The sequence below is a fragment of the Streptomyces sp. NPDC054872 genome, from assembly GCF_053610705.1.
On record NZ_JBSGYY010000008.1, the window covers coordinates 56,888 to 112,434 of the forward strand.

A 55,547-nucleotide genomic window follows, 5' to 3' on the forward strand; every position below is an offset into this window, starting at 1 on the left:
GAACTGGTCGTAGTTGCGGGTCTCGGCGAGTTCACCGGCCTCCCGCCATTCCACGCGGAAGGCGGCGTAGTCCTCTTCCGACATGTCGGGCCCGAAGGTGAAGTTGGGCGGATTGGCCTGCTCATAGTGGTGCTTGCACTGGGCGATGAGCTCACCGGCGGTCGTCTTGGCTCCGACTGCTTTCACCAGGGCGCCGCCCTGATTCGCGATCGCCGCCGTGCGCTCTGCCACCCGCGTCGAGCGCCGCTGTTCGATCAGGTCGTCCTCAAGGGTCTTCTTGGCCGCGTCCAGACCGTTGCTCTTGTCCTCGACCCACGCGATACGAACCGAGGCGTCCCTCTGACGCTGGCCGATCACTCCCCAGGGCAGGCCGAGCTCGGCGCTGTACGCCTTCAGCAGCTCAAGTGCTTCCGTCGCGTCGTTCGCGTACTCCACCTTGCCGATCATCTTGGTCATGACGATCCCCTCATTCCCCGCCGGCTCGTCCGGCGGCAAGTGCGCGGGCAACGTCTCACCGATGGGACCCGGCGTCACCGGGTGGCGGCCCGTCCGGTTCTCGCCGCGGGGCCCTAGGCCGCGTGACCCTCGAACCAGAGCGAACCAAGATCGTGACCGGGGGTGAGGTGCACGTCCGAGTCGAGAGCCGCCGCAATCAGCCTGAGCAGCGCCGGCGTCGGGGTGGTTCCGCCCTCCTCGATGCACTCGATGTCGTCCTGCTCCATGCCAGTGCGCTCGGCGAGCTGCGCCGAGCTCCACCCGAGCTCGGTCCGGCGGCCGTAGAGAGCCTTACCGAAAGCCAGCGCCTCGCGGATGGCGATCCGCTCCGGATCTTGCGTCTCGACGCCGGACGGAGTCCAGCGGCTGTGCTGCCCGACCATCACGACCTCCTCTCATACGTCGCGGTCACCGGTCCACGATGCTCGCTTTCGCAGAATTTCTGGGCACGCACGGCCCGCTCGATCTGGCCTTGTACGTGCTGCCTCGTCTTGCGGAACACCGCACGCTCGCACCTCCGGCTCGATCTCGAAGCCGTACAGGTCACTCATGCGACGAACAACTCGGAGACACGCGCGGCAGCGCCAGCTCGAACCACACCGTCTTGCCGATCCCGTACGGCCGGGGCCGCGCCCCCCAGTCATCGGCCAGCAGCTCCACCAGCGCAAGGCCCCGCCCCGACTCATCGTCCGGCCCCGCCGCCCTCGGGCACGGCAGCGCGTCACTCGCGTCCGCCACCTCCACCCGCAGGACGCCCCCGCCCAGCACGCACCGCGCCTCGACCTCCCGCCCCACAGGCACCCGCCCGTGCCGTACGGCATTGGTCATCAGCTCACTGAGCAGCAGTACGGCGGCGTCCGCCACGTCGTCCGGGACCTTCCAGGCCCGCGCCTGCTCGGCCAGCAGCGAGCGCGCCCGGCCGACACTGCGCGGAGTGCGCGGCAGCCGCCACTCAAACTCCCTCGGGGGAGGTGAAGTTGTGCGTTCCATGCCTCATACGCTGCCGGGCCGGGCATAGCCTCCTGGAGTACCGACACGGGTACAGAAAGTAACCGTACCCACCGTGCACCAGAGGGGCGGGCGCGATGACCGAGGTGAACTCCCAGCCGCCGATGGCCTGGCGCTACTGCGGCAACCAGGTCAAGCGGTGGCGGGAACAGGCGGGCACCACCCGCGAAGAGCTGTGCAAAGAGACCGGCTATCACTACGAGTACGTGAAGTCGATGGAGAACGGCCGCCGCAAACCGACGCTGCGTCTGCTCCAGATCGCCGACGAGATGTGCGATGCGCACGGGCTGCTGCTGTCGGCGCAGGACTATCTGAAACCGGAGCCGTTTCCGGCGCGGTCGCAGGAGTTCATGCAAGCGGAGGCCGAGGCCATCGCCATCCATTCGTACGAGCCGCTGCTGATCCCCGGCCTGTTGCAGACGGAGGAGTACGCACGGACGCTGATCAGCGAGAGCTGCCCGCCACTGGACGACGAGACCGTCGAGGAGCGTGTGAACGCGAGGCTGCGCAGGCAAGAGGCGCTGCGGGCGCGGCCGTCGGTGGTTTTCGGGTTCGTGGTGTACGAGGCTGCGTTGCGGACGATGGTTGGAGGTCGGGGAGCTATGCAGCGCCAGCTTCAACACATGCTGGAGGCCGGCCACTTGCGGAACGTGTCGGTCCAGGTGCTGCCCATGGGCCGGTGCAGTGGGCTCGCCCTCTCCGGATCTCTGGTGCTGCTGGAGAACCCTGAGCATGAGCATTACGGGTACGTCGAAGGGCAGAAGACGAGCGCGCTCTACGCCGATCCCACCAAGGTCAGTGAACTCATGCAACGCCATGGCATGATCCGCATGCATGCCCTCAGCGTTGAGGAGTCAGCGGATTTCATCAGGAAGATGGCGGAGGAGCTATGAGCGACCGGCTCACCTGGTTCAAGTCCACCTACAGCGACGATGAAGGGGGAAACTGCGTAGAGATAGCCACCCACCCCCACACCATCCACATCCGCGACTCAAAGCTCGGCGAAGCCGGCCCCACCTTCGCCGTGCCCGCCACCGCGTGGGCCCAGTTCACGGCCGAGCTCCGGGACGCGGGATCCGAGCGCCTTTTCTGAGGAAGGGGCGGTGGGTCTCAACCCACCCGCCCTCCCAAGTGCTCAAGTGCCCCGCTCGCCACGGGAGATCACTTTTCGTGACCGGCTTGCCACGCGTCGTCGCGAAGCTCTAGCGTTCGCATAACGAACGACCCCGGCCGGTGCTACCAACACCAAACCGGGGTCTGACCTTCAAGATCGTGGAGCGATCTCGTGGCTACTCAAGACCCTAACCCTGCCCTGCCCACCCCCGCGCATCCCATGGCCAAGCCCGGCTACGGCAAACATTCCGTGCCCGGCCAGGCCCCGCGCCGCAAGGGCGACTTCGATCATCTGCCCGTACGTGAGGCCTACCTCGCCGCGTACATCGACCGGCTGCCCGAGGGCACCGCGATCGACATCAAGACCCTCGCCAGGGAGCAGCCCCGCTACGGCCAGCAGGCCGTGCAGACGGCGCTCAACTCCCTCACGGAAGCCGGTCATTACCGGCGCGTGCGCGTACCGCTCGGTGACGCGCTGACCCAGTGGGTGTTCCGTACGTACTTCAGCCGCACGGCCCGCGACGCCGAGTGGTGGGCGCGGTTCCTGACCGACGACGTACCGGATACCGGCACCGACCCGACGCCCCGGAAAACACGTTCGGAGGCGTACGACGCTCTCGCCCGGCTCGGGGCGGCCGACAACCGGTTGACGCTCTCGGCGGCCGAATGCGCCGCGCTGGAAGAGCTCGCCGCACAGTGGCTCGCGCGCGGAACCACGCCGGAGGGGCTGGTGCGCGTCCTCACCGCCGGTTTGCCGGAACAGGTGCACTCCCCCGGAGCCTTCGTCCGCCGGAGGCTGCGCGACAAGCTGCCACCCGAGTCCGCCCCACGGCGCCAGATCCTCGTGGAATGCACGGGCTGCGGCATCCCGGCCCTCCCCGAGAGACTGCCCGCCGGGCTCTGCACGGGCTGCCGGGGCCGGCGCACCGGGGCGGCACCGGCACCAGCCCCCACCGCCGCCCTGTCACCCCACGAGGTACGCCAAAGGGTGGCAGCACTCAGAAGCCTTACGGCCGCCTGCCTTTGAACCCCCTGGCTGCGCCCCGGCGCAACGTACAACCCTTCGGCCTCGCCATCGGTCTCTTGTTCGCCGACCTCACGCGTCACTCTGGACAACTCCCGGCTCACAAGGAACCCAACACTCATGCGCATTCGCACCACCACCTCGCTGGCCACCTTCCTGGTGGCGGGCCTCATCCCGTTGACCCTGCCCACCGCCGGTGCGGCGAGCGCCGCGCCCGCGAAGCATGGCGACGACTTCAACGGCGACGGCTATCGCGACTACGCGTATTCGAGCTTCAGCGCCAGAGGGGGCGGCGGCGTCTCCGTGGTCTTCGGGACCGCCACCGGGCCCGGCTCCACCGAACAGCGCGTCACCCAGACGACCTCCGGCGTACCCGGGACCGACGAGGCCGACGACATGTTCGGCGAGGTACGGGCCGCCGCGGACTTCGACGGCGACGGATACGGCGACCTCGCGGTCGCGGCGACCGGCGAGAACGGCTCAGGCGGCGCCGACCAGGGCGCCGTGACGATCCTGTGGGGCTCCGCCTCCGGCCTGTCGAAGGGCACGACGCTCCCGAACAAGAACCCGGGCGCCCACAACTCCATGGGCAAGGACCTCGCGACCGGCGACTTCAACGGGGACGGCAAGCAGGACCTGGCCGTCATCAACGAATCCATGACCTACGTCTACCGCGGCCCGCTCAAGCGCTCCGGCACCACCGGCACCGTGACCAAGCTCGACAAGACGACGTCCTTCTACGCCACAGCCCTGATCTCCGGCAAGGTCAACGGCGACAAGAAGACCGACCTCGCGATCATCGGCGACGTGGTCAGCTCCGAAAAAATCGCGTCCGACGCCTGGTTCATCAAGGGCGGCGCGAGCTCGCTCTCCCCGGGCAAGAGTCTGCGCCTGGAGTCCCAGTCCGGCAACGGCGGCAGCGCCGAGCGCGGCGGCGACGGTGTCATCGGCGACTTCGACAAGGACGGCTACGGCGACATCGCCATCGGCACCGCCCTCTACTCCAAGCACAAGGGCCGCGTCAGCGTCTGGTACGGCGCGTCCGGCGGACCGTCCCGTAGCGCCCGCCTCACTCAGTCGACGAGCGGAGTCGCCGGATCCTCCGAGAATTACGACGAGTTCGGCTCATCCGTCTCGGCGGGTGACGTCAACGGCGACGGCTACGCGGACCTCGCGGTCGGCGTGCGGGGCGAGGGCATCGACGGCAAGGACTACGCGGGCGGCGTGCACGTCTTCAAGGGACGGGCGAGCGGCCTGTCCGGTGCCGGGTCGCAGTGGTTCGCCCGCAACACCCCCGGCGTGCCGGGGCCGCTGGCGTCCGACGACCAGTTCGGTGGCCTGGTCCGGCTGCGCGACACGAACGGTGACGGGAAGGCCGACCTGCATGTGAGCGCCTTCGATTCGCTGCGGCTGCCCGGTGCAACAGGCGGCATCACCACAACGGGCGCCACGACATACGACGCGGCGCCCATCGACGGCTTCTTGCAGTAGCCCCTCGGGGGTGCCCGTTACCTCCGTGCGGCGGTCGGGCGTGGGAGCTTGCAGCCCTTTCGGGTGAGGTCGATCTTGCTGTCGTGGGTGACGCACGGGACGATTCCGTACGTCTGCTGGGCGTAGTTGATGCCCTTGCGGACCGTCACCTTGCCGTTTCGGTCGACCTCACAGGGGTTGTTGAGGGTGCAGCGCTCGCCGTCCTCGTTCCCCGTGTTGTTGACGGCCGTGACCTTGCCGGTCTTGTGGTCGATCACCGGCGAGCCGGACGTGCCGCCGATCGTCCGGCACTCGGGGGTGTAGCGGACGGAGTCCTTCCAGGTCCACTCCCCCTCCTTGAGGCGGTACGCGAACCCGTCGATCTTGCAGGTGTACGTCTCTTTCCAGTACCCGGAGACGACGGTGATGGCCCGCTTCTTCACCGGGTGGGCGTCCTCGATCTCCAGCGCCTTGATGCCGTACTTCTTCTTGATGTCGGCGTAGCTGGTGGTGAGTTGGTACAGCGAGATGTCGGTGTCGGTCATCGTCGCGTACGAGATCTTGCTCGCCGTGAGTGTCGCCTTCTGAGCGCCCTTCGCGTCCAGGAGCTTGAAGGTGCGGGTGGACGGCTGGTCGACGATGACCTCGCCCGCCGCCGGGAAGCCGCTCTCCAGGCAGTGGCCGTTGGAGAGGACGAGCGCGGGGTCGTCCGCCTTCGACTGCGGCACGCGGACGACGGAGCCCGAACAGTTGCTGAGCGCGACCGTCCCCGCGAAGTCGACGCCCTTCTTCGCGGCCTCCCCCGCCGCCGGCGCCGAGGGTGCGCTGTCCGGAGCCGCGACCGCCGGCGCGGAGCCGAACCCTACGAGGGTGAGGGCGAGTAAGCCGCCCGCGAGAGCCTTCTTCATGTGTGGAGCCCCCCTGTAGCTGTGCCTGTAGCTGTGCCCTGAGTGGTTGTCATGGGCATTCTTCGGGGGCTCACGGATCAGGAACAAGGGGCGAGAACCCTTGCATTTCGGCGGGCCTGCCGGGAAGAGCCGGCAGGCCCGCCGCGGTCACAGTCCTTACGGCTTGGGGAGTTCGCAGCCCTCGCGGCTCAGGTCGATCTTGTTGCCGGGTGCGACGCACGGCACCACGCCGTACGTCTGCTGGGCGTAGTTGATGCCCTTGCGGACCGTCACCTTGCCGTTCTCGTCGACCTCGCACGGGTTGTTGTCCGTGCACTCCTCGCCGCTCTCGTTGCCGGTGTTGTTGACGGCGACGACCTTTCCGGTCGCGTCATCGATCACCGGCGAGCCCGAAGTGCCGCCGATCGTCTGGCAGTCGGGGGTGTAGCGGACCGAGTCCTTCCAGGTCCAGTTCCCCTCCTTGAGACGGTGGACGAAGCCGTCGATGCTGCACTTGTACATCTTCTTCCAGTAGCCGGAGGCGACGGTGATCGCCTTGCCCTGCTCCGGGTGCGCCGCGTTCAGCTCAAGGGCCTTGATGCCGAACTTGCTCTCGATCTCGCTGTAGGTGCTGGTGAGTTCGTAGAGCGAGAGGTCGGTGTCCGTCATCGTGCCGTAGGCGATCTTGCTCGCCTTGACCGTGCCCGCGTCGCCACCGGAGGCGTCGAGGAGGGTGAAGCTGCGCGAGGACGGCTTGTCGACGACGACCTCACCGGGGGCCGGGAAGCCGCCCTCCAGGCAGTGTCCGTTGGACATCACGAGCGCCGGGTCGCCCGGCTGCGAGTCCGGCACCCGGACGACGGAGCCGGAACAGTTGCTCAGCGCCACCGTGCCCGCGAAGTCAACCGCCTTCGCCTTGGCGGGCCGTTCGTCGCTGACGGCCGTCGCGGGCATCGCCGTGGCTCCGAGGAGCAGGGCGGAGAAGCACGCGACGACGAGAGGCTTGTGCATGTGGGGGGTCCCCTCTGTTGACCATGTGACCGAAGTTGCTTCGGATTTGTCATGCGCATTGTTGGGGTACTCGGCCGCGAGAACAAGACCGCATGCGGACACAAGTCACCGCTGAGAGGACACACCCGGGTCAGCGGCGTGTCGGACCACGCCCGTTCGCCTCCCGTCACACGGCCGGGAGACACTCCCCGGCCCGACGTGGCACAAAACACGAGGCGGGTCCCCTTACGCAGCCGTAAGCTCGCGGACATGCAGGTCATCCAGTCGACGAAGCTCGCCAACGTCTGTTACGAGATCCGGGGCCCGGTGCTCGAGGAGGCGATGCGGCTGGAAGCGGCGGGCCACCGCATCCTGAAGCTCAACACCGGCAACCCCGCGGCCTTCGGGTTCGAGTGCCCCCCGGAGATCCTGGAGGACATCCTCCGCAACGTCGGGGACGCGCACGGCTACGGCGACGCGAAGGGTCTCCTTGCCGCCCGCCGCGCGGTGGTCATGCACAACCAGACCCTGGGCATCGAGACCGACGTCGAGCACGTCTTCATCGGCAACGGCGTCTCCGAACTCATCGTCATGGCCATGCAGGGCCTGCTCGACGACGGCGACGAGGTCCTCGTACCGGCGCCGGACTATCCGCTGTGGACGGCCGCGGTCTCGCTCTCCGGCGGCACGGCCGTGCACTACCGCTGCGACGAGCAGGCGGACTGGATGCCGGACCTCGCCGACATCGAGCGCAAGGTGACCGACCGCACCAAGGCGCTCGTGATCATCAACCCGAACAACCCGACGGGCGCCGTATACAGCGAGGACATGCTGCGCGGCCTGACCGACATCGCGCGGCGCCACAATCTCCTGGTCTGCTCGGACGAGATCTACGACAAGATCCTCTACGACGACGCGGTCCACACCCCCACCGCCGCCATCGCCCCCGACCTGCTCACCCTCACCTTCAACGGCATGTCGAAGGCGTACCGGGTGGCCGGTTACCGCGTCGGCTGGGTGTCGATCTCCGGGCCCAAGGCGCACGCGTCCTCGTACATCGAGGGCCTGACGATCCTCGCCAACATGCGCCTGTGCGCGAACATGCCCGGCCAGCACGGCGTGGTCGCCGCGCTCAGCGGGCGCCAGACCATCAACGACCTCGTGCTTCCGGGCGGGCGGCTCGTGGAACAGCGCGACACGGCGTACGACCTGCTGACGCAGATCCCCGGCGTGAGCTGCGTGAAGCCGAAGGGTTCGCTCTATCTCTTCCCGCGGCTCGATCCGAAGGTCTTCAAGATCAAGGACGACCGCCGGATGGTGCTCGACCTGCTCCGCGCCGAGAAGATCATGGTCGTGCACGGGACCGGCTTCAACTGGCCGGAGCCCGATCACTTCCGGGTCGTCACGCTGCCCACGGCGACGGATCTGGCCGAGGCCGTGACCCGGATCGGCAACTTCCTGGACGGCTACAGCCAGCCCTAGACCCCCAGAACCAGCCTGACTCAACTTTAGACAGAATCTAATGTAGGATGGCTTTCAAGCTACCCGCCAGGAGGCCATCCCATGTACGAGCCGATCCGCACCAAGTCGGTCCATGCCATGGCCGACCCGGGCGACTTCCCGCACCGCTCCCGCGAGGAGGAGCTGGACACCCAGCTCGCCGCGCATCTGGCGGCACTGCTCGCCGTCACGGACGAACTGCGTGCCCTCGCGCCCGCCGCCGACCTGGACGACGCCGCCGAGCAGCTGTCGTCCGAGGTGGCGCGGCTGCGTGGCGGCCTCGCGCCCGTCCGCTCGGCCGTGGTGACCGCCATTCACGAACCGCACCTCACCGCCCTGCATCAGCGTGCCCACGCTCTCGCGGGCCGCGCGCTGGTGGTGGCGGCGTCCCGCGCCGACACCGCGGCGGCGATTCTCGCTGCGCGGCGTATGGATGCGCATGCCGACGCGGGTCGGCTGGTTGGCGCCCACTGAGCTGCCGCTCAGGCTGCTTGCGCGGCTGCGGGTGATTCGTGGCTTGTCGCGCAGTTCCTCGCGCCCCTTCGGGGGCCCGTATACGGCCCCGGTCCGAAGGCCCTGAGGTTCTTCGGACCGGGTGCCATCTACCCCGCTAGCTGATCACCCGTACCGTCGCCTCGGCCGATGAGCCCGAGTGCAGGGCGTCGCCCTCGTAGCTCACCGCGTAGACGGTCTTGCCCCGCTTGTTCGGCAGGTCCTTGATCTTGAACGTGCCGTCGGCCGCGACCGACGCGGAGGTCAGCTCGCCCGTCGTGCCGAACCGGTCGGTCCGCGTCACCTTCAGGGCGATCCCGGACGGCAGGGCGCGGCCCTGCGCGGTCAGCTTGCCGGTGATCTCGACGCCACCCGCGCGGGTGGCCTCGGCGGGCGCCGTCAGCTCGATCGCCGTCGCCGCCTTGGCCACGTCGACGGTGAGCGTGACGTCCTCCGCGGGACGGTGCGTGACATCGCCGAGGAACCGCAGCGTGTACGTCGCCTCGCCGAGCCGGTCCGGTACGTCGAGGACGGTGAAGCTGCCGTCGGCGGCGACCTTGGCGGGTGCCACCTCCGTCGTGCCGTCCGCGTCCTTGCGGACCGCCTCCACCTTCACCGGCTCCGCGGGCGCGGGCCCGTCGAGCTCCAGCTTGCCGCGGATGCCGAGCGGTTCGCCGACCACGGGCTTCGACGGCGTGGTGCTCAAGGTGCCCGAGAAGCGCGAGTCGTACTGGGCCGCCGGCGGCTTGATGACATGCAGCCAGTGGTTGTAGCCGTCCGTGGTCACCGCGAAGAGCCGCGAGCCGTCCTTGGACCAGTCGAGGCCGCGCGGCACGACCCGCGAGCCGTCGAGCTCCCCCTCGAAGGCGAACTCCATCGGGGTGGTGCCGTCCGCCGGGTCGGCGGGCTGGATCAGCAGGTCGGACACGCTGCCCCCGGCGACCGCGCCGCGCGCCACGTACTTCCCGTCACCGCTGAACGCCACCGCCGAGGCCTTCGCGCCCTCCGGCAGCGGCTGGTAGCCGGTCGGGGCGTCCGACAGGTCGGAGGCGTCGAGCAGCCGGGTGCCGTACGCCGCGTCGGCGAGGGCGATCCGCTTGCCGTCGGCGCTCTGGGCGATGTCCTTCAGGTCGAGCGCACCCTTGCCCTCGGCGTCCGCGAAGCGCCGCTGCGGGCCTCGCACCAGGTTGTCGCCGCTCGCGTCGAAGGTGGCGACGAACGCGTTGGCCGCGCTGTTCGTGCCCGCCTGCCCCATCACGAGCCGGTCCGGGGCCCCGGGTCCCGACTCGATCTTCAGCCTGCCCTCGCTGTTCCAGCCGGTGTTGACCGAGGAGGTGCCGCTGACGCCGTACAGCAAGGCGCTGTTGTCGGGCCTGTCGCAGTACGAGCTGCCGCTGTACGGCGTCTCCGTGAACCACGTCTTTCCGCCCGCGACAGCCACCTCGCGTCCACAGCTGGCGTCGTAGGGCGTGCTCGCGGCACTGGTCCTCGTCTGGGTCTCCGTGTCGAACGCGAGGATGCGGTTGGTCTGCGACACGTGCAGGGTCGCGCCGTCCGCGCTGAGTGCCATGCCGGACGCCGGCTGGTCGGTGGCGAGCGAACCGACGCGCTGCCCCTGGAAGTTGTAGACGAGGACGGCGCTCGCCCCGCTGTTGTTCCTGTTCCCGTCGGTGACGTAGACCCGCTCGTGCGCGTCGTCCACGACCATCGCCCCGAACGAGGTGAACGGCAGCTTCGCCACCTCATCCGACGGAGTGGCGGCGTACGCGGCGGGTGTCCCGACGGCGACCAGACCGGCCGAACCGAGGACCACCGCGAGCGCGGTGCCCGTCACACGTCTTAACCGCTGAGACTTCTTCAACTTGGCCCCCCACAGGCTCAATTGGGGCGCGCGACGATCAGCGGCCCCCCGTGTGGGGTCATTGAAACATGTGAGGGGCATGTGAAGGAGGCGTATGCGAGATGCGCATATACGCGGATGAGCCCCGCACGCCGTTGTGCGGGGCTCATCCGGAATGCGCGGGACGTCTAGCCGAGACGCTGCACCAGGGCGCGGTACTCGTCCCACAGTTCCTTGGGCGTGTGGTCGCCGAAGGTGTTCAGGTGCTCGGGGACCAGCGAGGCCTCGTCGCGCCAGACCTCCTTGTCGACCGTGAGCAGAAACTCCAGGTCATCCTTGGCCAGGTCGAGGCCCTCGGTGTCGAGGGAGTCGACGGTCGGCAGGATGCCGATGGGCGTCTCGACGCCCTCCGCCTTGCCGTCGAGCCGCTCCACGATCCACTTCAGGACACGGCTGTTCTCGCCGAAGCCGGGCCACACGAACTTGCCGTCGGCGTTCTTCCGGAACCAGTTCACGTAGTAGATCTTCGGCAGCTTGGACTGGTCGGGCTTGTCCGCGCCGACCTTGACCCAGTGAGCCATGTAGTCGCCCATGTTGTAGCCGCAGAACGGCAGCATCGCGAACGGGTCGCGGCGCAGCTCGCCGACCTTGCCCTCGGCCGCGGCGGTCTTCTCGCTCGCCACGTTCGCGCCGAGGAAGACGCCGTGCTGCCAGTTGAAGGACTCCGTCACCAGCGGCACCGCGCTGGCGCGACGGCCGCCGAAGAGGATCGCCGAGATCGGCACGCCCTTGGGGTCCTCCCACTCGGGCGCGATGATCGGGCACTGCGAGGCGGGCGTGGTGAAGCGGGCGTTCGGGTGGGCGGCGGGGACGCCCGACTCGGGCGTCCAGTCGTTGCCCTTCCAGTCGGTGAGGTGGGCCGGAGTCTCCTCCGTCATGCCCTCCCACCAGACGTCGTTGTCGTCGGTGAGCGCGACGTTCGTGAAGACCGAGTTGCCCCACAGGGTCTTCATGGCGTTGGCGTTGGTGTGCTCGCCTGTGCCGGGCGCGACGCCGAAGAAACCGGCCTCGGGGTTGATCGCGTAGAGCCGGCCGTCCTCGCCGAAGCGCATCCAGGCGATGTCGTCGCCGATGGTCTCCACGGTCCAGCCGCGGGTCGTCGGCTCCAGCATGGCGAGGTTGGTCTTGCCGCAGGCGCTCGGGAACGCGGCCGCGACGTACTTCGACTCACCCTGCGGGGGCGTGAGCTTGAGGATCAGCATGTGCTCGGCCAGCCAGCCCTCGTCGCGCGCCATGACGGAGGCGATGCGCAGGGCGTAGCACTTCTTGCCGAGCAGGGCGTTGCCGCCGTAGCCCGAGCCGAACGACCAGATCTCGCGGTCCTCGGGGAAGTGCGAGATGTACTTCGTGGAGTTGCAGGGCCACGGGACGTCGGCCTCGCCCTCCGCGAGGGGCGCGCCGAGGGTGTGGACGGCCTTCACGAAGAAGCCGTCCTCGCCGAGCTCGTCCAGGACGGCCTGACCCATGCGGGTCATGGTGCGCATGGAGACGGCCACGTACGCGGAGTCGGTGATCTCCACACCGATGGCGGACAGCGGTGAGCCGACCGGCCCCATGCAGAACGGCACGACGTACATCGTGCGGCCGCGCATCGAGCCGCGGAAGACGCCCTTCTCGCCCTGGAAGATCTCCCGCATCTCGGCGGGGGCCTTCCAGTGGTTGGTCGGGCCCGCGTCCTCTTCCTTCGCCGAGCAGATGAAGGTGCGGTCCTCGACGCGCGCGACGTCGGTCGGGTCGGAGGCCGCGTAGTACGAGTTGGGGCGCTTGATCGGGTCGAGCTTCTTGAAGGTGCCCTTGGCGACGAGCTCCTCGCACAGGCGCTCGTACTCGGCCTCGGATCCGTCACACCAGACCACGCTGTCCGGCTGCGTCAGTTCGGCGATCTCGTTCACCCAGGAGACGAGCTCCCGGTGGTTGGTGGGAACGGTGCCCAGGGTCTCTGAGAGAAGGGGAGCCGCGATGTCGCGCGCCACGATTGCTCCTATACGAGGGGTTTATAGGTTTGTGTTGCCCCGTGGGGGCTGCGACCCGGACGCTTCACTTGATTGTTCCCTCTGGCGCTCATCCGGTGCCGACCGCACTCATTTGATCATCCGATGCATCCGCGCATATGTCCAGAGGGCCTCACAAGTGAGCGGCGTGAGGATCGCCACTCGCCGGGTCGGCCTCCCGGTCACGAATCCGTCACTTGTACGCTCGGGTATCACCGTGAGCATCGCCACTTGTGCGCCACGGTTCCCCCTCGACTGATGCCTAACTTACGGTTGCGTAGGTACGATGCCGATATGACCGCTCCCGTCCCTGACGCGATCACGAACAGCAAGGCCAACAGCCCCGATTCGTCCGCGCTCGACGCTCTGCCGCTCCCCGATCTCGCCGAAGTGAAGCCACTGATGCGCGGCTGGCTGCACGCGGGCATGTTCCCCGCGGTGCTCGTCTCGGGCATCGTGCTCATGGCACTCACGGACTCCACCCGCGCACGCATCGCCTGCGGGATCTACGTCCTGACGGCCTGCCTGCTCTTCGGCACGAGCGCGATCTACCACCGCGGCACCTGGAGTCCACGCGCGGACGGCGTGCTGCGCAGACTCGACCACGCCAACATCTTCCTGATCATCGCGGGCACGTACACGCCGCTGACGATGCTGCTCCTGCCCGACGCCAAGGGGCAGTGGCTGCTCTGGGGCGTCTGGGGCGCGGCGGTGGCCGGCATCCTCTTCCGGGTCTTCTGGGTCGGCGCGCCGCGCTGGCTCTACACCCCGTGCTACATCGCGATGGGCTGGGCCGCCGTCTTCTTCCTGCCCGACTTCCTGCGGGCGGGCGGAATCGCCGTACTGGTCCTGGTGATCGTGGGCGGCCTGCTTTACAGCGCGGGCGGCGTGATCTACGGCATCAAGCGCCCCAACCCGTCCCCGCGGTTCTTCGGCTTCCACGAGGTCTTCCACTCCCTCACGCTGGCCGCCTTCGCGGTGCACTACGTGGGCATCTCGATCGTGGCGTACCAGCACGGGTAGAGCCTGACGGGCGCCACACCCCCTTCCCTCCTCATGGCCGCGGCTTTCGAGCCGCGGCCATTTGCGTGCGCGCGGGCGCGTCGACGCTCGTACGACTTGACGGTTACTCCCATTTGAGAGTTACTCTCATTTCATGGCCACTGTCACGAACTCGTCCGCCGCGCAGCGGCAGGACCCACGCCGCTGGTGGGCGCTCGCCGCCCTCGTCGCGAGCATGCTCGTGCTCGGTTTCGACATGACGATCCTCAACGTCGCCCTGCCGACGATGGCCGGGCAGCTCGACGCGAGTACGGGCGAGCAACAGTGGATGGCGGATGCGTACGTCGTCGTGTTCGCGGCCCTGATGCTCCCGGCCGGGCTCCTCGGCGACCGGTTCGGACGCCGCAGGATGCTGATCACCGGACTCGGGATCTTCCTGGTGGGCTCGCTGATCGGCGCCCTCGTCGACTCCGTCTCCCTGGTCATCGTGGCGCGGGCCGTCATGGGCCTGGGCGGCGCGCTCGTCATGCCCCTCGCCCTCGCCGTGCTGCCCGCGCTCTTCGCCCCCGGCGAGCGGACCAAGGCCATCGGCATCGTCTCCGCGGCCTCCGCGCTCGGCGCCCCGCTCGGACCGATCGTGGGCGGCTGGCTCCTGAACCACTTCTGGTGGGGCTCGATCTTCCTGATCAACGTCCCGATGGTCGCGATCGGGATCACGGCCTGCCTCTTCCTGCTCCCGGAGACGACCGATCCGTCCGCCCCCAAGGTCGACATCGCCTCCACCGCGCTCACCGCGGCCGGACTCGGCGCGCTCATCTACGCGATCATCGAAGCCCCCGTACGCGGCTGGGGCGACCCGCTGATCCTCGGCATGTTCGGCTCCGCCGCCGCCCTGATCACCGCGCTCGTCCTGCGGGAGCGGAAGATGCCGCGCCCGATGCTCGACATGTCACTGCTGCGCAACCGCGGCTTCCTGCTCAACACGATCGCGGCGACGCTCGTCATGTTCGTCCTGTCGGGCCTGATGTTCGTGCTTCCGCCGTATCTGCAGGCGGTGCTCGGCCATGACGCCTTCGGGACCGGCCTGCGGATGCTGCCGATGATGGGCGGGCTCATGATCGCCGCGAGAGGCGCGGAGCCCGTCGTACGCCGCTTCGGCGCGCGGGCGGCGATCAGCGCCGGGCTCGTCGTGCTCGCCTTCGCGGCGATCCTCGGCAGCCGCACGACCGTCGACTCCGGCTACGGCTTCACCGCGCTGTGGCTCAGCATCGCCGGGCTCGGCTTCGGCTTCGCCATCGTGCCGGCCATGGACTCGGCCCTCGGTGCGCTCCCCGTGGAGCGGGCGGGATCGGGCACGGGGCTCCTGATGACCGTGCGCCAGGTCGGCGGCGCCATCGGCATCGCGCTGCTCGGCTCGCTGCTCTCCAGCGTGTACGTCGACCGCCTCGACACCGCCAAGATCCCGGACGCGGCGGCGGATGCCGCGGGCGAGTCGGTGGTGGCCGCCCACGCGGTCGCCGAACGGCTCGGGGTGTCGCGCCTTGCCGCCTCCGCCGACGAGGCGTACATCGACGGCATGGTGACCGTCCTCCTCGTCAGCGGCATCGCGGCGCTGGTCACCGCGCTGCTCGTGGCGGCGCTGCTGCCGAAGGCTCCGCCGCCGGACGACGCCGACATGGCACGGCAGGCGGAGGATGCCCGACAATGAGCGCCATGACGGCCGCACGCACCACCCCTTCCGCGCACAACCCTCAGCTGGGACAGATGGGACACATGGGACAGCTCGGGCTCCGTGAGCGGAAGAAGCTCAAGACGCGCATCGCGATCCGTGAGGCCACGTACCGGCTGATCGACGAGCAGGGGTACGACGCGACGACGGTCGAGCAGATCGCGGAGGCCGCGGAGGTGTCGGCGTCGACCGTCTTCCGCTACTTCCCGACCAAGGAGGACATCGTCCTCACCGACGAGTACGACCCGCTCCTGGAGGAGGAACTGCGGGCGCGCCCCCTGGACGAGCCGATCGTGGAGTCCCTGCGGCACGTGCTGCGCAGGGCGGTGGGCCTCGGCTTCACCGAGGAGCCGGAGGTCTCACGCCTCCGCACCCGCCTGATGATCGAGGTGCCCGCCGTGCGCTCCAGGCTCCTGGAGAGCATGTCGGTCACCGGCCGGATGCTGTGCCGCGTCATCGCGGAACGCGTGGGCCGCGATCCCGAGGAGCTGGAGGTCCGGGTGTTCGCGATGAGCCTCACCGCGGCGCTCACGGAGACGGCGGCGTACTGGGCGGAGCACGGCCACGAGGACGACCTGGGCGAGCTGGTGGACCGGGCTCTGAGCATGCTGACCACCGGCTTCGGGACGGGTGCGCCCCAGGATTGACGCCGGTGCCTGCGGCCCGCGGAAAATCCCCGGCCGGCGCTGCGCCCCCATGCCATCCTGACCGCATGAATGGTCCGGAGATCCTCATCCACTTCGCCCCCGAGCTGGGGCTTTTCGTTCCGCACGGGCGAAGGGGCGGCCCCACCAAGGCAGTTACGGACGGCGTGTCCACGCTCGGGCACGTCGTCGAGTCGCTCGGGGTGCCGCTGACCGAGGTCGGCTCGCTCGTCGTGGACGGCGCCGAGGTCCCGGTCTCGCACATCCCGGCGGCGGACGAGTCGGTGGAGGTCCGCGCCGTCCTGCGCCCCCAGCCCGTCCCCGGCGCTCCCCTCCGCTTCCTCCTCGACGTCCATCTCGGCACGCTGGCCCGCCGGTTGCGCCTCCTGGGCGTCGACGCGGCGTACGAGAGCACGGACATCGGCGACCCCGCCCTCGCCACGCGCTCGGCCGCCGAGCGGCGGGTGCTGCTCAGCCGGGACCGGGGCCTGCTGCGACGCCGCGAGCTGTGGGCGGGGGCGTACGTCTACAGCGACGCTCCGGATGAACAACTCCGCGATGTGCTGGGCCGGTTCGCCCCCGCGCTGGCCCCGTGGACCCGGTGCACGGCCTGCAACGGCTCCCTGCGGGCGGCGACCAAGGAAGACGTGGCGGACCGCCTTGAGGGTGGCACGCGGGGGACGTACGACGTGTTCGCCCAGTGCGGGGAGTGCGGGCGGGTGTACTGGCGGGGGGCGCATCATGACCGGCTGGAGGGGATCGTGGCAGGGGCGGTGAGTGAATTTTCCCCGACCCCGCCCCTCAAACGCCGGAGGGGCTGAATCTTTCAGCCCCTCCGGCGTTTGAGGAGGGCCCTCGCGCCGAGCGAGTTTTCGGGAAGGGGCGGGATTGGGGAAAGCCCCGCAGGGACTGCCCGGCCCTCAGCCCGAAAGCTTCGCCGCCAGCTCCCCCACGTCAGTGGTAGGCGCGTCGCAGACGAACCGGCGGCAGACGTAGGCCGCAGGAAGCCCCTTCACGAGCCCCCTCCCCGCGAGCAGCGGAAGCTCGTCACCCTCAGAGCCGACAGCGACCACGGCCCCCGGCGCCGTACCGAGCAGCGCAGTGCGATGCAGCTCTCCCCCCACCGCACCGATGACGGCAACCTCACGGGGGCCGTCCAGCGCCGCCTCGGCCACCGCGAGCCCATGCCCGATGAACCGCGGCGCCCGAGGCGCGAGCCCCTTCACCACGCCCAGCGCCCGCTCCGCCGCGAGGCGATGCGGCTCGGCCCCGGTCTGCGCCGCGTACGAGAGCAGCGCCCCGGCGGCCGCGGTCCACCCGGAAGGCACCGCGTTGTCCGTGGGGTCCTGCGGGCGCCGGATCAGCTGCTCGGCGTCCGCGGCGGTGTCGTACAGGGACCCGGAATCCGCGTCCACGAACTGCGCGAGCACGTGGTCGAGCAGGAAACCGGCGAACTCCAGCCAGACCCCCTCCCCCGTCACGGAGGCCAGCGCGAGGAAGCCCTCGGCGACATCGGCGTAGTCCTCCAACACACCCGCGTTGGCGCCCACTTGACCGTCCTTGGACGTACGCGACAGCCGCGCCCGGTCGTCCATGTGCAGGCGCACGAGGAGGTCGCCGGCGCCGACCGCGGCCGCCACCAGGTCGGGCCGGTCGAAGTACGCGCCGACCTCCGCGAGCGCGGCGACGGCGAGACCGTTCCAGGCGGCGACGACCTTGTCGTCACGGCCGGGCGCGGGCCGCCCCGAGCGGGCCGCGAGCAGCCGCTCCCGGATCGAGTCGAGCCGCGCGGCATCCGCCACCACGCCCTCGACGAGCGGGAGTTGCAGCACCGACGCACCCTCTTCGAAGGTCCCTTCGTCGGTCACCCCGAAGCAGGTGGCGGCCAGCTCGGCGTCCGCGTCACCGAGCACCTCGCGCAACTGCTCCGGCGTCCAGACGTAGTACGCGCCCTCGATGTGCTTGCCCGTCGCGGCGTCCTCGCTGTCCGCGTCCAGCGCCGAGGCGAACCCGCCCTCGTTCGTGCGCAGTTCGCGCACCATGAAGTCGGCTGTCTCCAGGGCGACGCGCCGCGCGAGGTCCGAGCCCGTGGCCCGCCACAGGTGGGCGTAGACCCGGCAGAGCAGCGCGTTGTCGTACAGCATCTTCTCGAAGTGGGGCACGACCCACTCCCGGTCCACGGAGTAGCGCGCGAAACCGCCGCCCAGCTGGTCGTAGATCCCGCCGCGCGCCATCCGCTCGCAGGTGTCGGCCGCCATCTGGAGGGCGCCCTCCGAGCCTGTGCGGGCGTAGTGCCGCAGCAGGAACTCGACGACCATGGACGGCGGGAACTTGGGGGCGCCGCCGAAGCCGCCGCGCGAGGCGTCGTAGTCGCGCGTCAGGCCGAGCAGCGCCTGGGCTAGCTCATCCTCGCCGGGCAGCTCGTCCGAGCCGAACGCGAGCTGCCGGTCGGCGAGGTCCCGCACGATCTTCCCGGCGACGTCGGTGACCTCGTCGCGCCGGTCCGTCCAGGCGCGCCGGACCCCGTCGGCCACCTGCTGGAAGGAGGGCATGCCGTGTCGCGGCTCGGGCGGGAAGTACGTGCCGAAATAGAAGGGCTCGGCGTCGGGCGTCAGGAAGACCGTCATGGGCCAGCCGCCCTGCCCGGTCGCGGCCTGCACGGCCTCCATGTAGACGGCGTCGATGTCGGGCCGCTCCTCGCGGTCGACCTTGACGTTGACGAAGTGCTCGTTCAGGAAGGCGGCCGTGCCGGCGTCCTCGAAGGACTCGTGCGCCATGACGTGACACCAGTGGCAACTGCTGTACCCCACGCTGAGCAGCACGGGCACGCCCCGCTCCCGGGCCTGCGCGAAGGCCTCCGCCGACCAGGGCCACCAGTCGACGGGGTTGTCGGCGTGCTGAAGAAGATAGGGGGACGTTTCATGGGCCAGTCGGTTCGGCATGCCCTCCATCCTCGCGCACAGGGAAGGGCGCCGTGCGGGTGCCTGGGTTCGCGGCGAGCCGCGGTCAGGTGCCGCGGTCCCGCGTCGACTCGACCGCCGGTCCCACGTGATCCGCGGACTCCCTCGCGCCGGGGGCCCGTACGCAGGACACTTGTGACCGCAGGTGACCATTGCACTCGGAGGGGGACCCATATGCGGGACAGCCATCGGGCCGAAGCCGAGCGGCTGTTGGTGCGGGCGGTGGAAGAAGAGGTGCGGCGCTCCGGCGGGCGCATCGACGGGGGCGTGCTGCTCTCGCGGGCCCGGGGCGCGCTGGACGCCATGGGGCAGACCGCCGCCGAGGAGTACGCCGCCTATACGCAGGCAGTCGACGAGTCGGAGGCCGGGCAGCTCTCCTTCGGGCAGCGGTATGCCCGAGAGGGGGCGGGAACTCCCCTGCTGGTGGCCGCCGTTGCGGCCGTGGGCGCGTGTCTCGCCGACCTCGCCCTCGGGACCGGGGTGTCGACCGCCATGGGCGCGGGCGCCGCCGTCGCCGTCGTCGGCGCGGCCACCACCGTCCTGAAGGTCACCGCCGCCCATGTGCCCGCGGCGAGCCGCCGCGCCGGTGCCATCAGCCAGCCGGGCGGCCCCGAGCAGCTGCGGCTGCAGTGGCTGACGGCTCTCGAGGTGCGGGGCATCCGGCCGTTCCTGGACCAGCAGCGCGTACTGCAGGCCCCCTCCGGCAAGAAGAAGGCCTCGCCGCAGCTGCGGGGCACGGACAAGAGCGCGGCGGCGCGCAGGCGTACCGTACTGGAGCAGTCCTTCGCCCAACTGCCCGAGCCGGAGGGCCCGTTCGCCGGGCGGCGCACCGAGCTCGCGCGTGTCGCCCAGTGGGTGCACGCCGCGCGGGCCAGCACCGAGACCCGGCCCACCGTCGTCGTGCTGCACGGCGCGCCCGGCTCCGGGCGCTCCTCGCTCGCCGTGCGGGCCGCACACGATCTGCGGGACCAGTTCCGGGGCGCCTGCGTGGTCGACCTGCGGGGCGAGAGCTCCCAGCCGCTCTCCACGCGGGACGCGCTCCTGCATCTGCTGAATCGATTGGGCGCCCCGCGCGAGCAGTTGCTGTTCCGGGAGCGTTCGTCGCAGGAGCAGCAGGTCAGGCGACTGAGCGAGCTCTACCACCAGTACTTGACCGGGCTCGCCGTCACCGTCGTACTGGATGACGCGAGCGACGTCGAGCAGGTGTGCACGCTGGTGCCCGAGCGCTCCGACAGCCTGGTCCTCGTCACCACCCGCAAGCCCCTGGAACTCCCGGCCGACCTCCCCGCCTGGGTGCACCAGCTGCCGGTGGAGCCGCTCGACGCGGCGGGCTCGGAGCAGCTGCTCCGGGAGACCGCGGAGGACACCTCCGGGCCCTATGACGCCGAATCGGCTGACGCCGTGCGGGAGTTGTGCGGCGGACTGCCGCTCGCCCTGCGCGTCGCCGGATCCTCGATCGGCACGCGTACGACCCGCCAGCTCGCCGCCGACCTGGCAGCGTACGGCCCGGTGGAGCCCGTGGAGCGCGTCCTGTGGCTGCGCTACACCGACCAGTCGGAGCCGGCCCGCCGCCTCCTGCGCAGGCTCGCGCTCGCCGGGCGCGCCTCCATGGGGGCGGCCGCCGCCGCTGCCCTGCTCGGCGCCGACGAGCAGGAGGCGGCCCGCCAGCTGACCGCGCTCTCCCGCGCGGGCCTCGTCGACCACGTACGCGGCAGCCGCTACCGCCTGCACGATCTCGTACGCGCCTTCGCGCTCGCCCGGCTCATCGACGAGGAGGAGCCCGCGGAGCGCACCGCCGCGCAGGAACGCCTGGTCGTCAGCTACAGCGAACTCGCCGGATCGGTGATCCGCCTGGTCGACGGCAAGATGTCGACGCGGGCCGGCCAGTTCGACCGGCACGGCTTCTCCTCGCTCGAGGCGGCCCTGCGCTGGCTCGACGACGAGTCGAGCTTCATCACGGCGGCACTGCGGCACGCGGAGGGCGTCGACCAGGAGGCGGTGCTCCATCTCCTCGGCGCGCTGTGCGACTACTGCCTGCTGCGCGGCGACCTCTACCGCCTGGGCGAGATCAGCGAGCTGACGCAGGCCGTCGACCAGGGCCTTCTCACACGGAGCGTGCGGTGGCGCACCGGCATCGCGTCCCGTCAGCTCGGCGAGCTCGACCAGGCGCGGACGACCCTGACATCCGTCGTGGACCTCTACATGGAGGCGCACCAGGACGCGGGCGCCGCCCTCGCCCTGTGTTCGCTGGGGATCACCCTGCACCACCAGGGCAATCTGACGGAGGCGGCCGCGCGCCTGAGCGAGGCCCTCGAACTGCAGGACGCCGACGAACTCGCCGGTGACCGCGCCTGGACGATGCACGCCCTCGCCGCGGTGGAGCGCGACCGCTCCAACCTCAACAAGGCGCTGGGGCTCCTTGAGGCCTCCCTGGCCCTGCACCGCGAGAACGACTCCCTGCACGGCGAGGCCTGGGCGCACTTCCAGCTCGGCCAGCTCTGCCTGCGCATGGGCGACGTACCGCGCGCGGAGGAGCAGCTGCGGGGCGCCCTGGACCTGTACGGGCGCACGCGTGACGGCCGCGGCGAGGCCTGGGCCCTGACGCAGCTCGCGCGGGCCCGCCTGGTGGACGGCGACGCGTCGGCCGCGGTCGACGGGCTGCGGCAGGCGGTGTCCCGGCACCGCGACAACGAGGACGCGCGCGGCGAGGCGTGGAGCGCCTACTACCTGGGGCAGGCCCTTGAGGAGGCGGGCAGCCTCGACCAGGCGGTGCGCGAGCTCGAGCGCTCACGCACGATGTTCTCGCGGATGCGCGACGTGTACGGCCTGGCCTGCGCCCGGCACCACTCGGCCCGGGTGACCCGCGACCAGCGGGCCGCGCAGACGGGTTCGCTGCGCAATTCCGGCTTCGCCCGCCAGCTCCTGGTGGACGCCCGCGCCGACTTCCAGCGCATCGGCGTCGCGCACGGCGAGGCGTGGACGTGCCTGGAGCTCGCGGTCGTGGACGCGGGGAACACGCGTGCCCAGCAGGCGCTCGCCCTGTGCGACGAGGCGGCCGAGCTGTTCGCGTCGTACGGCGACCGCAGGGGCGAGGACTGGGCCCGCTTCCTGCGCTGCACCCTGCTGCCGTACGGGTCGCCCGGCGGCTGGGAGATCGGCACCGCCGTCGCCCAGGAGGAGCTCAGGCAGCTGGCACGCGCCGGTCATCCGACGCGCGACGGCAAGCTGGACGACTACATGGAGGCGTTCGGCCTGCTCCTGGAGCGCGGCGCCGACCTGGAGGCGGGCTGGCAGGCCTGGCGCCTGGGCATGGTGCCGAACCGCCACTCCCGAGAGGTGATGGGAGTGACGGTGGCGAAGGCGGGCTAGCCCTTGCGGGGCTCCGCCGACGAGGGCTCGCCCTCCGCGGCGGAGCCGCTGGAGCCCGCCGACGCGCCGGAGGAGACCTCCGCGGGCTCCTTGAAGTCGACCTTCCGCATGTGCTTGTTCATCGACTTCATCAGCCCCCAGACGGCGACAGCCATCACCGCGAAGACGATGAACCCGAGAACACCCGGGGTCACCTTGTCATCGTCGACCTCTTTGGCGAGAGGGACGAGATGCGTCATTGCCAGATGTACGTTCACGCTAGGCATTGTCGCGGATGCCCGCAAAGAGGTCGTCCTCGGGGAGGGATGTATCGACGAGCGACTTCGCGAGCTCGTACTCCTCCGTGGGCCAGACCTCCTTCTGGAGCTCCATGGGCACCCGGAACCAGCCGCCCTCGGGGTCGATCTGCGTGGCGTGCGCGATCAGTGCCCGGTCGCGGACCTCGTAGAAGTCGGCGCAGGGAACGTGCGTGGTCAGCGTCCGCTCGACCCGCTCGAACTCGTCCCACCGCTTCAGCCAGTCCCCGTAGGGCGATTCCAGGCCCTTGTCGAGCATGGCCTGGTGGAGCGCCTCGGTGCGCGGCCGGTTGAAGCCCTGGTTGTAGTAGAGCTTCTGCGGCTGGAAGACCGGGCCGTACTCGCTCTCCGGGTACTTCTCGCCGTCCGCCGCACCGTCGAACGCCACCATCGTGATCTTGTGGGTCATGATGTGGTCGGGGTGCGGATAGCCGCCGTTCTCGTCGTACGTCGTGATGACCTGCGGACGGAAGGAGCGGATCTGCCGGACCAGCTCACCGGCCGCCTTGTCGACGTCCTCCAGGGCGAAGCAGCCCTCGGGCAGCGGCGGCAGCGGGTCGCCCTCGGGCAGGCCCGAGTCGACGAAGCCGAGCCAGTCCTGCTTGACGCCGAGGATCTCGCGGGCCTCGTCCATCTCCTTCCTGCGCACCTCGTGAATGTTCTCCTGGATGTACTTGTCGCCCTGGAGCTTGGGGTTGAGGATGTCGCCGCGCTCCCCGCCCGTGCAGGTCACGACGTGCACGTCCACCCCCTCGGACACGTACTTGGCCATGGTGGCCGCGCCCTTCGACGACTCGTCGTCGGGGTGGGCGTGCACGGCCATCAGTCGCAGCTGCTCAGTCAAGACTCGATCCTCAGTGATCCGGCGCCGCCCTGGTCAATTCGGCGCAATGAACGGCTTCTATAGTGACGGAACCGGGGGGCAGAAAATTCCGGCATCCCCTTTTACTGGAGGACGATCATGGCGGCCGTGAGCGAGAAGCTCCCCGATGGCCGGTACGGCCGCGAGCGCACGGCCGACGAGCGCGCCGACCGGAAGCTGAAGGTCATCGGCTCGGTCCTCGGTGTGCTCTTCCTCGCGATGATCGGCTGGTTCGGATACGACTACGTCTCCGGCACCAAGGTCAGCGGCGAAGTGATCAAGTTCGACGTCGTCTCGGACAGCGCGGTCAAGGTGCACCTGGAGGTGCGCAAGGACGCGGACGCCCAGGGCTACTGCACCCTGCGTTCCCAGGCCGAGGACGGCGAAGAGGTGGGCCGCGCGGACTTCCGCTTCGACCAGAACGAGGGCCGGATCGACAAGGTCGTCACGCTGCGCACGAAGGCGCAGGGGACGAGCGCCGAGCTCCTCGGCTGCCACTCCGACTGACGCCGGCCGGTCCCACGCGTCACGCTGACCGGCCGACGCCCCGCCTGTACCGGCCCTCACCTGCGTTGACGTATTTCTGATGGCTTATGTCCTCCCCCTCACGCGCCTGAATTGTTAGGCTCGTGGTTTCGCCCACCCGTTAGGGAACATCCTTCTGGGTAGGGCGATGCTTTGTATTCCCAGTACCTACGAGGAGCACCTGTGACCCAGACCAGCGAGAACGTCACCTGGCTGACCCAGGAGGCGTACAACCAGCTCAAGGCCGAGCTGGAGTACCTGTCTGGTCCCGCGCGCACCGAGATCGCTACGAAGATCGCGGCGGCACGTGAGGAGGGGGACCTGCGCGAGAACGGCGGGTACCACGCGGCCAAGGAGGAGCAGGGCAAGCAGGAGCTCCGCGTCCGCCAGCTGACCCAGCTCCTGGAGCACGCCAAGGTCGGTGAGGCGCCGGCCGCGGACGGCGTGGTCGCGCCCGGCATGGTCGTGACGATCGCCTTTGACGGCGACGAGGACGACACCCTGACGTTCCTGCTCGCCTCGCGCGAGTACGCGAGCTCCGACATCGAGACGTACTCGCCGCAGTCCCCGCTCGGCAGCGGCGTGAACGGCAAGAAGATCGGCGAGGACGCGCAGTACGAACTGCCGAACGGCAAGCTCGCCTCCGTGAAGATCCTCCAGGCGGAGCCGTATCAGGCCTGAGGTCACTTCCACTGCCGAGAGGCCCCCGACGCCGAGCGCGCCGGGGGCCTTTCGCATGCCGGGAGCCGTACGGGGACGGCTCAGGCGGTGGCCGAGCGGTACTTGCGGACCGCGAGGGTGCGGAAGAGCACGACGATCAGGACCGAGTAGATCACCGAGGCCCAGACCGGGTTCTGCATGGGCCAGGCCGAGGAGTCCGAGACGCCGGGGTTACCGAAGAGCTCCCGGCAGGCCTGGACGGTGGCGCTGAAGGGGTTCCAGTCGGCGACGTGCCTCAGCCAGGGGGTCATCTGGCTGGAGTCCACGAACGCGTTCGAGATGAACGTGACCGGGAAGAGCCAGATGAGGCCGCCCGAGGTGGCTGCCTCCGGGGTGCGGACGGACAGGCCGATGAGCGCGCCGACCCAGGTGAACGCGTAACCGAGCAGGAGCAGCAGCCCGAAGGCGGCCAGGGCCTTCCCGATCCCCTCGTGGATGCGCCAGCCGACCAGGAGCGCGACGATCGCGAGGACGAGCAGGGTCAGCGCGGTCTGCACGAGGTCGGCGATGGTGCGCCCGGTGAGGACGGCGCCGCGCGCCATGGGCAGCGACCGGAAGCGGTCGATGAGGCCCTTGTGCATGTCGTCGGCGATCCCGGCGCCCGCGCCGGCGGTGGCGAAGGTGACGGTCTGCGCGAAGATGCCCGCCATCAGGAAGTTGCGGTAGACCTCCGGGTCGGTGCTGGAGCCGATCTTCATGGATCCGCCGAAGACGTAGCTGAACAGCACCACGAACATGATCGGCTGGATCAGACCGAAGATGACCATCTCGGGGATCCGCGACATGCGGATGAGGTTGCGCTTGGCGACGACCAAGGAGTCCCTGACGGACTGGCCGATGCCGCCCGCGGGCCGGGGGCCCGCCGCGGGCTTGGTGACGATGCCGGTCGCGGAACTCACTTGTCGGCCTCCTTCTTGGGCTCGGGCTTCGCGTGGGGCTCGGGCTTCGCGTCCTTGGGGTCGGTCCTGGCGTCCCCGTCGCCGCCTGCTTCGTCCACCTCGGCCACATGGCCCGTCAGCGAGATGAACACGTCGTCCAGGGTCGGGCGGCGCAGCCCGATGTCGTCGATCTCGACCCCGCGGGCGTCCAGCTCGCGGATGACCTCGGCGAGCAGCTTGGCGCCGCCGGAGACCGGGACCGTGAGCTTGCGGGTGTGGTTCTCGACGGCGACCTCGCCCTTGCCGAGGCCGCGCAGGACCTCGGTGGCCGAGGTGATGTCCGCGCGCTCGTGCACCACGACCTCGACGCGCTCGCCGCCCGTCTGCGCCTTGAGGTGGTCGGACGTGCCGCGTGCGATGACCCGGCCGTGGTCGATGACGCAGATGTCGTGCGCCAGGTGGTCGGCCTCTTCGAGGTACTGGGTGGTGAGCAGCAGGGTCGTGCCGCCGGACACCAGCTCCTGGATGACCTCCCAGAGCTGCTGCCGGTTGCGCGGGTCGAGGCCCGTGGTCGGCTCGTCCATGAACATCACCGGCGGCGAGACGACAAGCGCGGCGGCGAGGTCGAGGCGGCGGCGCATGCCTCCCGAATACGTCTTGGAGGGGCGGTCCGCCGCGTCGGCGAGATGGAACCGGTCGAGCAGCTCGCCCGCCCTGGCCTTCGCCTCCTTCGCCCTCATCTGGTAGAGCTGGCCGACCATTTGGAGGTTCTCGCGGCCCGTCAGGTACTCGTCGACGGCGGCGAACTGGCCCGAGAGACCGATCGACCGCCGCACTTCGTTCGGATGCTTCAGCACGTCGATCCCGGCGACGACCGCGCGGCCCCTGTCGGGCCGCAGAAGCGTCGTCAGACAGCGCACCGCCGTGGTCTTGCCCGCGCCGTTCGGCCCGAGGAGACCGAGCACGGTGCCTTCCGGGACATCCAGATCGACGCCGTCCAGAGCCTTTACGTCGCCGAAGGTCTTCACAAGGCCTTCGGCGTAGATGGCGCCTGGCATGTGGGTTCTCCCAGTGGTGTGGGTGACTTCCTACGGAAAAGCTTAGATTTGCCGGGTATCAAGCGCCCGGCGACCAGTGACGTGAGACACACCATAACGCGATACATCGCGTTCCTTCAACGGGGTCGGCGTGCCTGTGGACAACGCAAAATAGCGGGCAACCGCGCCCGGACGCAGGCGAATTTCACCGCGGGCGCCCTGCGCGCGACGCGGTCCCGTCGTCAGCTGTCGGTTCAGTCGGCTGACGGCCGCCGGCCGTCAGCCGATGACGGTGTAACCCGCCTCGCGCAGCGCCGCACCCACCTCGGTGCAGTGCGCGGGCCCCTTGGTCTCCAGCTGCAACTCCACCTCCACCTCCGTGAGTCCGAGGCGCGGATCGGTCCGCACGTGGCCCACGTCGAGGACGTTGGCGTCGACCACCGACAACACCCCGAGGAGCGTGGCCAGTGCCCCGGGCCGGTCCGTGAGACGCAGGCGCAGCGACAGGTAGCGGCCGGCCGCCGCCATGCCGTGGCGCAGGATCCGCTGCATCAGGAGCGGGTCGACATTGCCGCCCGACAGGAGCGCGACCACCGGCCCCTCGACATCCCGCGGCCTGCTCAGAAGCGCCGCGACCGGGCTCGCGCCCGCCGGCTCGACGACCATCTTCGCCCGCTCCAGGCAGAGCAGCAGCGCGCTGGACAGCTCGTCCTCCGAGACGGTCACCACGTCGTCGAGAAGCTCATCGATGATCTTGAACGGCACGTCGCCGGGCCGCCCGACCTTGATGCCGTCCGCCATCGTCGCCGGGTTCTCGATCGACACCGGGTGCCCGGCCGCGAGCGAAGGCGGGTACGCCGCGGAGCCCGCCGCCTGCACACCGATCACCCTGACGTCCGGGCGCACGGACTTCACCGCCACCGCGATGCCCGCCGCGAGCCCGCCGCCGCCGACCCCCAGGACCAGGGTGCGCAGCTCGGGGCACTGCTCCAGGATCTCCAGGCCCACCGTGCCCTGCCCCGCGATGATGTCGGGGTGGTCGAAGGGGTGGATGAAGACCGCGCCCGTCTCGTGCGCGTACTCCTGGGCCGCGGCCAGCGTCTCGTCGACCACCTGGCCGTGCAGCCGCACCTCCGCGCCGTACTCCCGGGTCGCGGCGACCTTGGGCAGCGGCGCGCCCACCGGCATGAAGACCGTGGACCGCACGCCGAGCAGCGAGGACGCGAGGGCCACACCCTGCGCGTGGTTGCCCGCGCTCGCGGCGACCACCCCCGCCGCGCGCTCCTCGGGGAGCAGGCCCGCGATCCGTACGTACGCGCCGCGCAGCTTGAAGGAGCCCGTCCGCTGGAGGTTCTCGCACTTGAAGTGCACCGGCGCACCCACGAGGCGCGACAGGTGCCTGCTGCCTTCCATCGCCGTCACCCTGGAGACGCCCGAGAGCATCTTCTGGGCGCCACGCACATCGTCGAGGGTGACCGAAGGCAAGGAGTGACGCGTGCGGTAGCTCATGACGGCCAGTCTCCCAGTTCACACCGGTGTCCTCCTGCGGTGACCACGGGGCGAGACTGGTTTGCGCAGCGCCGGTACGCCCCGCGTCCGGGCCGCGTACCCTGTCCCCCAACCCATCGCCCTCGCATGAAGTGAGCCCCCGGCCATGCCCACAACTCCGGACATGACGACCGCCAGCGATCCCGGCCTCCTCGACACGCTGCAGCACCAGGTGGCCGTGTTCGCCCGCCGTGCGGAGCAGACCCGCCTCGGCGGCGTAGGACAGGTCCGCAACTCCATGGACCGCGCCGCGTACCTGCTGCTCAACCGCCTCGACAAGGAAGGGCCGATGGGCGTCAAGGCGCTCGCGGCGAGCATGGGCATCGACTCCTCGACGGTCACCCGGCAGGTCGCCCCGCTGGTCGACACGGGTCTCGTCAAACGCACCTCGCACCCCGAGGACGGCCGTGCCGTGGTGCTCCAGCTCTCGCCGCGCGGCGAGGCCCGCCTGAACGAGGTGCGCTCGTCCCGGCGTGACCTCATGGCCGAACTGACCGGTGACTGGTCCCCGGAGGAGCGCGAAAGCTTCTGCACGCTCCTCACGCGCTTCAATTCGGCGCTCTCCGCCCGCCAGACCTCGCAGTCGACTCCGGACACGCCTGAATCCTGACGTCGACCGCTCCGGAGGGGTCCGCTTCCCCGGTCCGACCGCTCCTCGGGTTCCCGCCTCTTGACCTGGCCCAGGTGCCTGGCCTCATATGAGACCGGGGGCCCGGTCCCCTCCAGGCGGGAGGCGCGGTGCGCGAACGGCAGGCGTTTCTGAACGCCCGCCGGGCCCGGGAGTTCGAGGCGTTCGTCGCGGGCGCGGCAGGGCGGCTGCTGCATGCCGCGACACTCCTCACCACCGAACCGCCCGACGCCAACCCACGCGCGCGTGCCCTGCTGACCGCGTCCCTCGCGCACTCGTACGCGACGTGGGACCGGATGCGCGGCGAGGACCCGTACGACCGCACCCGCCAGCAGCTCGCCCTCCGCTTCGCGCGCGGCGCCTGGCGCCGGCACCGGAGCCACGGCGGCGTCCTGGCCCGGCTCACGCCCCAGGAGCGGCTGATCCTCGTGCTGCGGCTGTACGAGGGCGTCGCCGAGGAACAGACGGCGGCGCTGCTCGGCCTGCCCGCCGAACGGGTGGAGACGATCTGCGCCCGCGCCATGGAGACGGTGCTCCACCCGCCGCGCGGCCCGGCGCCCACCGTCCCCCTGGGAGAGGCGGCCCCGTCATGAACCAGCACGACCGCAAGGCGAACGAGGTCCGCCACCTCCTGGACGACGGGACACCCCCGTCCGCCCCGCCCGAACTCCACGAGGAAGCCGTCCGCCGCGGCGGCCGCATGCTGCGCCGCAGAAGGGCGCTGCGCCGGCTGCTGTGGCTCATGCTGCTCGGGGCGGCAGTCGTCTTCGCGGTGTGGGCGTCCGTCGAACAGCCCTGGGTGGAGCCCCCTTCTGAGACGACTCCACCCCTCACCCGCTGGTGACCGGACCCGATGCCGAGGGCGACTAGCCCAGCGCCTGCTGCAGATCGGCCAGCAGGTCGTCCGCGGACTCGATGCCCACGGAGAGGCGCACCAGGTCGGCGGGGACCTCAAGGGCCGAGCCCACCACCGAGGCGTGCGTCATCCGCCCCGGGTGCTCGATCAGGGACTCCACGCCGCCGAGGGACTCCCCCAGGGTGAACAGCTTCGCGCGGTCGCAGACGGCCACCGCCGCCTCCTCACCACCGGCGACCTGGAAGGACACCATCCCGCCGAACGCCTTCATCTGCTTGGCCGCGGTCTCATGACCGGGGTGCTCCGGAAGGCCCGGGTAGAGAACGCGCGTCACGCGCGCGTGCCGCGACAGCATCTCGGCGACCTTCGTCGCGTTCTCGCTGTGCCGGTCCATCCGGACGGCCAGCGTCTTGATGCCGCGCAGGACCAGCCACGCGTCGAAGGGCCCGGCCACCGCGCCCATCGCGTTCTGGTGGTACGCCAGCTCCTCACCGAGCTCCGGGTCGCTGACGACGAGGGCGCCGCCCACGACGTCCGAGTGCCCGCCCATGTACTTCGTCAGGGAGTGCACGACGACGTCCGCGCCGAGCGCGAGCGGCTGCTGCAGGTAGGGGCTCGCGAAGGTGTTGTCGACGACGAGCCGGGCGCCCGTCTCCTTGGCGACCTGCGCGACGGCGGCGATGTCCGTGATGCCGAGCAGCGGGTTGGAGGGGGTCTCCACCCAGATCGCCTTCGTGCGGTCGGTCACCGCGGCCCGTACCGCCGCCGGGTCGGAGGTGTCGGCGACCGACCACTCCACGCCCCACCGGGAGACGACCTTCGCGAAGAGCCGGAACGTGCCGCCGTACGCGTCGTTCGGGATGACCACATGGTCGCCGGGAGCGAGCAGCGTACGCAGGAGGCAGTCCTCGGCGGCGAGACCCGACGAGAAGGCGAGCCCGCGCCTGCCGCCCTCCAGGGCCGCCAGGTTCTCCTCCAGGGCGGTGCGGGTGGGGTTGGCGCTGCGGCTGTACTCATAGCCGCCGCGCAGACCGCCGACGCCGTCCTGCTTGTACGTCGACACCTGGTAGATCGGCGGGACGACCGCGCCCGTGAGCGGGTCGGCGGTGTTGCCCGCGTGGATCGCGACGGTCTCGAAACTCTGGCTGCTGAAGCTGTCACTCATGGGGCCAGAGCCTAGTCCGGGACGGGGGAAGAGCCGACGAGTTCGAGACTGGTTCGCCAAGTGTCAGACCAGTCTGGTTCGCTTGTACTCATGGAGATTCTCTGGGTGCTGATGGCGGCGATCATGATCGGGGCGGTGCTCGGCCCGTTCCTGCTGCGCAGGCGCGGCGGAATCCGCCAGGTCGCGCCCGGTTCACCGGACGCCGCGGACCCCGCGGACTACGGATTCGCGCGTCAGGAAGAGCTGGACATCCGCATGCCGGGCCCGGACCGCGACCTCCTGGACGTCCTTGACGTGGTCCAGCAGTCGCAGAGCTGGAAGGCGGCCGCGCAGCTGCTCGCGGGCACGGAGGTGCACGGCGAGGTGCGCTGGCAGCGCGTGCAGGCGTTCGCGGGCGCGGCGTCCCTGGAGCTGCAGCAGCGGCCCGGCGGGGTCAGCGACCAGCCCGGCGGCCAGTGGCTGCGGGTGTGGCGGGCCGAGGCGCCCAAGGACGCGGGCGGCGCCGCGGTGCACGCGGAGTTCCTCGTCCAGCAGGCCTGGCGGTCCTCGACCTCCGGGACGGACGAGTTCCGGATCATCCTGGAGGAGGCGAAGGAGGCCTGCGCGCAGGCGGCGCTCCTCTCCCCCGGCGACCCCGTCCCGTACATCATCGAGCTCTCGATCGCGCGTGGCCTGGCGTATCCGCGCGCGGAGTTCGAGCAGCTGTGGCTGAAGATCCTGGACCGCGCCCCCGCGCACATGGGCGCGCATCTCGCGGCCCTGCACTACTGGTGCGAGAAGTGGCACGGCTCCCGCGAGCTGGCGGCCGACTTCGCCGAAGCCGCGGCCGCCCGCGCGCCCAAGGGCTCCCTCCTGTCCGCGATCCCCCTGTTCGCGGTGTACGAGCATCTGCCCGAGGTGAACCTCGTCCGCGGTTTCTACGAGAGCGAGGTCGTCACCAAGGCCGTCGAGGGCGCGCTCTACGCAGTGCACTCGGCCCGCCCCGACGACCCGATGCTGGCGCACGTGCGGCACCTCCTGGTCTTCTTCCTGGTCCGCGGCGAGCGCTGGGGCGAGGCGATGAACCAGCTGATCCACGTGGACGGCCACGTCGGCGCCCTGCCCTGGACGGTCTCCCACGACCCGGCCGCGGACTACGCGGTGTACCGCGCGCTCGCGGTCGCGGGGTACGAGGCGAACGGCGGGAGCCCGGCGACGCTGTCGCACTGAGGCGTACGGGCGCGCGGGCCGAGTGAGCCGAGCAGACCGAGTAGGCCGAGTAGACCGAGTACAGGAATGCGACTCCGTCCCGGCACGTTGAAGCAGTAGCCGCCCGACCACGCTCCACCCCGCCCGCCCCAGGAGGAAAGCCACCATGCTCTTCGGCCGTACGCCCGAGCTCCCTACCCCCGAGCAGGCCCTCAAGGGCCGCGCGACCCCCGAATTCGAGGTCCCGTCCCGCCACACGGTCCTCGGCAACCCGCTCCTGGGCCCCTACCCCGACGGCCTGGAGATCGCGGACTTCGGTCTCGGCTGTTTCTGGGGGGCCGAGCGCAAGTTCTGGCAGACCGAGGGCGTCTGGACGACGTACGTCGGCTATCAGGGCGGCTCCACGGAGAACCCCTCGTACGAGGAGGTCTGCTCGGGCCTGACCGGCCACGCGGAGGTGGTCCGCGTCGTCTTCGACCCGGCCGTCGTCACGTACGCCGAACTCCTGAAGCTCTTCTGGGAGTCCCACAACCCCACCCAGGGCTTCCGCCAGGGCAACGACGTGGGCACCCAGTACCGCTCGGCGATCTACACCCACTCCGCCGACCAGGAGGCCGCGGCCGTGGCCTCCCTGGACGCGTACCAGCAGGTCCTCACCGCGGCGAACCACGGCACGATCACCACGACGATCCTCCCGGCGGAACCCCGCCCGTTCTGGCCGGCCGAGGGCTACCACCAGCAGTATCTCGACAAGAACCCCGACGGCTACTGCGGCATCGGCGGCACGGGCCTTCAGCTGGACAGCCCGTCGGAGACGAACTGGGGCCGGGCCTGCCCGACGGGGATCGCTCCGGCGCCTCAGGCCTCGGAACAGTAGGCCTTCGGCTCGGGCGCCTCTCCACTTGTCGTGGGCAGGGGCGCCGATGGGGCGGGAGGCACGTTTCTGCCTCTACCGGTCATCGGTGTGACGGCTTCGGCGTCCCGGAGCGTCAGCACGCCCCTCCGTCTCGGCGGTGGGCGGGTTGAGAATGAGGGTGCCTTCGACGACGGCGCGTGCGACACGGTCGATGCGCAGGCCGTGTCGGCGGGCATGGGCACGCAGGCGTTGGAAGGCCCAGTCCGGATCGGTCGCGTGGCTGGCGGCGATGAAGCCCTTCGCCTGCTCGATGGCGTTGCGGGTGTTGAGGGCCTGTTGCAGCTGGGTGCCCAGAGTGCGGTGATGGTCGAGGAGGGTCTGCTGGAGCAGGGAGATGGCGGTGGCGTCCGCGAGGGCGCGCGCCAGCTTCCGGTCGGCGCCGCCGAGCGCCTCAGGGGTGCGGCGGAAGAGATTGAGTACGCCGATGGTCTCCTTGCGCAGTTGTACCGGCACGGCGTAGACGGACAGGTAGCCGTTGCGGTGGGCATGCGCGCTGAACTCCGGCCACTGGGCGGGGTCGGGGTCGGAGCCGGTCAGATCGTGTTCGATGGGGTGCTCTTGCCGGTAAGCGGTCTGACCGGGGCCATGGCTGGCGTCGAGCGCGAAAAGCTCGACCAGGCGCACGCGTTCGGAGGTCGCTGCCACCAGCCGCAGCGGCCCGCCCGGAGCCGCCAGCATCACCCCCGCGTCGCCGATGTCCAGCAGCGAGGTGCAGTGCTCCGCGACCCGGTAGAGGAAGTCCGCCGGGTCGAAGTCATCGGCCAAGGTGTCGGCCAGATCGACGAACGCGGCAGTCAGTCGCTCCTCGCGTGAAGACCGCGAAGGCTGCGAAGACCGCGAAGGCTGCGAAGGCCTGGGACCGTCAACCCCGAGCGGTTCGGGTCCAGGGGGGGATGAGGGGACACAGGGGGCTCCAGACGTCGGCCTCAGCGAGGGGGGCCGAAAGCAGCCGAAAGCAGAGGACGGAAACTCAGACTAGGCGGAATACCTGAGCTGGGGTAACGGCGCGCGTTGTTCGCGCAGGCCGCACACCCTCTGCCGTCAGCGAATCTGCCGCGGGCCGAGAACCCTTACGTGGCGCGGGTGGCCGGTCGAAGGTGGTGGGACAGGGCAGCGGACGTCAGGCGCCGCTCCCACGGTCAGGAGGATGGACGATGCCACCCATCGTGAACGGCACGGGGTCCGTTGCCCCGTACGCCTCCGAGGGCGAGACGCCCTCGTCCCGGTTCGACGATCATCTGGCCGCGCAGTTGCTGACCCAGCGGATCGTCTTCCTCGGGACCCAGGTCGACGAGGTCTCGGCCAACCGGGTCTGCGCGCAGCTCCTGTTGCTCTCCGCCGAGGACCCGCGGACCGACATCAGTCTGTACATCAACAGCCCCGGCGGGTCCGTGACCGCCGGGCTCGCCATCTACGACACCATGCGGCTGATCCCGAACGACGTGTCGACCCTGGCCATGGGGTTCGCCGCCAGCATGGGGCAGTTCCTGCTGACCGTCGGCACCGCGGGCAAGCGGTACGCCCTGCCCAACGCGCGGATCATGATGCACCAGCCGTCCGCGGGCATCGGCGGGACCACCGCCGACATCGCGATCCAGGCCGAGAACCTGGAGTTCACGAAGAAGTCCGTCGAGCGGATCACCGCCGAGCACACCGGTCAGAGCGAGGACGTCATCTCGCGGGACGGCGACCGCGACCGGTGGTTCACCGCCGAGCAGGCCAAGGAGTACGGGATGGTCGACCAGGTGCTCGACTCGCTCGCCGATGTGCGCCCCGCGGCCTCCAAGCCGCGCATGGGGCTGGGGGTCTGACCGACATGAGCCAGTACACGATTCCCACCGTCGTCGAGCGCACCCCTCAGGGAGAGCGCGCCTATGACGTCTTCAGCAGGCTGCTCTCGGAGCGGATCATCTTCCTCGGGACCGAGATCGACGACGGTGTGGCCAATGTCGTCATCGCGCAACTGCTCCATCTGGAGTCCTCGAACCCCGAGCGTGAGATCGCCATCTACATCAACTCGCCCGGTGGTTCCTTCACTTCCCTCATGGCCATCTACGACACCATGAGCTTCATCAGCGCCCCGATCTCGACGTTCTGCGTCGGGCAGGCCGCCTCCACCGCCGCCGTGCTGCTGGCCGGCGGTGACCCCGGGCGGCGCTTCGTGCTCGAACACGCGCGGGTGCTTCTGGGGCAGCCCGCGAGCGGCGGGCAGCAGGGGACGGTCTCCGACCTCAGTCTCCAGGCCAAGGAGATGCTGCGGATCCGCGCGCAGGTGGAGGACGTGCTGTCCCGGCACTCGGGGCACGATGTCGCCACGCTGCGCGCGGACATGGACCGCGACAAGGTGTTCACCGCCGAGGACGCGGTGGCGTACGGGCTGGCGGACGAGGTGCTCAGCCGGCGGATGCTCGCCGCCGCTGCCTAGCCGCGTCCTCTGCCTACGCCGCCAGGCGGATGTCTCCCTGGTGCGGGGTCGTCGACCGCATGCGGTGCGTGGGCTGTGTGTGTTGCGTGTGCTGCGTGGAGCGGGTCAACTCGGTCTGGGCCAGGGAGAGGAGGTCCGCCAGGCTCAGGCCCAGTGCGCGGGCACCGGCCGCGAGGACTTCGGACGAGGCCTCCTTGCGGCCGCGCTCCACCTCGGAGAGGTACGGCATCGAGATGCGGGCCGCCTCGGCGACATCCTTGAGCGTCCGCTCCTGGGCGAGGCGCTCACGGCGCAGCACGTCACCGACCACGTCCCGCCACAGGGGCTCTTTCGCCGCCGGTGTCACGGGAGTTGTGCGTACGGGGGCCGGGGCGGCCCGGCGCGGTTCCGTGCGCGCGGCGTGGCGCGGGCGCAGCGGAATGACGCGGGCCTGCTGCTCGCCCTCCGCTGCCTGCCGCTCGCCCTCCGGGGCCTGCTCCGGCTCGTGGTACCGCTCTTGGCTGCTCACCCCTTCAGCGTAGGAGCCGCCCCGGCCTCCCGTCAGCGATCAGCGTTCTGCCACCGGCGAAACCCACCTCAGCTCATCCCGCCGCCTCAGACCAGCGCCTCAGACCAGCGCCTCCGCGAGCGCCTCCGTCGCCTTGATCACCCAGGCGGGGTCCCCGTGCCGCAGCCCCCAGTGCGCTGCCGTCACCGCCCTCGCCTGCGCCCACCGCCTGGCCCGTTCACGGTCCACCTCGGCCGCGTCGGCGAAGACGGCGAGGCGGCGCAGGGCGGCGGCGCGCGGGTCGGGAGCGGTGAGCAGGGGTTCGAAGCGGGAGCGCAGCAGGGTGATCGAGTCGTACGCGGGGTCGCCGACGTAGCCCTTGGGGTCGATGGCCAGCCAGGGTTCGCGTTCCGACCTCAGGACGTTGGTGAAGTGCAGGTCGCCGTGGATCAGGGTGTCCGGCTGGTCGGCGCCCAGTTCGCGTACGGTCGCGATCGCCGCGGCCACCACGCGCGCGGGCAACGGCGAGCCCAACTCCCGGTCCTCGTCCCGCAGTTCACACTCCCACTCCCCAACGAGCGAGCTCATCCGCGGCAGTCCGTCGGGCGCGGGCACGGCGAGGCGGCGCGCCAGGCGTCCGGCCACGGCCACCGCCTCGTCGGTGTCCTCGACGTCGGCCAGCGAACCCCCGCCCGCCCCGGTCTCCGCTCCCGCCCGCTCCAGGAGCATCGCGAACCGCGCGTCGTCCCGCTCGTACAGGCGGACCGCGCCGCGGCCCGACCACACGGCGAAGGCGTGCGGCTCGTACACGTTGCCGGGGTGCGGGAAGGAGATCTTCAGGACGGCGGGCGCCCGGTCGTACCGACGTCTCACGGGGACGACGAGGCCGACCTGCCCGTGCGTGGCTGCTCGCGTCGGCTCGCAGTCCCAGCGCCGGAGCAGTTCGTCGGCGAGACCCGGCAGCGTCGCGAGCCATGCCCGGCCCCGCTCGCCCTCCCGCTGGGCCGTGTCGAGCGCGAATCCCTCTGGTACCTCGATGGGTGTCCCGGTCATCCCGGCACCCTAGGGCTTGTCGCCCGCCGACCGCCGACCGCCGCCTGTCACCTGCTGCCTGTCACCTGCCGCCCCGGCGAGGAGGCCGAGGGCGGCCGGTGGCTACCGTTCACCCCATGCCCTTCGCCGAAGCCGCCGACGGTACCGCCCTGCACTACGAGATCCACGGTTCGGGCCGCCCCCTGGTGCTGCTCAGCGGGCAGTCCAACAGCCGCCGCTGGTGGGACCCGGTGCGGGACGACTTCGCCGCCGCGTACCGGACCGTCGTACTCGACTGGCGCGGCACCGGCGGGAGCGGCCGCCCCGACACCGACAGCTACAGCACGCCCGGCTTCGCCCGCGACGTCGTCGCCGTGCTCGACCACGCGGGGATCGACCGCGCCCATGTGTACGGCACGTCGATGGGCGGCCGCGTGGCCCAGTGGCTCGCCGCCGATCACCCCGGACGGGTCGACCGGCTCGTCCTCGGCTGTACGTCACCGGGGGCGCCGCACGGCGTCGAGCGCGGGCCCGAGGTGCGCGCGGCCCTCACCCAGGCCGATCCGGCGGCCGCGCAACGCGCCCTGCTGGAGCTGATGTACACCCCGGGCTGGATCGCCGGGCGGGAGCGTGGACCCGGGAAACCCGTGTTCCACACCGTCGGCGACCCGGACATGCCCCCGCACGCCCGCCGGCGCCATCTGCGGGCCAGCGCCCGGCACGATGCCTGGGGCGCGCTGAAGCGGATCACGGCGCCGACGCTCGTCGTGCACGGCACCGACGACGTGTTCAATCCGGCCGCCAACGCGCCCCTGCTCGCGGAACGCGTCCCCGGGGCCCGGATGCGGCTCATCTCCGGTGCGCGGCATGCGTACTTCGAGGAGTTCGCGGAGGTCGCGACGCCGCTCGTGCTGGACTTCCTGGCGGAGGAGAGGGCTTGAGGGCTCAACTTCCGCTGCCGTACGGCCTGGTGAGGATCTCCAGGCTGTGGCCGTCCGGGTCCTCCCAATAGACGCCCCGGCCGCCGTCGTTGGTGTTGATCTCGTTGACGACCGTGTGGTGCGGGTCGGCCCAGTGGGTGAGCCCCGCGTCCTTGATGCGCCCGAAGATGGTGTCGAACGCGTCGTCGGAGACCAGGAAGGCGTAGTGCTGGGGGGTGATCGGCCGGCCGTCGCTCTCCATGTAGTCCAGCGTCACGCCGTTGGGGATCTCGACGGGGAGGAACGGGCCGTACTGCGGACTGACCTCGAGGCCGAGGATGTCGGCGAGGAAATGGGCGGACGCCTTCTTGTCCGTCGCCGTGACGATGGTGTGGTTGAGCTCGATGGACATCGTGCGACCTCTTCCCGTGCGTCTGGGGTGCCCCCGTGGACGACCACCACACTAGGCACGGGTCACGCGCCGGGCATCGGTCACAAGGCCCCCCACCTGGTGCGCAATGCGTCCTAGGGCCGTGGGCCGAGTCGAGATCCGGCCACCCGCCCCGCTTTCACGAACGACGGCGTAGCCCGGCCAGGAGCCTTCGACCTCGGCCGACCGGCCGCCGTGGACAAGGGATCGGCCGTCGAGCGCTTCCAGTGTCGACTGGAAGCGCTCGTTGCAGGTGAAGACGTCCTCGCCGGGCGAACGACTCAGATCGTGGCCGCGTCGATCACGAAGCGGTAGCGCACGTCGCTGGCGAGGACGCGCTCGTACGCCTCGTTGATCTGGGCGGCGTCGATCAGCTCGATCTCGGAGCCCAGGCCGTGCTCGGCGCAGAAGTCCAGCATCTCCTGGGTCTCCCGGATGCCGCCGATCATGGAGCCCGCGAGGGTCTTGCCGCCGCCGATCACGGAGAACAGGTTGAGCGAGACCGGCTCCTCGGGGGCGCCGACGTTCACGAAGGCGCCTTCCGGACGCAGCAGGCCCAGGTACTTGTCCAGCGGCAGCGGCGCGGAGACCGTGGAGAGGATCAGGTCGAAGGAGCCCGCGAGCTGCTCGAAGGTGGCCTCGTCGCTGGTCGCGTAGTAGTGGTCGGCGCCGAGGCGCAGGCCGTCGTCCTTCTTGCGCAGGGACTGCGAGAGGACGGTGACCTCGGCGCCCATGGCGTGCGCGATCTTGACGCCCATGTGGCCGAGCCCGCCGAGGCCGACGACGGCGATCTTCTTGCCGGGGCCCGCCTGCCAGCGGTGGAGCGGGGAGTACGTGGTGATGCCGGCGCACAGGAGCGGCGCGGCGACATCCAGGGAGAGGCCGTCGGGGATGCGGACGGTGAAGGCCTCGTCCACGACGACGTGCGTGGAGTAGCCGCCGTAGGTCGGCTCGCCGTCCTTGCCGAGCGCGTTGTACGTCTGGACGTTGCCCTGGTCGCAGTACTGCTCCAGGCCCGCCTTGCAGTTCTCGCACTCGCGGCAGGAGTCGACCATGCAGCCGACGCCGACGCGGTCGCCGACGGCGAACTTGGTGACGGCGGAGCCGACCTCCGTGACGACACCGGCGATCTCGTGGCCCGGGACCATCGGGAAGATGCCCTCGCCCCAGCCGTCGCGCGCCTGGTGGATGTCCGAGTGGCAGATGCCGGCGTACTTGATGTCGATCAGTACGTCGGACTCGCCCACCGGGCGGCGCGGGATGGTGGTCCGCTCCAGGGGGGCCTTGGCGGACGGGGCGGCGTAAGCGGAAACGGTGGTGGTGCTGGTCTGTGCGGTCATGTCCTCCACCGTGCCAGCCTCGCGGACATCTACCCAGGTCACGGCTCTGCCTACGTCCAGTGGTCCTACTACTGGCGGGGACAGGCTCGGATGCGTACGACCCCTGATACTGGAATGCATGGACGCCGACACCGGGCAGCCCCCGCACTCCCCCGCCGCCCCCGAGCCCCTCGACGGCCGGGCCGAGCTCAGCGAGTTCCTGCGCACCCGCAGGGCCCGGCTGCAGCCGGAGGACGTCGGCCTGCCCAACTTCGGGCGTCACCGGCGGGTGCCGGGGCTGCGCCGTGAGGAGCTCGCGCAGCTCGCGGGGGTGTCCGTGGCGTACTACACCCGTCTCGAGCAGGGCAACGGCCGCAATGTCTCGGGCGAGGTCCTGGACGCGATCGCGCGTGCCCTGCGCCTGACGGATGCCGAGCACGCCCACCTGACGCATCTGGCCAAGCCCAAGCAGCACAAGAAGAAGCGCGCGGCCCGTCCGCAGAACGCGCGCCCCGCGCTGCTCCAGCTCATCGACGCCATGGACGGCATCCCCGCCTACGTGGTCGGCCGCCGCTCGGACATCCTCGGCTGGAACCGCATGGCCGCGGCGCTCTTCGGCGACTGGGGCGCGCTGCCGCCCGAGGAGCGCAACTGGGCGCGGATCTGCTTCCTGCACCCCGAGTCGCGCGCCCTGTTCCGGGACTGGGAGCAGAAGGCGTCGGACATCGTGAGCTTCCTGCGGATGGACGCGGGCTGTTTTCCGAACGATCCGCAGCTGTCGGCCCTGGTCGGCGAGCTCTCCGTGAAGAGCGAGGAGTTCCGGGGGCTGTGGGCCACGCACGACGTGCGGGAGAAGGGGCACGGCGTCAAGCGCCTGCACCACTCCCTGGTGGGCGATCTCACCCTGTCGTACGAGACGCTGCGACTGCCCGACGATCACGACCAGTCACTGGTGACCTACCACGCGCAGCCGGACTCGGCGTCGGCCGACGCGTTGCGGCTGCTCGCCAGCTGGGGAGCGGACGCGGCGCGCGCGGGTGCGGCGAGGAGCAAGAGCGAGTAGCCGCCCTCCGCGTGCGCCGCACCCGGGCGTCAGGGCTGGTACGGGGGTGCCGCGCCCCAGTTCCACAGTGGCACCGGCTGGTCGGCGGGGCGGGTCGCGTCCGGGCCCGAGAAGTAGACCGCGAGGCGGGTGCCCCACTCGACGTAGGCGACGAAGGCGGAGCGGAACTCGGCGTCCGTCGGCAGACCCGCGTCGTCCGCCGCGTCCTGCATCAGGTTGACCCAGCGGCGGCGCTGGGGCTCGGTGATGCCCTTGCCGAGGTGCTTGCCGACCATCCGGGCGTGCCCGCCGTGCTCACCGGAGTACGTGTCCGGGCCGCCGAAGACCTCGCCGAGCCACTGGGCGACGTGCCGGGCGTGCTCGGCGGGCAGGCCCTCGAAGAGCGGGGCGAGGAGGTCGTCCCGCAGCACCTTCTCGTAGAAGACCTCGGTCAGCCGCGCGAGGCTCTCCTCGCCGCCCGCCCACGAGTAGAGGGTCGGTGTCGAGGCGCCCGTGCCGCGTACGGCGGTGGGCGTGTAGTGGCGCATCTCCTCGATGTTCTCGACGTACGGGCGGATCTCCGCGAAGAAGTCGCGGAAGAGCTCCGAACCTCTGAAGCCCTCCAGGTGGTCCTTGGTCGACGTCCAGGTGATGCGGAGGATGAAGTGCTCGAAGTCCTCCTCGCAGCGGGCCAGTTCGAAGTCGACGCACTGCGGTGCCGCGGCGAGCGGCGCGGCGGCGCGGGTGTAGGCGGAGAGGAACTCCGGGGAACGCTCGGGCGGTATGCGGTAACGGATGTACTCGACGGTGTGGGCGGTCATGTGACGTCGGCTTCCTGTGGAGTGGATGGTGCCGGCACGCGTGCTCCCCAGTCCCACAGCGCTTGCAGGACCGGGCCGAGTTCTTTTCCGTGGGGGGTGAGTTCGTAGGTGACCGTGGGGGGCCAGCCGGGGGTCCTGGTGCGCAGGACGACCCCCGCGGCGACCAGCTGGGCGAGCCGCTCTGTGAGCACCTTGTCCGACAACGCGGGGAGCGCGGAGGCCAGTTCGCTGTACGCGTAGGCGCCGCCCGGCAGCAGCTCCCGGACGATCAAGGTGGTCCAGCGGCCGCGCAGGGCGGCGAGGGTGATCTCCACGGGGCAGGCGGGCGTGGGGGCGGCGACCCGCGCCCTGGGATCGTCCGGCAGCCCCTGCCGATCCGGCCCCTGGCTTACCGTTCGGTGAGTCACGACAGCGCCTCCTACGGTTGCGGGAACCGAGCCGGTCCGGCCTTTCCAGGAGAGTCGCACATGCCGAACATGCCCCTGCCCACCCGTGCCGAGGACGTCCCCGCCGCCTTCGCCGATCGGTTCAACAGCGGCGATCCGGACGCGGTGCGCGAACTGTACGAGGAGCGTGCCGCGTTCGTGCCGGAGTCGGGTGCCGCGGTGCACGGATCGGACCGGATCGCCGGGGCGAACGCGCCGTTCCTCGCGATCGGCCTGCCCCTCTCCGTGCGTCCTCGCCATGTGCACGTGTGCGGGGAGATCGCGCTGCTGGTCGTCGACTGGGAGATCGAGGGTGTCGTGTCCTCCACGGCCACCGACGTGGCGCGCCGCGGCGCCGACGGGTACTGGCGATATGTGATCGACAGTCCCTTCGGCGCCGCGGTTCCCGCCTAGACGCTCAGACAGCGCGTGGTGCGGCTACTTGCCGTAGTACGCGTTGTAGATCGAGAGCGTCGACTTGTTCCCCTTCTTGTCCGTGATCTTGGCGTGGAAGGAGATCCCCTTGCCCGCGGCCGGGTTCTTGACCTTGATCTTGCCGCCGCTGACGGTGGCCTTCTTCCAGGTCTGGCCGTAGTCGTACGACACGTATGCGGCGAGGGACTTGAGGTTCGAGCCCGCGGCCGCGCCCTGCACCGTCACCGGCACGGACTGGGTCTCGCCGGCCTTGGCCTTGCTGCTCAGGTCGGTCGCCGCGGCGAACCGCGCGGTGGAGACCGGCAGCTTGGCGCTGTCGGCCTTCTTGGAGCGGAACGTCCAGCTCGCGTCGATGCGCGTGGAGGCCGCGGCCACCTTGACGCTGCGCTTCACGGACGTCGACAGCTTGTACTCGGCCTCGGCCGCGGGGACCTTGAACGAGGCGCCGCCCGCCACCGGGTCCTCGTTCTCGCCGATCTTGGTGGCGCCCTTGTAGAGGGTCGTCTTCACCGACGAGTAGAGCGAGGAGCCCACGTGCGTCTTGCCGTCGGCGAACAGCGGCAGACTGCCGGTGATCTCGTTGTCCTGGCGGAAGACGCCGTAGTTGCCGCCGATGCGCGGGCCGAAGACGGCCGTGTTGAACGTCTTCTCGTAGCTCTTGCCCGCCGCGAACTTCTGCGCCGCGCCCAGCGTGTAGGCCGCGTCGATGATCGGCCAGCCGTCCGGGTCGACCCCGGTCTGCTGCTCGAAGTTCATGTTCCACTTCACGTCGTCGGCGGTGGACAGGTACAGCGTCCGGGTGCCGGGCAGCTGGGTCGGGATGCCGATCGAGGAGCCGCTCGAGCTGCCGGGGAGCCAGCCCGTGGCGTTGAACGTGCCCTTCTTGCCCTTGGCCGACGCGCCCAGGTTCGCCTTCACCGTGGCCAGCTCGGACGCCTTGTAGTGCTTGGTGTAGCCCGTGGCGACCTGCTTGACCTCGCCGCCGAGCACGGTGTTGTACTCGGCGAGGTCACCCGCGGTCCAGTGGCCGTCCCACTGCTGGGACAGCGAGCCGTCGGTGACCTGCGGACCCAGGTGCGCGCTCCGGAAGTTGGTGTACCCGCCGTCGAGCCACCAGCCGAAGGAGTAGCCGGTGTGCGGCGTGTCGATCGAGAACTCGGGAGAGGCGAAGTACGGCTTGGCGTCCGCCGACGGGACGGTGATGTCCACCGGCTTCGTCTTGCGGGCGTCCAGCGTCACCGTCGTGTCCTTGGTGACGCTCAGCTTCGGCTGGGCGATCCAGTCGGCGCCCTTGGTGAAGTCCGTCGGGTCGGCGTACATGCCGGTGTTCAGCACGTAACCGCCCTTGGGGACCCGGATCTTGACCGTGCCGGAGGCGTCGAACGGGTTGTACGACTTCCGGGTGGCGAGCCCGGAGATGCCTTCCAGGTCACTGTCGTAGTACTTCGGTGCCTGGCCGTCACGCCCGATGTGCTTCAGCGTCAGGTCGTACGACTCGACCTCGCGCTCGACCGCGGCCGCCGTGCGCACGGACTGGCCGCCGCCCGTCGCCACGACGTACGCGGAGTACGCGCCGTCGACCGTTCCGCCGAGCTTGGTGTCGGTGGTCAGGTCGACCGAGGCGCTGCCGCCCGCGGGGACCTTCACCGTCTTCGCGCCGAGCTTGAAGAAGCCCGCGGGAGCCGGGGCGCCCTTGGGGTTCGTGCCCGTCACGGCGAGGTCGAGGGTGACGTCCTCCTTGCCGAGGTTCTTGTACGTCACCTTCTTCGTGACCGGCTTGTCGTCGGTGTGCGGCCACGCCTGCGGGGCGAAGGACAGCGACACCGGCTCCGCGACGACCGTCTGCTTGATGGCCTTGTCGACGGCGATGCGGCCCGAACCCTGCTGGAACGGCGTGTACTTGCCACCCTTGGTGGAAGCGGTGAGCGCGCCCTTGAGCTCGGCGTACTTCCAGTCCGGGTGCTGCTGCTTGAGCAGCGCGGCGGCGCCCGCCACGTGCGGGGTCGCCATCGACGTACCGGAGATCGTCAGATAGCCCTCGGGCTTCTGGCCGACCTCCTGGTCGATGACGCTGCCGGGTGCCGCGGCCGCGGTGATGTCCACGCCGGGTGCGGTGACGTCGGGCTTGATGGCTCCGTCGCCGACGCGCGGACCCTGACTGGAGAAGTCGGCGAGCTTGTCGTTGTCGTCGACGGCGCCGACCGTGAGGGCGGCGTCCGCGCTGCCCGGTGAGCCGACGGAGCCGGGCTCGCCGTCGTTGCCCGCGGCGATCGCGAAGAGGATGCCCTTGTCCGCGGAGAGCTTGTCGACCTGGGCTTCGAGGGGGTCGACACCGGGGGTGTCGCCGCCGCCGAGGCTCAGGTTCACGATGTCGGCGCCCTGCTCGGCCGCCCAGTCCATGCCCGCGATGATCCCGGAGTCGTCGCCGGAGCCATTGTCGTCGAGGACCTTGCCGTTCAGGAGCTTGGCGCCGGGCGCCACTCCCTTGAGCTTGCCGCCCGACTTCGCGCCGGTGCCGGCCGCGATGGAGGCGACGTGGGTGCCGTGGCCGTAGCGGTCCTTGGCGTCCGCCGCCGGAGTGAAGTTCTTCTCGGCGACGACCTGGTCCTTCAGGTCGGCGTGCGTGGCGTCGACGCCGGTGTCCAGGACGGCGACCTTGACGCCCTTGCCGTCGAAGCCGGCCGCCCACGCCTTGTCGGCGCCGATCTGCGGCACGCTCTTGTCGAGGCGCGCCTTGCGGACGCCGTCCAGCCATACGCGGCTGACCCCGGACGCGGTGGCGCCGCCCTTGTCGGCGACGAGCGCCGACCACAGGTCGGTGGCGTCCTGCTTCGGCGTCGTGATGGCGTCGGCGTTGAGGGACTTCAGGGTCCTGCGGACCGTGGTGTCACCCGCGGCGCGCACATCGGACCTGGCTCCGGCGGCCGATCCCTTGTAGCCGACGATCAGCTTCAGGCCCTTCTGCTGGGCCCTGCGGTTGTCCTTCTTGCTCAGCTCGGTGACGTCGAAGAGCCGCTGGTCGAGCTTGCCGGTGGCTATCAGATGCTGAGCGTCGGCCGGGATCACGAGGCTGTGGCCGCCGACGCGCTTGGTCTGTACGGGTATCCGCTCACGTCCCTCGGCCCGCTCGAAGGCGGTGACGCGGCCCTTGGCGTCGGCGGTGACGCGGTCGCCGGTGATGAGGGTGATGCGGTGCGTGGTCTGTGCGGCGCTCTTGAGGCCCGCCGGCTGCGCGGCTGCCGCGTCCGGCGACTGCTTCGCCGCCGACGCCGGGCTGGTCATGCCCGCGGCGAGGGCCACGGCCGCCGCTGTGGCGATCGTGGCCCCGTAGGCTCTCTTCACTTTTCTGCGCAAGTCTCCCCCTGGAGGTCAAGGGGCTCTCGCCCCTGGACGAGGAAGTATCGCCCAGGGTCGAACATCTGCTCAATAGTGCGTCAGGAGTGACGAGTTGGCAGAGGAGTGGCCATCGGGCGGGGGCCACCGGTCGGGGTCACCGGTCGGCGCGTTCCGTGACCTTGATCTGTCCGCGCTTGATCGTCGCGAGGCGCGGGGCCTTGCGCGCGATGGCGCTGTCGTGCGTGACCATCACGAACGTCAGGCCGTGCTCCTTCCAGAGCCCTTCGAGCAGCTCCATGATCTCGTCGCGCATGGACTCGTCGAGGTTGCCGGTCGGCTCGTCGGCGAGCAGCACCTTCGGCCGCTTGACCAGGGCGCGGGCGATGGCCACGCGCTGCTGCTGGCCGCCGGAGAGTTCGGCGGGCAGATGGCTGCGTCGTTCGCCGAGGCCCACGGAGGCCAGGGCGTCGGCGGCGCGTTCGCGGCGGTCCGCGGCGCCGAGGCGCAGCGGGACGAGCGCGGTCTCGACGTTCTCCTGGGCGCTGAGCGTGGGGATCAGGTTGAAGGCCTGGAAGACGAAGCCGATGGACTCGGCGCGCACCTTGGTCAGCCGTGCCTCGGGCAGGACGGCCAGGTCGACGCCGTCGAGCTCGACGCTGCCGGACGACGGCCGGTCGAGCCCGCCGAGCATCTGCAGGAGCGTGGACTTGCCGCCGCCCGTCGGGCCCTGGATGACGAGCCGGTCACCCTCGCCGATGGCCAGGTCGACCCCGGCGAGCGCGTCGACGGTCTCCTTGCCCCTGCGGTACTGCTTGGTGACGTCCTTGAGCTGATACATGGTGTGACTCCTGCGATACGTAAGGGGGTTGGCGGCTCGATCGGGTCGTGAGAGCCGCCTACTCGACGCGGCGCAGGGCGTCCGCGGGCCGCAGCCGCGAGGCACGCCAGCCGCCGAAGGCACCCGCGACGAGACCGCCGGCCACGGCGAGCCCGACGGCGAGCGCGATGGTGGTGGCGCTGACGGGAGCGGTCAGCGAGATGTCCAGGGCCTTCGACGCCGACTCACCGAGAGCGGCGCCCGGGCCTCCGCCGCCGGGGCCGCCGCCCATCATTCCGCCGCCCGACTGACCGCCCGCCGAGCCGAGCTCCGCCGTCAGGGTGGGGCTGATCGCCGTCACGACGTACGCCCCGCCGAGGCCGACGGCTATGCCGAGCACGCCGCCCACCAGGCCGTTGACGACCGCCTCGCCGATGACCTGCCGGGTGACACGGCCGCTCTTCCAGCCGAGCGCCTTCAGGGTGCCGAATTCCCGTACGCGACGGCTGACGGCGGAGGACGTGAGCAGCCCCGCGACCAGGAAGGCCGCGACGAGCACGGCTATGGACAGCCACTTTCCGACGCTGGAGGCGAGGTCGGACGCGGTGGAGAGCGAGCCGGAGACGGTGTCGGCGAGGTCGGCAGACGTGGTCACGGTCGTGCCGGAGACGTTCTTCTGGATGGCGCTCTTGACCGCGTCGATCCGCTGCGAGTCCGCGGCCTTCACGTACACCGTGGTGATCTTGTTCTTCGAGTCGGCGAGGGTCTGCGCGCGCTTGAGCGGGAGGTAGAGGTTGGCCGCGGCGTCCCCGCTGTCGGGCGTCGCGATGCCGACGACCTCGATCTTGGTGCCGGAGATGGTGACGGTGTCGCCCACGGAGAGCTTCTTCTCCTTGGCGTACGAGGCGTCGGCGACGGCCACCTTGGCGTCGGACTCCGACCCCGTGAACGTACGCCCCTTGCTGATCTTCGAGGAGGTCAGCGGGCCCAGGTCGAGCTTGCTGACGTCCGTGCCGTAGACGCTGTAGGAGTCGACGTCGAAGTCGGCGCCACCGCCGCGCACCCGCCCCTGCTGCTGGTCGCCGCCGCCACCACCGGGCGGCTGCGCCTTGCCGGTGGACCCGGGTGCCTGCTCGAACTGACCGCGCTCGAACTGGCCGTTGACCTTCATGACCTGCAGGCTCAGCCCGCCGACGGCGTCCGCGACCCCGCTCTGACCGCCGACCTTCGAGACGGTGGACGAGGAGAGCGTCTGGAAGCCCTGCACCATGACGCGGTCGCTGCTCTGCTCCTTGCCGTCGGCGTCCTCGCCGTCCGTCGCGTCGAACTTGAAGCGCGGGCGCCCGGTCGAGCCGCTGCCCTCCTCGGGCGGGGTGGCCGCCTTGGTGACGGTCATGTCGGTGCCGAGCCCGTAGAGCGACTCCAGGACCTTGCCCTGCGCCTGCTTCATGCCGGACGACACGGAGCTGACGACGATGACGAGCGCGATGCCGAGCGCGAGACCGGAGGCCACGACGAGGGCCGCTTTTCTGCGGCGGCGCAGCTCGCGCCTCAGGTAGGTGAAGAACATGTGCGTGAAGCTAGGTACGCACCGTGATGAACGGATAAGGGCGGCATAAGAGAACCATGAGAAGCCCGAACGGCGGCGGCCCGCACCCCTGTTGAGGGGTGCGGGCCGCCGCCGTACACGGAATGGGGCCGAACGCGTCTCAGACGGCCGAACCGGCCTTCCACTGCGCCCAGTCCATGACCCAGCCGTTGAAGCCGTTGTCGGGCTGGACCGTCTTGTCGCCGGTGTTCCGGACGTCCACGACGTCACCGACCATCGAGTTGTCGTAGAACCAGGCGCCCGGGGTGCTCTTGTCGCCCGCACCCTTGGCGTCCTCGAGGCCGACGCAGCCGTGACTGGTGTTGGCGCCGCCGAAGATGGACTTCGCGCCCCAGTAGTTGCCGTGGATGAACGTGCCCGAGTTCGACAGGCGCATGGCGTGCGGCACGTCCTTGATGTCGTACTCGCCCTTGCCGTCGTCGTCCGTGAAGCCGACCGTCGCGCCGTTCATCCGGGTCTCCTTGAACTTCTCGGAGATCACCATCTTGCCGTTGTACGTCTTGTTCTCCGGCGAGCCCGCGGAGATCGGGATGGTCTTGACGACCTTGCCGTCCCGCATGACCTTCATCTGCTTGGTCTTGGCGTCGACGACGGAGACCTGGTTACGGCCGATCTTGAACTGGACCGTCTTCTCCTGGACGCCGGTGACGCCGTCCGCGCCCTCGACGCCGTCCAGGGCCAGCTTCATGGTGACCGTGGAGTTGCCCTGCCAGTAGTCCTCGGGGCGGAAGTCCAGGCGGTTGTTGCCGAACCAGTGGCCGACGACTTCCTGGCCGCTGCTCGCCGACACCTTGATGTGGGACTGGACGTCCTTCTTGTTCGTGATCGCCTTGTCGAAGTTGATCGACACCGGCATGCCCACGCCGACCGTGGAGCCGTCCTCGGGCGTGAAGTTCCCGATGAAGCTGTTGTTCGGCGAGACCGTCGTGAACTTCGAGTTCTCGTGCGCCTTGCGGCCGTCGGAGTCCTTGGCGGTGGCGGAGATCTTGTACGTGGTCGCACGCTCCAGCTGGCCGCTGGGCTTCCAGCTCTTCTTGTCCGCCGCTATCTGTCCCTCGACGGCGTCGCCCGTCTCGGTCGTCATCGTGACGTCCGTGAGGGAGCCCTTGCTCACCGTGACCTTGGCCGCGCTGTTGATGCTCGCGTTGTCGGAGCCGTCCTTGGGCGCGATCTTGATGTCGGCCTCGGAGGTCTTCTTGGCGGCGGCCTCGTCGACCTGGTTCTGCGATTCCTTGCCGCCGCCGGCACTGCTCTTGTCGCCGTCGCCGCCGCTGCAGGCCGAGAGCACAAGGACGCCGCCGACCAGAGCGGACACGGTCGCAAGACCCTTGCGCCGTCCGCGCCGCCGCCTACTGTCCGTCATCACACGCTTCTCCATCGTTGCCGAAATCCCCAACACGCCAAGAACGCCGGGAGTCCCCGTAATCCCGCATAACGTCCTGCCCGGTTCGTCCCGTTCCACTTCTGCGGAAGATGTGGGGAACACCACGTCATGCGGTGCGCCGGTGACAGCCGTGCACCTCTGAGACGACGGAACCCCGGGCGGCGGTTGCCGTCCGGGGCTACGGGTTCCGTTTTTTCCGTCCGGTAGACGTACTACTTTCCGTCCACCGTCTACAACCCCCGGCTACCGCCCCCGGCCACAACTTCCCCGGCCGCGTCGTCCTCGTCGTCATCATCCTCGTCCGGGTCCCAGTCCGGCGAATCGGGGTCGTAGTCGATCTGCTCGCTGCTCCAGGACGCCTGCGAGAGCTCCACCCCCGGCACCTCGCTGACCAGGTCGAAGGGGTCCACCAGATAGGCGAGCGCCTCCGCGTCGTCCTCCTTGACGGCCGTCTCGGCGTGCTGCCGCTCCTCGGCGGGCATGTGCTCGTCCTCCGCGATGCGGCGCAGGGCCGACGAGGCCAGCTCGCCGGAGTCGTCGACCTCGACCACCAATTCGACGCGGAGACGTACAAAACGTGATGACTCTGATGTGCTCATGGGTCGGAGCGTACGACCCATGACCCCCGCGACTTTCCCGCGACCCGCGCCTTTCATTACCATCGCCCCACACGGCCAATTCGCCAGCGCCACAAGGGGGATCCGATTCCGTGTCCGCACGTCGATCGCTGCTCACCGCCACTGCCGCAGGGACCCTTCTCGGCGCCCTGTGGTTCGTTCCCTCCGCGAATGCGACGGCGACGTTCAGATCCTCGGAGGCACCTGACTCCTCCCGGGTCGTCCACACCGAACAGCGCCGCGCGACGCTGGACTCGGAGAACACCGCCACAGCGTCCGCCGACCGCCTCGCCGACACGGGCGCGGGCGTCGACACGACCCCGTACCTGATCGGCGGGACGGCGTTCCTGGGCCTGGGGGCGGGCTTCGTGGCGTTCTCGGTCCGCCGGGAACGGCAGGGCCCGGCTTACTGAGGTCCCGCTCACGCTCACCGGGAAGTGGGGCGCACGCCGGGCAGTTGGGTGACCCTGGCCGCGCGGCAACATGGCTGCGTACGGGTCGAGAGCTAGGCATGCGGGTATGAGATTCGAGCCCCGGCACAAGACATCCGCGACCCCCCGCGCCCGCCGTCTCCGCCTCGTCGGCGCCCTGTGCGCCGTCGCGGCCTCGGCGGCCCTGGTGACAGGCTGCGGATCGGACAGCGACAAGGCGTCCGGCGAAGCGACCTCCAAAGCGGCGAAGACCGTCCCGAAGGAGGCGCCGTCGCAGACCCCCACGGGCAGCGCGTCCCTCACGCAGGACCAGCAGGAGCGCAAGGCGCTGCTCGCCGACACCAAGGTCACCTACGACAAGGCGGCCTCCGCCGCGGTGGGCAAGGTCCCCGGCGGCAAGCTGACCGACCTCGACCTCGAGGGTGTCGACGACGACAAGGACGACGACGGCGACGACGACACGAGCGCCAGCCCCAGCGCGAGCGCGAGTCCCAGCCCGAGCGGCAGTTCCTCGGGTCCGCAGTGGGTCGCCGAGGTCGCCGAGAAGGACGGCACCGTGCACGACGTCCGCATCGACGCGGTCTCGGGCAAGGTGATCAGCTCCGCCCCCGACAAGGACCAGGACGCCGACGACAAGAAGGAGACGGCCGACTGGCTGTCCCGCGTCAAGCAGACTCCGGAGCAGGCGGCCAAGGCCGCGACGGACAAGAAGAAGGGCACGGTCACGTCGATCGGCCTGGACGACAACGACAACAAGGCGCTGGTCTGGTCCGTCGACGTCGTCACCGACGACTGGAACAAGACCGACTTCGACATCGACGCGGTCAAGGGCGGCATCACCCGTGAGCACGTCGACCGCGACTGATCCGCGGTCACGTGCGGGAGGGGTGCCGTCAGAACCTGACGGCACCCCTCCTCGGCGTACGGGACGCCGACGCTAGGCCAGCGGGCCCGTCACCGGCTCGACCGCGGCGAGCAGCGCGCCGGAGCGCACGAACTCGTCCGCCGCCGCCAGGTCGGGGGCGAGGAAGCGGTCGGGGCCCGGGCCCTGGACGCCCGCCTTGCGGACCGCCTCGATGACCGCGCGCGTCGCCGGGGCCGGCGTGAGGCCCTCACGGAGCTCGACCGCGCGCGTCGCGGCGTACAGCTCGATGGCGACGATGCGGGTCAGGTTGTCGACGGCGGTACGGAGCTTGCGGGCCGCCGACCAGCCCATCGACACGTGGTCCTCCTGCATGGCGGAGGACGGGATCGAGTCCGCGGACGACGGGACCGCGAGGCGCTTCATCTCACTCACCAGCGCCGCCTGCGTGTACTGGGCGATCATCAGGCCCGAGTCCACGCCCGCGTCGTCCGCGAGGAACGGCGGCAGGCCGTGCGAGCGGTTCTTGTCGAGCAGCCGGTCCGTGCGGCGCTCGGCGATGGAGCCGAGGTCGGCCGCGGCGATCGCGAGGAAGTCCAGGACGTACGCGACCGGCGCCCCGTGGAAGTTGCCGTTGGACTCGACGCGGCCGTCGGGCAGGACGACGGGGTTGTCGACGGCGGCGGCCAGCTCGCGCTCGGCGACCGTACGGGCGTGGGCGAGGGTGTCACGGCCCGCGCCCGCCACCTGCGGGGCGCACCGCACCGAGTACGCGTCCTGGACGCGGGGCGCGTCGTCCTGGTGGTGGCCGGTGAGACCCGACCCTTCGAGGACCGCGAGCATGTTGGCGGCGGAGACGCCCTGGCCCGGGTGCGGCCGGATGGCGTGCAGTTCGGGGGCGAGGACCTTGGCGGTGCCGAGGAGCGCCTCAAGGGTGAGGGCCGCGGTGACGTCGGCCGACTTGTAGAGGGCGTCGAGGTCGGCGAGGGCCATCACCAGCATGCCGAGCATGCCGTCGGTGCCGTTCAGGAGGGCGAGGCCCTCCTTCTCGCGCAGCTCGACCGGCGTGATGCCGTGCGCGGCGAGCAGTTCGCCCGCCGGCTTCAGCTCGCCGTCCGGTCCCTCGGCGTCGCCCTCGCCCATGAGCGTGAGCGCGCAGTGGCTGAGCGGGGCGAGGTCGCCGGAGCAGCCGAGCGAGCCGTACTCGTGCACGACGGGCGTGATCCCCGCGTTCAGCACGTCGGCCATGGTCCGCGCGACCTCGGGGCGTACGCCGGTCCTGCCGGAGCAGACCGTCTTGAGCCGCAGGAACATCAGCGCGCGTACGACCTCGCGCTCGACGCGCGGGCCCATCCCCGCCGCGTGCGAGCGGACGATGTTGCGCTGCAGCTGGGCGCGGAGGTCCGGGCCGATGTGCCGGCTGGCGAGCGCGCCGAAGCCGGTCGACACGCCGTAGACGGGCTCGGGCTTGGCGGCGAGGGCGTCGACGATCTCACGCGAGGCAGCAAGAGCGGTCACGGCTTCGCCCGACAGCTCGATACGGGCGTTCCCGCGCGCAACAGCAATAACGTCCGCAGCGGACGTCCCGGACGTCCCCAGGACCACGGTATGCATATCCATATTCAGCAGCGTACGGACTGAATCGCCAGGTGTCACGGTCGAAAGCAACCTGAGCCTGTTACGAACCCGAGAGAGCGGCCGGGCGGGACGGACGCGAAAAGGCACAAAAGGCTCCACAAGGGGTGTGGAGAACCGTGCGACCAACCCCACCGCGCCGCAGCCGACAGACGCACCCAGCCCCGCGGACCCTCACCCCCCCCCCCCCGGAGCCCCGCGACCCCGCCCCCGGAACCGCCGCCTCTCCCCCGCGGGACGCGCCCCCTCGGAATCCGCGAGCCGCACCACCGGATCATCCGCGCCCTCACGCCCGGCAACCACCGGCTTCGCCGCACGCGCCGCCTTCGCGCGGTACTGGGCCGCGTCCGCGAGGCGGAACAGGCGGCGGGCCGAGCGGACCTCGCCGATCGGGTCCTCCGTGGAGGCGACCCCGCACGCGACCCCGTCCCCCTGCTCCAACTCGGCGGCCCGTACGCAGAGTTCATCCGCGACCCGCACCACCTCGTCGGCCGAAGGCCCCACCGAGAGCAGACAGAACTCATCGCCGCCGAGCCGCGCGGCCAGCGTCCCCGGCAGCATCGCCCCGCACAGGGAAAGCACCGAGCCGAAACGTTCGAGCAGCCGGTCACCGACCGCGTGCCCCTGGGTGTCGTTGACCCACTTGAGGCCGTTCACGTCGCAGACGACCAGACTCACCACGGTCCCCTCCGCCCGGTGCCGCTCCACCGCCTCCTCGAGCCGCAGATCGACCGCGCGCCGGTTGGCGAGGCCCGTCAGCGCGTCGGTGAAGGCGAGCCGGCGCGCTTCCTCCAGACGCTCGGTCTGCGCGATGCCCGCCGCGACGACCGAGGCGAGCACCGTCGCGAAGTCCGCGTCCGCGCGGCCGAACGGCAGCGCGCCCACCGGTCGCGCCACATACAGCTCGCCCCACGCCCGCCCGTGCAGCACGATCGGCGCCACCACGCAACAGCCACGGCCGCGCCTGCGCAGCGCGGCGACGCGCTGGTGGCAGTAACCGGGCGCCGTGGCCTCCGAAGGGCCCCGCGCCGTCTCGACCCAGGCGTGCGGCTCACCCCCACCCGCCCAGCGCTCGTGCAGGAACTCGGTGATCTCCGGGAACTCGTTCACCGGATACGCCTCACGCTCCGGGAACTCTTCCTCCCCCTCGGCCCGTTCGCCCACGTTCACGAGCACCCTCAGCCGTCCGAGGTCACGCTCCCAGACGGACAGCGCCGCGAAACTCCCGGCCAGCGCACGGCACGCGCCGCCCGCTGCCGCCCGCCAGGACTCACGCGGCGTGTGCGCGGCGGCCATCCCCTGCGCCAGCACGACCACGGCCCGCAGCCGGACATCCTCTCCCATCTCCCCAGGCTAGGAGATATGCGGCATTTTGGGCGTTTGGAACATTACGCAGCGTGTGGGCCGCTCCCCGGGCCCTCCACTCGCTTCACTCCCCGGGCCACGTCACTCCCCGGGCCACTGCGGCTTCCGCTTCTCGTTGAACGCGGCGACACCTTCCGCCCGGTCACCGGAGAAGGCCACCGAGCGCCAGGCCGCGTCCTCGACCTCGAGGCCGGCCCGCAGGTCGAGCCCGTGCCCGAGCCGCAGGGCGCGCTTGGCGGCGCGCAGCCCGACGGGTGAGTTGGCGGCGATCCGCGCGGCGAGGGCGAGCGCTTCCGTACGGTCCTCACCCGCGCCCACCAGCTGGTCGACGAGCCCCAACTCCCGCGCCTCGGGCGCCTCCAGGCGCCGCGCGGTGAAGATCAGCTCGGCGGCCCGCGCGGCGCCCACGCGGCGCGGAAGGAGCTGCGTGCCGCCGCCGCCCGGGATCACACCGACCGACACCTCGGGAAGGCCGACCACGGCGGTCGGGTCGGCGACGATGAGATCACAGGCGAGCGCCAGCTCGAACCCGCCGCCGAGCGCGAAGCCGTGCAGGGCCGCGACGGTCGGCATGGGCAGTTCGAGTACGCCGGTGTAGGCGGCCCGGGACGTGGGACGCTGGCGCAGCAACTCGGCGTCGGAGAAGGAATTGCGCTCCTTCAGGTCGGCGCCGACGCAGAACGCCCGCTCATGGGTGGACGTGACGACCACGACGCGCACGTCACGGTCCTCGGAGAGGGCGGCGCAGGCCGATCCGATGGAGCGGGCCATGTCCGTGGACACGGCGTTCATGGCCTTGGGCCGGTCGAGGACGAGCTCGGCGACGTGGCCGTGCCGCCTGACCCCGACGTACTCCCCGTACCGCTGCTCGCCGCCCTGCTCGCCAACCATGACTGCCTCCACGTCCGGTTAACGCCCGTTGCCCGGGCGCCCTGCGGATCATGCCACCGCCGCGGGGCGAT

Annotated in this window: 54 protein-coding genes (1 of these 54 cut by a window edge); 25 read left to right on the forward strand and 29 right to left on the reverse strand. The window is 70.4% G+C overall.

What is annotated here, in order from left to right; all coding sequences use genetic code 11:
- From ACWGIH_RS12160 to ACWGIH_RS12170, 3 genes are all read right to left on the reverse strand, one after another.
- A protein-coding gene (locus tag ACWGIH_RS12160) for a hypothetical protein (protein ID WP_453450267.1) crosses the window boundary here: on the reverse strand, positions 1-456 show its 5' portion. 156 nt of this gene lie to the left of the window's left edge; only the first 456 of its 612 coding nucleotides appear in the window; the start codon lies at positions 454-456; its stop codon lies beyond the left edge, outside the window.
- Between the two features lie 113 nt (positions 457-569).
- Positions 570-878, reverse strand: coding sequence for a helix-turn-helix domain-containing protein (locus tag ACWGIH_RS12165; protein WP_453450266.1), 309 nt, complete (start codon positions 876-878; stop codon positions 570-572).
- A 160-nt stretch (positions 879-1,038) separates the two neighbouring features.
- The gene (locus tag ACWGIH_RS12170) at positions 1,039-1,485 is read right to left on the reverse strand and encodes an ATP-binding protein (protein WP_453450265.1); all 447 of its coding nucleotides are present in this window, start codon (positions 1,483-1,485) and stop codon (positions 1,039-1,041) included.
- A gap of 95 nt (positions 1,486-1,580) precedes the next feature.
- Between ACWGIH_RS12170 and ACWGIH_RS12175 the strand changes: the two genes are divergently transcribed.
- The 4 genes from ACWGIH_RS12175 (at position 1,581) to ACWGIH_RS12190 (ending at position 5,131) form a co-directional block, all read left to right on the forward strand.
- A complete protein-coding gene (locus ACWGIH_RS12175; RefSeq protein ID WP_453450264.1) occupies positions 1,581-2,396 on the forward strand; it encodes a helix-turn-helix domain-containing protein in 816 nt (271 codons plus the stop codon).
- The gene (locus tag ACWGIH_RS12180; RefSeq protein ID WP_453450263.1) at positions 2,393-2,596 is read left to right on the forward strand and encodes a DUF397 domain-containing protein; all 204 of its coding nucleotides are present in this window, start codon (positions 2,393-2,395) and stop codon (positions 2,594-2,596) included. The genes ACWGIH_RS12175 and ACWGIH_RS12180 overlap by 4 nt, the downstream gene beginning before the upstream one ends.
- Positions 2,597-2,788: 192 nt before the next feature.
- The gene (locus ACWGIH_RS12185) at positions 2,789-3,643 is read left to right on the forward strand and encodes a hypothetical protein (protein ID WP_453450262.1); all 855 of its coding nucleotides are present in this window, start codon (positions 2,789-2,791) and stop codon (positions 3,641-3,643) included.
- A gap of 117 nt (positions 3,644-3,760) precedes the next feature.
- A complete protein-coding gene (locus ACWGIH_RS12190) occupies positions 3,761-5,131 on the forward strand; it encodes an FG-GAP and VCBS repeat-containing protein (protein ID WP_453450261.1) in 1,371 nt (456 codons plus the stop codon).
- A 17-nt stretch (positions 5,132-5,148) separates the two neighbouring features.
- Here ACWGIH_RS12190 and ACWGIH_RS12195 read toward each other — a convergent pair whose 3' ends face one another.
- Together ACWGIH_RS12195 and ACWGIH_RS12200 are read right to left on the reverse strand one after the other, a co-directional pair.
- Positions 5,149-6,018 carry a trypsin-like peptidase domain-containing protein gene (locus ACWGIH_RS12195; protein ID WP_453450260.1) on the reverse strand — a complete coding sequence of 290 codons (870 nt, stop codon included), beginning with the start codon at positions 6,016-6,018 and terminating at the stop codon, positions 5,149-5,151.
- Between the two features lie 156 nt (positions 6,019-6,174).
- Complete coding sequence (locus ACWGIH_RS12200) at positions 6,175-7,008, reverse strand: S1 family peptidase (protein WP_453450259.1); 834 nt, start codon at positions 7,006-7,008, stop codon at positions 6,175-6,177.
- A 249-nt stretch (positions 7,009-7,257) separates the two neighbouring features.
- Between ACWGIH_RS12200 and ACWGIH_RS12205 the strand changes: the two genes are divergently transcribed.
- Together ACWGIH_RS12205 and ACWGIH_RS12210 are read left to right on the forward strand one after the other, a co-directional pair.
- On the forward strand, positions 7,258-8,469 hold the full coding sequence (locus ACWGIH_RS12205) for a pyridoxal phosphate-dependent aminotransferase (protein ID WP_453450258.1): 1,212 nt from the start codon (positions 7,258-7,260) through the stop codon (positions 8,467-8,469).
- Between the two features lie 81 nt (positions 8,470-8,550).
- Positions 8,551-8,961 (forward strand): SCO4983 family protein, encoded by a 411-nt coding sequence (locus ACWGIH_RS12210; protein ID WP_453450257.1) that lies wholly within the window; start codon positions 8,551-8,553, stop codon positions 8,959-8,961.
- A gap of 136 nt (positions 8,962-9,097) precedes the next feature.
- Here ACWGIH_RS12210 and ACWGIH_RS12215 read toward each other — a convergent pair whose 3' ends face one another.
- Positions 9,098-10,813, reverse strand: a complete 1,716-nt coding sequence (locus ACWGIH_RS12215) for an Ig-like domain repeat protein (RefSeq protein ID WP_453450256.1) — start codon at positions 10,811-10,813, stop codon at positions 9,098-9,100.
- A gap of 194 nt (positions 10,814-11,007) precedes the next feature.
- Positions 11,008-12,852, reverse strand: a complete 1,845-nt coding sequence (locus ACWGIH_RS12220) for a phosphoenolpyruvate carboxykinase (GTP) (RefSeq protein WP_453450255.1) — start codon at positions 12,850-12,852, stop codon at positions 11,008-11,010.
- A gap of 312 nt (positions 12,853-13,164) precedes the next feature.
- Between ACWGIH_RS12220 and trhA the strand changes: the two genes are divergently transcribed.
- From trhA to ACWGIH_RS12240, 4 genes are all read left to right on the forward strand, one after another.
- Positions 13,165-13,893: a PAQR family membrane homeostasis protein TrhA gene (trhA, locus tag ACWGIH_RS12225; RefSeq protein WP_453450254.1), complete on the forward strand. Its 729-nt coding sequence runs from the start codon at positions 13,165-13,167 to the stop codon at positions 13,891-13,893.
- Positions 13,894-14,026: 133 nt separating this feature from the next.
- Positions 14,027-15,580: an MFS transporter gene (locus tag ACWGIH_RS12230; RefSeq protein WP_453450253.1), complete on the forward strand. Its 1,554-nt coding sequence runs from the start codon at positions 14,027-14,029 to the stop codon at positions 15,578-15,580.
- Between the two features lie 5 nt (positions 15,581-15,585).
- Positions 15,586-16,248 (forward strand): TetR/AcrR family transcriptional regulator, encoded by a 663-nt coding sequence (locus ACWGIH_RS12235; protein WP_453450310.1) that lies wholly within the window; start codon positions 15,586-15,588, stop codon positions 16,246-16,248.
- Positions 16,249-16,313: 65 nt separating this feature from the next.
- Positions 16,314-17,066, forward strand: a complete 753-nt coding sequence (locus tag ACWGIH_RS12240; protein WP_453450252.1) for a Mut7-C RNAse domain-containing protein — start codon at positions 16,314-16,316, stop codon at positions 17,064-17,066.
- Between the two features lie 99 nt (positions 17,067-17,165).
- On the opposite strand, the gene ACWGIH_RS12245 is transcribed toward ACWGIH_RS12240, so the two are convergent.
- Entirely contained in the window at positions 17,166-19,187 is a 2,022-nt protein-coding gene (locus ACWGIH_RS12245; RefSeq protein ID WP_453452122.1) for a thioredoxin domain-containing protein, read from the reverse strand.
- 192 nt (positions 19,188-19,379) lie between these two features.
- Between ACWGIH_RS12245 and ACWGIH_RS12250 the strand changes: the two genes are divergently transcribed.
- Positions 19,380-22,574, forward strand: a complete 3,195-nt coding sequence (locus tag ACWGIH_RS12250) for a tetratricopeptide repeat protein (RefSeq protein WP_453452121.1) — start codon at positions 19,380-19,382, stop codon at positions 22,572-22,574.
- Here the strand turns inward: ACWGIH_RS12250 and ACWGIH_RS12255 are convergent.
- Positions 22,571-22,813, reverse strand: coding sequence for a hypothetical protein (locus ACWGIH_RS12255; RefSeq protein ID WP_453452124.1), 243 nt, complete (start codon positions 22,811-22,813; stop codon positions 22,571-22,573). The two genes, ACWGIH_RS12250 and ACWGIH_RS12255, sit on opposite strands and share 4 nt — an antisense overlap.
- Before the next feature lie 19 nt (positions 22,814-22,832).
- Complete coding sequence (mca, locus tag ACWGIH_RS12260; RefSeq protein ID WP_453452120.1) at positions 22,833-23,714, reverse strand: mycothiol conjugate amidase Mca; 882 nt, start codon at positions 23,712-23,714, stop codon at positions 22,833-22,835.
- A gap of 117 nt (positions 23,715-23,831) precedes the next feature.
- On the opposite strand from mca, the gene ACWGIH_RS12265 reads away from it, so the two are divergent.
- Together ACWGIH_RS12265 and greA are read left to right on the forward strand one after the other, a co-directional pair.
- Positions 23,832-24,239, forward strand: coding sequence for a DUF4307 domain-containing protein (locus ACWGIH_RS12265; RefSeq protein WP_453452119.1), 408 nt, complete (start codon positions 23,832-23,834; stop codon positions 24,237-24,239).
- A 201-nt stretch (positions 24,240-24,440) separates the two neighbouring features.
- Complete coding sequence (gene greA, locus ACWGIH_RS12270; RefSeq protein ID WP_453452118.1) at positions 24,441-24,938, forward strand: transcription elongation factor GreA; 498 nt, start codon at positions 24,441-24,443, stop codon at positions 24,936-24,938.
- Between the two features lie 80 nt (positions 24,939-25,018).
- On the opposite strand, the gene ACWGIH_RS12275 is transcribed toward greA, so the two are convergent.
- The 3 genes from ACWGIH_RS12275 to ilvA form a co-directional block, all read right to left on the reverse strand.
- Complete coding sequence (locus ACWGIH_RS12275) at positions 25,019-25,876, reverse strand: ABC transporter permease (protein WP_453452117.1); 858 nt, start codon at positions 25,874-25,876, stop codon at positions 25,019-25,021.
- Positions 25,873-26,913, reverse strand: coding sequence for an ATP-binding cassette domain-containing protein (locus tag ACWGIH_RS12280; RefSeq protein WP_453452116.1), 1,041 nt, complete (start codon positions 26,911-26,913; stop codon positions 25,873-25,875). The genes ACWGIH_RS12275 and ACWGIH_RS12280 overlap by 4 nt, the downstream gene beginning before the upstream one ends.
- 258 nt (positions 26,914-27,171) lie before the next feature.
- The gene (gene ilvA, locus ACWGIH_RS12285) at positions 27,172-28,401 is read right to left on the reverse strand and encodes a threonine ammonia-lyase (protein WP_453691636.1); all 1,230 of its coding nucleotides are present in this window, start codon (positions 28,399-28,401) and stop codon (positions 27,172-27,174) included.
- A gap of 145 nt (positions 28,402-28,546) precedes the next feature.
- Between ilvA and ACWGIH_RS12290 the strand changes: the two genes are divergently transcribed.
- From ACWGIH_RS12290 to ACWGIH_RS12300, 3 genes are all read left to right on the forward strand, one after another.
- Positions 28,547-29,050, forward strand: coding sequence for a MarR family winged helix-turn-helix transcriptional regulator (locus ACWGIH_RS12290; protein ID WP_453452115.1), 504 nt, complete (start codon positions 28,547-28,549; stop codon positions 29,048-29,050).
- A gap of 128 nt (positions 29,051-29,178) precedes the next feature.
- The gene (locus ACWGIH_RS12295) at positions 29,179-29,661 is read left to right on the forward strand and encodes a sigma factor-like helix-turn-helix DNA-binding protein (protein WP_453452114.1); all 483 of its coding nucleotides are present in this window, start codon (positions 29,179-29,181) and stop codon (positions 29,659-29,661) included.
- Complete coding sequence (locus tag ACWGIH_RS12300) at positions 29,658-29,912, forward strand: hypothetical protein (RefSeq protein WP_453452113.1); 255 nt, start codon at positions 29,658-29,660, stop codon at positions 29,910-29,912. The genes ACWGIH_RS12295 and ACWGIH_RS12300 overlap by 4 nt, the downstream gene beginning before the upstream one ends.
- 22 nt (positions 29,913-29,934) lie before the next feature.
- Here ACWGIH_RS12300 and ACWGIH_RS12305 read toward each other — a convergent pair whose 3' ends face one another.
- The gene (locus tag ACWGIH_RS12305; RefSeq protein ID WP_453452112.1) at positions 29,935-31,089 is read right to left on the reverse strand and encodes a cystathionine gamma-synthase; all 1,155 of its coding nucleotides are present in this window, start codon (positions 31,087-31,089) and stop codon (positions 29,935-29,937) included.
- A 90-nt stretch (positions 31,090-31,179) separates the two neighbouring features.
- On the opposite strand from ACWGIH_RS12305, the gene ACWGIH_RS12310 reads away from it, so the two are divergent.
- Both ACWGIH_RS12310 and msrA read left to right on the forward strand, forming a co-directional pair.
- On the forward strand, positions 31,180-32,298 hold the full coding sequence (locus ACWGIH_RS12310) for a hypothetical protein (RefSeq protein ID WP_453452111.1): 1,119 nt from the start codon (positions 31,180-31,182) through the stop codon (positions 32,296-32,298).
- A gap of 145 nt (positions 32,299-32,443) precedes the next feature.
- Complete coding sequence (gene msrA / locus ACWGIH_RS12315) at positions 32,444-33,154, forward strand: peptide-methionine (S)-S-oxide reductase MsrA (protein ID WP_453452110.1); 711 nt, start codon at positions 32,444-32,446, stop codon at positions 33,152-33,154.
- 72 nt (positions 33,155-33,226) lie between these two features.
- Here msrA and ACWGIH_RS12320 read toward each other — a convergent pair whose 3' ends face one another.
- Positions 33,227-33,958 (reverse strand): GAF and ANTAR domain-containing protein, encoded by a 732-nt coding sequence (locus tag ACWGIH_RS12320; protein WP_453452109.1) that lies wholly within the window; start codon positions 33,956-33,958, stop codon positions 33,227-33,229.
- Between the two features lie 389 nt (positions 33,959-34,347).
- Between ACWGIH_RS12320 and ACWGIH_RS12325 the strand changes: the two genes are divergently transcribed.
- Together ACWGIH_RS12325 and ACWGIH_RS12330 are read left to right on the forward strand one after the other, a co-directional pair.
- Entirely contained in the window at positions 34,348-35,004 is a 657-nt protein-coding gene (locus tag ACWGIH_RS12325) for an ATP-dependent Clp protease proteolytic subunit (RefSeq protein WP_453452108.1), read from the forward strand.
- A gap of 5 nt (positions 35,005-35,009) precedes the next feature.
- Positions 35,010-35,618, forward strand: coding sequence for a ClpP family protease (locus ACWGIH_RS12330; protein ID WP_453452107.1), 609 nt, complete (start codon positions 35,010-35,012; stop codon positions 35,616-35,618).
- A gap of 13 nt (positions 35,619-35,631) precedes the next feature.
- On the opposite strand, the gene ACWGIH_RS12335 is transcribed toward ACWGIH_RS12330, so the two are convergent.
- Positions 35,632-36,039, reverse strand: a complete 408-nt coding sequence (locus tag ACWGIH_RS12335; RefSeq protein WP_453452123.1) for a helix-turn-helix domain-containing protein — start codon at positions 36,037-36,039, stop codon at positions 35,632-35,634.
- 186 nt (positions 36,040-36,225) lie between these two features.
- Complete coding sequence (locus ACWGIH_RS12340) at positions 36,226-37,158, reverse strand: aminoglycoside phosphotransferase family protein (RefSeq protein ID WP_453452106.1); 933 nt, start codon at positions 37,156-37,158, stop codon at positions 36,226-36,228.
- 116 nt (positions 37,159-37,274) lie between these two features.
- Here ACWGIH_RS12340 and ACWGIH_RS12345 point away from each other — a divergent pair, with 116 nt between their 5' ends.
- Complete coding sequence (locus tag ACWGIH_RS12345) at positions 37,275-38,078, forward strand: alpha/beta fold hydrolase (protein WP_453452105.1); 804 nt, start codon at positions 37,275-37,277, stop codon at positions 38,076-38,078.
- Positions 38,079-38,082: 4 nt separating this feature from the next.
- Here the strand turns inward: ACWGIH_RS12345 and ACWGIH_RS12350 are convergent, their stop codons facing one another.
- Positions 38,083-38,469 carry a VOC family protein gene (locus ACWGIH_RS12350; RefSeq protein WP_453452104.1) on the reverse strand — a complete coding sequence of 129 codons (387 nt, stop codon included), beginning with the start codon at positions 38,467-38,469 and terminating at the stop codon, positions 38,083-38,085.
- 299 nt (positions 38,470-38,768) lie between these two features.
- The gene (locus tag ACWGIH_RS12355; RefSeq protein ID WP_453452103.1) at positions 38,769-39,827 is read right to left on the reverse strand and encodes an NAD(P)-dependent alcohol dehydrogenase; all 1,059 of its coding nucleotides are present in this window, start codon (positions 39,825-39,827) and stop codon (positions 38,769-38,771) included.
- A gap of 118 nt (positions 39,828-39,945) precedes the next feature.
- On the opposite strand from ACWGIH_RS12355, the gene ACWGIH_RS12360 reads away from it, so the two are divergent.
- Positions 39,946-40,869, forward strand: coding sequence for a helix-turn-helix transcriptional regulator (locus tag ACWGIH_RS12360; RefSeq protein ID WP_453452102.1), 924 nt, complete (start codon positions 39,946-39,948; stop codon positions 40,867-40,869).
- A 29-nt stretch (positions 40,870-40,898) separates the two neighbouring features.
- Here the strand turns inward: ACWGIH_RS12360 and ACWGIH_RS12365 are convergent, their stop codons facing one another.
- Positions 40,899-41,669 carry a globin domain-containing protein gene (locus ACWGIH_RS12365; RefSeq protein ID WP_453452101.1) on the reverse strand — a complete coding sequence of 257 codons (771 nt, stop codon included), beginning with the start codon at positions 41,667-41,669 and terminating at the stop codon, positions 40,899-40,901.
- Entirely contained in the window at positions 41,666-42,076 is a 411-nt protein-coding gene (locus ACWGIH_RS12370) for a winged helix-turn-helix transcriptional regulator (protein WP_453452100.1), read from the reverse strand. The genes ACWGIH_RS12365 and ACWGIH_RS12370 overlap by 4 nt, the downstream gene beginning before the upstream one ends.
- Before the next feature lie 60 nt (positions 42,077-42,136).
- On the opposite strand from ACWGIH_RS12370, the gene ACWGIH_RS12375 reads away from it, so the two are divergent.
- Positions 42,137-42,508, forward strand: coding sequence for a YybH family protein (locus tag ACWGIH_RS12375; RefSeq protein WP_453452099.1), 372 nt, complete (start codon positions 42,137-42,139; stop codon positions 42,506-42,508).
- 24 nt (positions 42,509-42,532) lie between these two features.
- On the opposite strand, the gene ACWGIH_RS12380 is transcribed toward ACWGIH_RS12375, so the two are convergent.
- From ACWGIH_RS12380 to ACWGIH_RS12400, 5 genes are all read right to left on the reverse strand, one after another.
- Positions 42,533-45,871 (reverse strand): S8 family serine peptidase, encoded by a 3,339-nt coding sequence (locus ACWGIH_RS12380; RefSeq protein ID WP_453452098.1) that lies wholly within the window; start codon positions 45,869-45,871, stop codon positions 42,533-42,535.
- Positions 45,872-46,019: 148 nt separating this feature from the next.
- Complete coding sequence (locus ACWGIH_RS12385) at positions 46,020-46,703, reverse strand: ABC transporter ATP-binding protein (protein WP_453452097.1); 684 nt, start codon at positions 46,701-46,703, stop codon at positions 46,020-46,022.
- 58 nt (positions 46,704-46,761) lie between these two features.
- The gene (locus ACWGIH_RS12390; protein WP_453452096.1) at positions 46,762-48,252 is read right to left on the reverse strand and encodes an ABC transporter permease; all 1,491 of its coding nucleotides are present in this window, start codon (positions 48,250-48,252) and stop codon (positions 46,762-46,764) included.
- Positions 48,253-48,391: 139 nt separating this feature from the next.
- Complete coding sequence (locus ACWGIH_RS12395) at positions 48,392-49,654, reverse strand: L,D-transpeptidase (RefSeq protein WP_453452341.1); 1,263 nt, start codon at positions 49,652-49,654, stop codon at positions 48,392-48,394.
- 251 nt (positions 49,655-49,905) lie between these two features.
- Positions 49,906-50,274 (reverse strand): hypothetical protein, encoded by a 369-nt coding sequence (locus tag ACWGIH_RS12400; protein ID WP_453452342.1) that lies wholly within the window; start codon positions 50,272-50,274, stop codon positions 49,906-49,908.
- A gap of 110 nt (positions 50,275-50,384) precedes the next feature.
- Here ACWGIH_RS12400 and ACWGIH_RS12405 point away from each other — a divergent pair, with 110 nt between their 5' ends.
- Positions 50,385-50,705 (forward strand): hypothetical protein, encoded by a 321-nt coding sequence (locus ACWGIH_RS12405; RefSeq protein WP_453452343.1) that lies wholly within the window; start codon positions 50,385-50,387, stop codon positions 50,703-50,705.
- A gap of 106 nt (positions 50,706-50,811) precedes the next feature.
- Positions 50,812-51,588, forward strand: coding sequence for a PepSY domain-containing protein (locus ACWGIH_RS12410; protein ID WP_453452344.1), 777 nt, complete (start codon positions 50,812-50,814; stop codon positions 51,586-51,588).
- A gap of 72 nt (positions 51,589-51,660) precedes the next feature.
- Here the strand turns inward: ACWGIH_RS12410 and hutH are convergent, their stop codons facing one another.
- From hutH to ACWGIH_RS12425, 3 genes are all read right to left on the reverse strand, one after another.
- Positions 51,661-53,199 carry a histidine ammonia-lyase gene (hutH, locus tag ACWGIH_RS12415; protein WP_453452359.1) on the reverse strand — a complete coding sequence of 513 codons (1,539 nt, stop codon included), beginning with the start codon at positions 53,197-53,199 and terminating at the stop codon, positions 51,661-51,663.
- A gap of 195 nt (positions 53,200-53,394) precedes the next feature.
- Entirely contained in the window at positions 53,395-54,564 is a 1,170-nt protein-coding gene (locus ACWGIH_RS12420) for a diguanylate cyclase domain-containing protein (RefSeq protein WP_453452345.1), read from the reverse strand.
- Positions 54,565-54,666: 102 nt separating this feature from the next.
- A complete protein-coding gene (locus tag ACWGIH_RS12425; protein WP_453452346.1) occupies positions 54,667-55,476 on the reverse strand; it encodes an enoyl-CoA hydratase/isomerase family protein in 810 nt (269 codons plus the stop codon).
- Between the last annotated feature and the right edge of the window lie 71 nt (positions 55,477-55,547).

Bases quoted from the DNA above. Each gene is read 5' to 3' on its own strand.
- ACWGIH_RS12165 (WP_453450266.1), bottom strand. From the start codon at position 878: ATGGTCGGGCAGCACAGCCGCTGGACTCCGTCCGGCGTCGAGACGCAA.
- ACWGIH_RS12170 (WP_453450265.1), bottom strand. From the start codon at position 1,485: ATGGAACGCACAACTTCACCTCCCCCGAGGGAGTTTGAGTGGCGGCTG.
- ACWGIH_RS12175 (WP_453450264.1), top strand. From the start codon at position 1,581: ATGACCGAGGTGAACTCCCAGCCGCCGATGGCCTGGCGCTACTGCGGC.
- ACWGIH_RS12180 (WP_453450263.1), top strand. From the start codon at position 2,393: ATGAGCGACCGGCTCACCTGGTTCAAGTCCACCTACAGCGACGATGAA.
- ACWGIH_RS12190 (WP_453450261.1), top strand. From the start codon at position 3,761: ATGCGCATTCGCACCACCACCTCGCTGGCCACCTTCCTGGTGGCGGGC.
- ACWGIH_RS12195 (WP_453450260.1), bottom strand. From the start codon at position 6,018: ATGAAGAAGGCTCTCGCGGGCGGCTTACTCGCCCTCACCCTCGTAGGG.
- ACWGIH_RS12200 (WP_453450259.1), bottom strand. From the start codon at position 7,008: ATGCACAAGCCTCTCGTCGTCGCGTGCTTCTCCGCCCTGCTCCTCGGA.
- ACWGIH_RS12205 (WP_453450258.1), top strand. From the start codon at position 7,258: ATGCAGGTCATCCAGTCGACGAAGCTCGCCAACGTCTGTTACGAGATC.
- ACWGIH_RS12210 (WP_453450257.1), top strand. From the start codon at position 8,551: ATGTACGAGCCGATCCGCACCAAGTCGGTCCATGCCATGGCCGACCCG.
- trhA (WP_453450254.1), top strand. From the start codon at position 13,165: ATGACCGCTCCCGTCCCTGACGCGATCACGAACAGCAAGGCCAACAGC.
- ACWGIH_RS12230 (WP_453450253.1), top strand. From the start codon at position 14,027: ATGGCCACTGTCACGAACTCGTCCGCCGCGCAGCGGCAGGACCCACGC.
- ACWGIH_RS12235 (WP_453450310.1), top strand. From the start codon at position 15,586: ATGACGGCCGCACGCACCACCCCTTCCGCGCACAACCCTCAGCTGGGA.
- ACWGIH_RS12240 (WP_453450252.1), top strand. From the start codon at position 16,314: ATGAATGGTCCGGAGATCCTCATCCACTTCGCCCCCGAGCTGGGGCTT.
- ACWGIH_RS12245 (WP_453452122.1), bottom strand. From the start codon at position 19,187: ATGCCGAACCGACTGGCCCATGAAACGTCCCCCTATCTTCTTCAGCAC.
- ACWGIH_RS12250 (WP_453452121.1), top strand. From the start codon at position 19,380: ATGCGGGACAGCCATCGGGCCGAAGCCGAGCGGCTGTTGGTGCGGGCG.
- ACWGIH_RS12255 (WP_453452124.1), bottom strand. From the start codon at position 22,813: ATGACGCATCTCGTCCCTCTCGCCAAAGAGGTCGACGATGACAAGGTG.
- ACWGIH_RS12265 (WP_453452119.1), top strand. From the start codon at position 23,832: ATGGCGGCCGTGAGCGAGAAGCTCCCCGATGGCCGGTACGGCCGCGAG.
- ACWGIH_RS12280 (WP_453452116.1), bottom strand. From the start codon at position 26,913: ATGCCAGGCGCCATCTACGCCGAAGGCCTTGTGAAGACCTTCGGCGAC.
- ilvA (WP_453691636.1), bottom strand. From the start codon at position 28,401: ATGAGCTACCGCACGCGTCACTCCTTGCCTTCGGTCACCCTCGACGAT.
- ACWGIH_RS12290 (WP_453452115.1), top strand. From the start codon at position 28,547: ATGCCCACAACTCCGGACATGACGACCGCCAGCGATCCCGGCCTCCTC.
- ACWGIH_RS12300 (WP_453452113.1), top strand. From the start codon at position 29,658: ATGAACCAGCACGACCGCAAGGCGAACGAGGTCCGCCACCTCCTGGAC.
- ACWGIH_RS12305 (WP_453452112.1), bottom strand. From the start codon at position 31,089: ATGAGTGACAGCTTCAGCAGCCAGAGTTTCGAGACCGTCGCGATCCAC.
- ACWGIH_RS12310 (WP_453452111.1), top strand. From the start codon at position 31,180: ATGGAGATTCTCTGGGTGCTGATGGCGGCGATCATGATCGGGGCGGTG.
- msrA (WP_453452110.1), top strand. From the start codon at position 32,444: ATGCTCTTCGGCCGTACGCCCGAGCTCCCTACCCCCGAGCAGGCCCTC.
- ACWGIH_RS12325 (WP_453452108.1), top strand. From the start codon at position 34,348: ATGCCACCCATCGTGAACGGCACGGGGTCCGTTGCCCCGTACGCCTCC.
- ACWGIH_RS12330 (WP_453452107.1), top strand. From the start codon at position 35,010: ATGAGCCAGTACACGATTCCCACCGTCGTCGAGCGCACCCCTCAGGGA.
- ACWGIH_RS12340 (WP_453452106.1), bottom strand. From the start codon at position 37,158: ATGACCGGGACACCCATCGAGGTACCAGAGGGATTCGCGCTCGACACG.
- ACWGIH_RS12345 (WP_453452105.1), top strand. From the start codon at position 37,275: ATGCCCTTCGCCGAAGCCGCCGACGGTACCGCCCTGCACTACGAGATC.
- ACWGIH_RS12350 (WP_453452104.1), bottom strand. From the start codon at position 38,469: ATGTCCATCGAGCTCAACCACACCATCGTCACGGCGACGGACAAGAAG.
- ACWGIH_RS12355 (WP_453452103.1), bottom strand. From the start codon at position 39,827: ATGACCGCACAGACCAGCACCACCACCGTTTCCGCTTACGCCGCCCCG.
- ACWGIH_RS12360 (WP_453452102.1), top strand. From the start codon at position 39,946: ATGGACGCCGACACCGGGCAGCCCCCGCACTCCCCCGCCGCCCCCGAG.
- ACWGIH_RS12365 (WP_453452101.1), bottom strand. From the start codon at position 41,669: ATGACCGCCCACACCGTCGAGTACATCCGTTACCGCATACCGCCCGAG.
- ACWGIH_RS12375 (WP_453452099.1), top strand. From the start codon at position 42,137: ATGCCGAACATGCCCCTGCCCACCCGTGCCGAGGACGTCCCCGCCGCC.
- ACWGIH_RS12385 (WP_453452097.1), bottom strand. From the start codon at position 46,703: ATGTATCAGCTCAAGGACGTCACCAAGCAGTACCGCAGGGGCAAGGAG.
- ACWGIH_RS12390 (WP_453452096.1), bottom strand. From the start codon at position 48,252: ATGTTCTTCACCTACCTGAGGCGCGAGCTGCGCCGCCGCAGAAAAGCG.
- ACWGIH_RS12395 (WP_453452341.1), bottom strand. From the start codon at position 49,654: ATGACGGACAGTAGGCGGCGGCGCGGACGGCGCAAGGGTCTTGCGACC.
- ACWGIH_RS12400 (WP_453452342.1), bottom strand. From the start codon at position 50,274: ATGAGCACATCAGAGTCATCACGTTTTGTACGTCTCCGCGTCGAATTG.
- ACWGIH_RS12410 (WP_453452344.1), top strand. From the start codon at position 50,812: ATGAGATTCGAGCCCCGGCACAAGACATCCGCGACCCCCCGCGCCCGC.
- hutH (WP_453452359.1), bottom strand. From the start codon at position 53,199: ATGCATACCGTGGTCCTGGGGACGTCCGGGACGTCCGCTGCGGACGTT.
- ACWGIH_RS12420 (WP_453452345.1), bottom strand. From the start codon at position 54,564: ATGGGAGAGGATGTCCGGCTGCGGGCCGTGGTCGTGCTGGCGCAGGGG.
- ACWGIH_RS12425 (WP_453452346.1), bottom strand. From the start codon at position 55,476: ATGGTTGGCGAGCAGGGCGGCGAGCAGCGGTACGGGGAGTACGTCGGG.